The sequence below is a fragment of the Ruegeria sp. THAF57 genome, from assembly GCF_903914075.1.
GTDB lineage: Bacteria > Pseudomonadota > Alphaproteobacteria > Rhodobacterales > Rhodobacteraceae > Ruegeria.
Map to the genome: position 1 here is coordinate 1 of NZ_CAIWNQ010000012.1, position 56,697 is coordinate 56,697.

Annotated in this window: 54 protein-coding genes and 4 pseudogenes (1 of these 58 only partly in view); 27 read left to right on the plus strand and 31 right to left on the minus strand. The window is 60.5% G+C overall.

The features are described 5' to 3' along the window. Positions 1–58: 58 nt before the first annotated feature. The 15 genes from RUESEDTHA_RS19800 (at position 59) to RUESEDTHA_RS19870 (ending at position 16,155) form a co-directional block, all read left to right on the plus strand. Positions 59–397 (plus strand): DUF736 family protein, encoded by a 339-nt coding sequence (locus RUESEDTHA_RS19800; RefSeq protein WP_037207756.1) that lies wholly within the window; start codon positions 59–61, stop codon positions 395–397. Between the two features lie 577 nt (positions 398–974). Then, positions 975–1,208, plus strand: a complete 234-nt coding sequence (locus RUESEDTHA_RS19805; protein WP_008335615.1) for a hypothetical protein — start codon at positions 975–977, stop codon at positions 1,206–1,208. Between the two features lie 525 nt (positions 1,209–1,733). Further along, positions 1,734–2,354 (plus strand): helix-turn-helix domain-containing protein, encoded by a 621-nt coding sequence (locus RUESEDTHA_RS19810; RefSeq protein ID WP_180888404.1) that lies wholly within the window; start codon positions 1,734–1,736, stop codon positions 2,352–2,354. Then, positions 2,347–4,287, plus strand: a complete 1,941-nt coding sequence (locus RUESEDTHA_RS19815; RefSeq protein ID WP_180888390.1) for a relaxase/mobilization nuclease domain-containing protein — start codon at positions 2,347–2,349, stop codon at positions 4,285–4,287. The genes RUESEDTHA_RS19810 and RUESEDTHA_RS19815 overlap by 8 nt, the downstream gene beginning before the upstream one ends. 16 nt (positions 4,288–4,303) lie before the next feature. Further along, positions 4,304–6,211, plus strand: coding sequence for a type IV secretory system conjugative DNA transfer family protein (locus RUESEDTHA_RS19820; protein WP_084353827.1), 1,908 nt, complete (start codon positions 4,304–4,306; stop codon positions 6,209–6,211). 348 nt (positions 6,212–6,559) lie between these two features. Continuing rightward, complete coding sequence (locus RUESEDTHA_RS19825) at positions 6,560–7,708, plus strand: muconate/chloromuconate family cycloisomerase (RefSeq protein ID WP_040179366.1); 1,149 nt, start codon at positions 6,560–6,562, stop codon at positions 7,706–7,708. 66 nt (positions 7,709–7,774) lie between these two features. Beyond that, positions 7,775–9,163 carry a benzoate 1,2-dioxygenase large subunit gene (benA, locus tag RUESEDTHA_RS19830; protein ID WP_040179364.1) on the plus strand — a complete coding sequence of 463 codons (1,389 nt, stop codon included), beginning with the start codon at positions 7,775–7,777 and terminating at the stop codon, positions 9,161–9,163. Between the two features lie 12 nt (positions 9,164–9,175). Next, complete coding sequence (benB, locus tag RUESEDTHA_RS19835) at positions 9,176–9,700, plus strand: benzoate 1,2-dioxygenase small subunit (protein ID WP_040179363.1); 525 nt, start codon at positions 9,176–9,178, stop codon at positions 9,698–9,700. A gap of 73 nt (positions 9,701–9,773) precedes the next feature. After that, a complete protein-coding gene (benC, locus tag RUESEDTHA_RS19840) occupies positions 9,774–10,796 on the plus strand; it encodes a benzoate 1,2-dioxygenase electron transfer component BenC (protein ID WP_040179361.1) in 1,023 nt (340 codons plus the stop codon). Further along, a complete protein-coding gene (gene benD, locus RUESEDTHA_RS19845; RefSeq protein WP_040179360.1) occupies positions 10,793–11,572 on the plus strand; it encodes a benzoate diol dehydrogenase BenD in 780 nt (259 codons plus the stop codon). Before benC ends, benD begins: the two co-directional genes overlap by 4 nt. 41 nt (positions 11,573–11,613) lie before the next feature. After that, the gene (locus RUESEDTHA_RS19850) at positions 11,614–12,789 is read left to right on the plus strand and encodes an ABC transporter substrate-binding protein (protein ID WP_040179358.1); all 1,176 of its coding nucleotides are present in this window, start codon (positions 11,614–11,616) and stop codon (positions 12,787–12,789) included. 60 nt (positions 12,790–12,849) lie between these two features. Beyond that, entirely contained in the window at positions 12,850–13,719 is an 870-nt protein-coding gene (locus RUESEDTHA_RS19855) for a branched-chain amino acid ABC transporter permease (RefSeq protein ID WP_180888391.1), read from the plus strand. Between the two features lie 4 nt (positions 13,720–13,723). Then, positions 13,724–14,728 (plus strand): branched-chain amino acid ABC transporter permease, encoded by a 1,005-nt coding sequence (locus tag RUESEDTHA_RS19860; protein ID WP_040179355.1) that lies wholly within the window; start codon positions 13,724–13,726, stop codon positions 14,726–14,728. Beyond that, positions 14,721–15,464, plus strand: a complete 744-nt coding sequence (locus tag RUESEDTHA_RS19865; RefSeq protein WP_040179354.1) for an ABC transporter ATP-binding protein — start codon at positions 14,721–14,723, stop codon at positions 15,462–15,464. Before RUESEDTHA_RS19860 ends, RUESEDTHA_RS19865 begins: the two co-directional genes overlap by 8 nt. Then, entirely contained in the window at positions 15,457–16,155 is a 699-nt protein-coding gene (locus tag RUESEDTHA_RS19870) for an ABC transporter ATP-binding protein (protein ID WP_040179352.1), read from the plus strand. Before RUESEDTHA_RS19865 ends, RUESEDTHA_RS19870 begins: the two co-directional genes overlap by 8 nt. Before the next feature lie 33 nt (positions 16,156–16,188). Here RUESEDTHA_RS19870 and RUESEDTHA_RS19875 read toward each other — a convergent pair whose 3' ends face one another. Both RUESEDTHA_RS19875 and RUESEDTHA_RS19880 read right to left on the minus strand, forming a co-directional pair. Next, the gene (locus tag RUESEDTHA_RS19875) at positions 16,189–17,091 is read right to left on the minus strand and encodes a LysR family transcriptional regulator (RefSeq protein WP_040179349.1); all 903 of its coding nucleotides are present in this window, start codon (positions 17,089–17,091) and stop codon (positions 16,189–16,191) included. Between the two features lie 100 nt (positions 17,092–17,191). Beyond that, positions 17,192–18,067 (minus strand): dioxygenase, encoded by an 876-nt coding sequence (locus RUESEDTHA_RS19880; protein ID WP_040179347.1) that lies wholly within the window; start codon positions 18,065–18,067, stop codon positions 17,192–17,194. 265 nt (positions 18,068–18,332) lie between these two features. On the opposite strand from RUESEDTHA_RS19880, the gene RUESEDTHA_RS19885 reads away from it, so the two are divergent. The 7 genes from RUESEDTHA_RS19885 to RUESEDTHA_RS19915 all read left to right on the plus strand — a co-directional run bounded on the left by RUESEDTHA_RS19885 (position 18,333) and on the right by RUESEDTHA_RS19915 (position 23,208). After that, complete coding sequence (locus RUESEDTHA_RS19885; protein WP_040179435.1) at positions 18,333–18,713, plus strand: hypothetical protein; 381 nt, start codon at positions 18,333–18,335, stop codon at positions 18,711–18,713. Next, entirely contained in the window at positions 18,710–19,567 is an 858-nt protein-coding gene (locus RUESEDTHA_RS19890; protein ID WP_040179345.1) for an alpha/beta fold hydrolase, read from the plus strand. The genes RUESEDTHA_RS19885 and RUESEDTHA_RS19890 overlap by 4 nt, the downstream gene beginning before the upstream one ends. Positions 19,568–19,596: 29 nt before the next feature. Beyond that, complete coding sequence (locus RUESEDTHA_RS19895) at positions 19,597–19,803, plus strand: hypothetical protein (protein WP_040179343.1); 207 nt, start codon at positions 19,597–19,599, stop codon at positions 19,801–19,803. Continuing rightward, positions 19,800–20,660: a 3-keto-5-aminohexanoate cleavage protein gene (locus RUESEDTHA_RS19900; protein ID WP_040179341.1), complete on the plus strand. Its 861-nt coding sequence runs from the start codon at positions 19,800–19,802 to the stop codon at positions 20,658–20,660. The genes RUESEDTHA_RS19895 and RUESEDTHA_RS19900 overlap by 4 nt, the downstream gene beginning before the upstream one ends. Then, positions 20,657–21,385: a CoA transferase subunit A gene (locus RUESEDTHA_RS19905; RefSeq protein ID WP_040179339.1), complete on the plus strand. Its 729-nt coding sequence runs from the start codon at positions 20,657–20,659 to the stop codon at positions 21,383–21,385. Before RUESEDTHA_RS19900 ends, RUESEDTHA_RS19905 begins: the two co-directional genes overlap by 4 nt. Continuing rightward, a complete protein-coding gene (locus RUESEDTHA_RS19910; RefSeq protein WP_040179337.1) occupies positions 21,385–22,008 on the plus strand; it encodes a 3-oxoacid CoA-transferase subunit B in 624 nt (207 codons plus the stop codon). Before RUESEDTHA_RS19905 ends, RUESEDTHA_RS19910 begins: the two co-directional genes overlap by 1 nt. Positions 22,009–22,083: 75 nt before the next feature. Next, on the plus strand, positions 22,084–23,208 hold the full coding sequence (locus tag RUESEDTHA_RS19915; protein WP_209227859.1) for a benzoate/H(+) symporter BenE family transporter: 1,125 nt from the start codon (positions 22,084–22,086) through the stop codon (positions 23,206–23,208). A gap of 118 nt (positions 23,209–23,326) precedes the next feature. On the opposite strand, the gene virB11 is transcribed toward RUESEDTHA_RS19915, so the two are convergent. From virB11 to RUESEDTHA_RS19980, 13 genes are all read right to left on the minus strand, one after another. Next, entirely contained in the window at positions 23,327–24,307 is a 981-nt protein-coding gene (gene virB11, locus RUESEDTHA_RS19920; RefSeq protein ID WP_180888392.1) for a P-type DNA transfer ATPase VirB11, read from the minus strand. 82 nt (positions 24,308–24,389) lie between these two features. Next, positions 24,390–25,832, minus strand: a complete 1,443-nt coding sequence (locus RUESEDTHA_RS19925) for a TrbI/VirB10 family protein (RefSeq protein ID WP_180888393.1) — start codon at positions 25,830–25,832, stop codon at positions 24,390–24,392. Positions 25,833–25,834: 2 nt separating this feature from the next. Further along, the gene (locus RUESEDTHA_RS19930; RefSeq protein ID WP_180888394.1) at positions 25,835–26,569 is read right to left on the minus strand and encodes a TrbG/VirB9 family P-type conjugative transfer protein; all 735 of its coding nucleotides are present in this window, start codon (positions 26,567–26,569) and stop codon (positions 25,835–25,837) included. Between the two features lie 5 nt (positions 26,570–26,574). Then, positions 26,575–27,255, minus strand: a complete 681-nt coding sequence (locus RUESEDTHA_RS19935; RefSeq protein WP_180888395.1) for a virB8 family protein — start codon at positions 27,253–27,255, stop codon at positions 26,575–26,577. A 17-nt stretch (positions 27,256–27,272) separates the two neighbouring features. Next, complete coding sequence (locus RUESEDTHA_RS19940) at positions 27,273–28,286, minus strand: type IV secretion system protein (RefSeq protein ID WP_180888396.1); 1,014 nt, start codon at positions 28,284–28,286, stop codon at positions 27,273–27,275. Beyond that, a complete protein-coding gene (locus RUESEDTHA_RS19945) occupies positions 28,287–28,721 on the minus strand; it encodes a hypothetical protein (protein WP_239368750.1) in 435 nt (144 codons plus the stop codon). It lies immediately after the preceding gene. Continuing rightward, positions 28,718–29,485: a type IV secretion system protein gene (locus tag RUESEDTHA_RS19950; RefSeq protein ID WP_180888397.1), complete on the minus strand. Its 768-nt coding sequence runs from the start codon at positions 29,483–29,485 to the stop codon at positions 28,718–28,720. The genes RUESEDTHA_RS19945 and RUESEDTHA_RS19950 overlap by 4 nt, the downstream gene beginning before the upstream one ends. Continuing rightward, entirely contained in the window at positions 29,482–30,594 is a 1,113-nt protein-coding gene (locus RUESEDTHA_RS19955; protein WP_180888398.1) for a transglycosylase SLT domain-containing protein, read from the minus strand. The genes RUESEDTHA_RS19950 and RUESEDTHA_RS19955 overlap by 4 nt, the downstream gene beginning before the upstream one ends. 205 nt (positions 30,595–30,799) lie before the next feature. Beyond that, a complete protein-coding gene (locus tag RUESEDTHA_RS19960) occupies positions 30,800–33,193 on the minus strand; it encodes a type IV secretion system protein B4 (RefSeq protein ID WP_180888399.1) in 2,394 nt (797 codons plus the stop codon). Next, positions 33,168–33,446, minus strand: coding sequence for a type IV secretion system protein VirB3 (locus tag RUESEDTHA_RS19965; protein WP_180888400.1), 279 nt, complete (start codon positions 33,444–33,446; stop codon positions 33,168–33,170). The genes RUESEDTHA_RS19960 and RUESEDTHA_RS19965 overlap by 26 nt, the downstream gene beginning before the upstream one ends. Positions 33,447–33,557: 111 nt before the next feature. Continuing rightward, positions 33,558–33,839, minus strand: coding sequence for a TrbC/VirB2 family protein (locus RUESEDTHA_RS19970; protein WP_009574106.1), 282 nt, complete (start codon positions 33,837–33,839; stop codon positions 33,558–33,560). Between the two features lie 16 nt (positions 33,840–33,855). Continuing rightward, positions 33,856–34,389, minus strand: a complete 534-nt coding sequence (locus tag RUESEDTHA_RS19975) for a lytic transglycosylase domain-containing protein (protein ID WP_180888401.1) — start codon at positions 34,387–34,389, stop codon at positions 33,856–33,858. A 103-nt stretch (positions 34,390–34,492) separates the two neighbouring features. Beyond that, positions 34,493–34,807 (minus strand): hypothetical protein, encoded by a 315-nt coding sequence (locus tag RUESEDTHA_RS19980; RefSeq protein WP_008335576.1) that lies wholly within the window; start codon positions 34,805–34,807, stop codon positions 34,493–34,495. Between the two features lie 132 nt (positions 34,808–34,939). Between RUESEDTHA_RS19980 and RUESEDTHA_RS19985 the strand changes: the two genes are divergently transcribed. After that, positions 34,940–35,518 (plus strand): hypothetical protein, encoded by a 579-nt coding sequence (locus tag RUESEDTHA_RS19985; protein WP_152460878.1) that lies wholly within the window; start codon positions 34,940–34,942, stop codon positions 35,516–35,518. On the opposite strand, the gene RUESEDTHA_RS19990 is transcribed toward RUESEDTHA_RS19985, so the two are convergent. The 14 genes and pseudogenes from RUESEDTHA_RS19990 to RUESEDTHA_RS20060 all read right to left on the minus strand — a co-directional run bounded on the left by RUESEDTHA_RS19990 (position 35,512) and on the right by RUESEDTHA_RS20060 (position 49,252). Further along, positions 35,512–35,712, minus strand: a complete 201-nt coding sequence (locus RUESEDTHA_RS19990; RefSeq protein WP_152460877.1) for a hypothetical protein — start codon at positions 35,710–35,712, stop codon at positions 35,512–35,514. The two genes, RUESEDTHA_RS19985 and RUESEDTHA_RS19990, sit on opposite strands and share 7 nt — an antisense overlap. 77 nt (positions 35,713–35,789) lie before the next feature. Continuing rightward, on the minus strand, positions 35,790–35,999 hold the full coding sequence (locus RUESEDTHA_RS19995; RefSeq protein ID WP_152460876.1) for a helix-turn-helix domain-containing protein: 210 nt from the start codon (positions 35,997–35,999) through the stop codon (positions 35,790–35,792). 100 nt (positions 36,000–36,099) lie between these two features. Continuing rightward, positions 36,100–36,300, minus strand: a pseudogene (locus tag RUESEDTHA_RS20000) (transposase); the annotation flags it as partial. 141 nt (positions 36,301–36,441) lie between these two features. Further along, positions 36,442–37,287 carry an alpha/beta fold hydrolase gene (locus RUESEDTHA_RS20005; protein ID WP_040179405.1) on the minus strand — a complete coding sequence of 282 codons (846 nt, stop codon included), beginning with the start codon at positions 37,285–37,287 and terminating at the stop codon, positions 36,442–36,444. A gap of 20 nt (positions 37,288–37,307) precedes the next feature. Then, positions 37,308–37,982, minus strand: a pseudogene (locus tag RUESEDTHA_RS20015) (OmpW family protein). Further along, on the minus strand, positions 37,982–39,715 hold the full coding sequence (locus RUESEDTHA_RS20020) for a GMC family oxidoreductase N-terminal domain-containing protein (protein ID WP_040179402.1): 1,734 nt from the start codon (positions 39,713–39,715) through the stop codon (positions 37,982–37,984). The pseudogene RUESEDTHA_RS20015 and the gene RUESEDTHA_RS20020 overlap by 1 nt, the downstream one beginning before the upstream one ends. 86 nt (positions 39,716–39,801) lie before the next feature. Then, entirely contained in the window at positions 39,802–41,298 is a 1,497-nt protein-coding gene (locus RUESEDTHA_RS20025; protein WP_040179400.1) for an aldehyde dehydrogenase family protein, read from the minus strand. Between the two features lie 93 nt (positions 41,299–41,391). After that, a complete protein-coding gene (locus RUESEDTHA_RS20030) occupies positions 41,392–42,324 on the minus strand; it encodes a helix-turn-helix domain-containing protein (RefSeq protein WP_040179399.1) in 933 nt (310 codons plus the stop codon). Between the two features lie 487 nt (positions 42,325–42,811). Next, positions 42,812–44,011, minus strand: coding sequence for a 3-oxoadipyl-CoA thiolase (gene pcaF, locus RUESEDTHA_RS20035; RefSeq protein WP_009804213.1), 1,200 nt, complete (start codon positions 44,009–44,011; stop codon positions 42,812–42,814). Positions 44,012–44,013: 2 nt separating this feature from the next. Then, positions 44,014–44,934: an electron transfer flavoprotein subunit alpha/FixB family protein gene (locus RUESEDTHA_RS20040; RefSeq protein ID WP_009804214.1), complete on the minus strand. Its 921-nt coding sequence runs from the start codon at positions 44,932–44,934 to the stop codon at positions 44,014–44,016. Further along, positions 44,934–45,692: an electron transfer flavoprotein subunit beta/FixA family protein gene (locus tag RUESEDTHA_RS20045; protein ID WP_009804215.1), complete on the minus strand. Its 759-nt coding sequence runs from the start codon at positions 45,690–45,692 to the stop codon at positions 44,934–44,936. Before RUESEDTHA_RS20045 ends, RUESEDTHA_RS20040 begins: the two co-directional genes overlap by 1 nt. 76 nt (positions 45,693–45,768) lie before the next feature. Next, entirely contained in the window at positions 45,769–46,524 is a 756-nt protein-coding gene (locus RUESEDTHA_RS20050; RefSeq protein ID WP_009804216.1) for an SDR family NAD(P)-dependent oxidoreductase, read from the minus strand. 72 nt (positions 46,525–46,596) lie between these two features. After that, entirely contained in the window at positions 46,597–48,234 is a 1,638-nt protein-coding gene (locus RUESEDTHA_RS20055) for an NAD(P)/FAD-dependent oxidoreductase (RefSeq protein ID WP_009804217.1), read from the minus strand. Between the two features lie 115 nt (positions 48,235–48,349). Then, positions 48,350–49,252 carry an alpha/beta hydrolase gene (locus tag RUESEDTHA_RS20060; RefSeq protein ID WP_017468330.1) on the minus strand — a complete coding sequence of 301 codons (903 nt, stop codon included), beginning with the start codon at positions 49,250–49,252 and terminating at the stop codon, positions 48,350–48,352. Between the two features lie 287 nt (positions 49,253–49,539). On the opposite strand from RUESEDTHA_RS20060, the pseudogene RUESEDTHA_RS20065 reads away from it, so the two are divergent. Both RUESEDTHA_RS20065 and RUESEDTHA_RS20070 read left to right on the plus strand, forming a co-directional pair. Next, positions 49,540–50,567 (plus strand): annotated as a pseudogene (locus RUESEDTHA_RS20065) (IS110 family transposase). A 324-nt stretch (positions 50,568–50,891) separates the two neighbouring features. Then, a pseudogene (locus tag RUESEDTHA_RS20070) lies at positions 50,892–51,640 on the plus strand (IS5 family transposase); the annotation flags it as partial. Here the strand turns inward: RUESEDTHA_RS20070 and RUESEDTHA_RS20075 are convergent. After that, positions 51,628–53,667 carry an FAD-dependent oxidoreductase gene (locus RUESEDTHA_RS20075; protein WP_040609072.1) on the minus strand — a complete coding sequence of 680 codons (2,040 nt, stop codon included), beginning with the start codon at positions 53,665–53,667 and terminating at the stop codon, positions 51,628–51,630. The pseudogene RUESEDTHA_RS20070 and the gene RUESEDTHA_RS20075 sit on opposite strands and share 13 nt — an antisense overlap. 8 nt (positions 53,668–53,675) lie before the next feature. Further along, positions 53,676–55,121, minus strand: a complete 1,446-nt coding sequence (locus RUESEDTHA_RS20080) for an NAD-dependent succinate-semialdehyde dehydrogenase (RefSeq protein ID WP_084658595.1) — start codon at positions 55,119–55,121, stop codon at positions 53,676–53,678. Between the two features lie 180 nt (positions 55,122–55,301). Between RUESEDTHA_RS20080 and RUESEDTHA_RS20085 the strand changes: the two genes are divergently transcribed. Together RUESEDTHA_RS20085 and RUESEDTHA_RS20090 are read left to right on the plus strand one after the other, a co-directional pair. After that, positions 55,302–56,096, plus strand: a complete 795-nt coding sequence (locus RUESEDTHA_RS20085) for an IclR family transcriptional regulator (RefSeq protein ID WP_009804224.1) — start codon at positions 55,302–55,304, stop codon at positions 56,094–56,096. Between the two features lie 15 nt (positions 56,097–56,111). After that, on the plus strand, positions 56,112–56,697 hold the 5' portion of the coding sequence (locus RUESEDTHA_RS20090; RefSeq protein ID WP_007120593.1) for an acyl-CoA dehydrogenase family protein. It continues 575 nt past the right edge of the window; the window shows 586 of its 1,161 coding nt (coding positions 1–586); it begins with the start codon at positions 56,112–56,114; the stop codon falls past the right edge of the window.

Below are 56,697 nucleotides of genomic sequence, written 5' to 3' on the forward strand. Positions count from 1 at the left end.
CCGGGCCTTGGCCAGCTGCAAGGTGACCATCATTGCAACGCAAACAAGGAGAAGAGCAATGACCACGAACTGCATCAAATTCACCAGCGCCGACATCGAGACCGCCAAGGGCACAGGCTCCATCTCGACCCTGACCTTCGACCTCGACATCACGGTCGAGCCCGTCGCGAGCACGAACCCGATGGCCCCCACGCACCGCGTCCTCGGCCGCTCCCCGCGCGGCAAGCTGGTCGAGTGCGGCGGCATCTGGAAGAAGCAGAACAAGGAGACCGGTGCCGACTACTACACGCTGACCATCCGCGACCACGGCTTCAACGCCAACCTCGGCAAGGCCGCGAACCAGGACGATCTGTCCCTGCAGGCCGTCATCCCCTGGGGCCCGAAAGACGCCGCCTAAGCCAAGGGCCAGACCGCTCCGGCGGTCTGGCTATTTCTCGTTATGAGGAATGGCAGCGGTTCGGGTCCGAAACCCGTGTCAGAAGGATGCGGCATATTTCGGACGCTGACACCGAGGCGGATAGTCTGACTGGATCGATCGCAGAAGCAGCTTTGATCGTTCTGTTGAGGGACAGAGTGGATCGCGCGAACCCGAGGGTGAGCCGAAAGTCAGCAGGGGAAAAATGGGAGCCCACTGTGCGAGGTAAGCGCACCCCTTCTCTCAGTCGAGCAACCCGCGCTTGGGTCGTGTTGGCGAGGCTGCCAGGGTGCCGAACTCACCCTTTGCCGCGAGGGTGTAAACCGCAGATCAACGTCATGCGTCCGGGGGGCGACGTCTCACGTCAGGGCCACCGTCGCGCGCCTTTCCGTCGACCTGTTGGCCTCTCAGATCGCTAGCCCGGGGTCGAGCGGCCGGCAACGCTGGGGGCAGGTTTCTGGACGGCTGCGCCTTGAGCGCTGCGGTGCACCGCTCACAACAAACCTGCCCCCGGCGTGCTCCATTTCATTCCGCCCCGTGCCGGGTGCAGCCCGCTCTCATGCCCCCGGTCTTTTCCACGATCCGTCCAACGACGATCAACGGAAAGGATCACACCATGACACTCGAACAATCCATCGACCTCGCCGAACTGCAAGCCGACATGGCCTTTGATGCCTACCTCGCCGCGTTTGATGAAGACGCCCATCCCGAGACACTCGACAGCCTCGAGACCGAGGCGCTGATCGCCCGCAGCCGCTACGACGACCTGCGCTCTCAGGGACTGGGTCACTGACCCAGACACCCCTGCGGGTCTACTGATCCGCAGGGGTTTGACACCGTCTCTCAGAAGCTTCGTGACGCCCTCGAATGGTGGGACCCGCGCTATCTCGCGCGGGCCGTTTTCGTGTTCTTCGCGCCCGATCCGTTACCGGCTCGGGCGCTCGGTTTGCCTGACATCGCGTGCTGCTCCAGCGCAAGTTTAGGCAGATTAATTCGACCAGATTGCCGCGCATCGATGAGGACGGCGGCGTTCCATGTCGCGCTGCGGAGCAGTCTTGACTGCACCCTATTGCCAGCAAAAAGACACAGCATGCAAAACGTTATATTGCGCAATGTGATGTATTGAAGTATAAGCAAAGGAGAGAAGGAAGACGTTGGCAGGATATGGCCAATGTTTGCACATTTTGTCCGAGGGGTCTGTCATGGGCGTTTCCCGCAAAGCTGAATGCTCCGCCGCACGCGAAAGCGATTGCGAGCAATCGCTGCCTCGCGCGCGTCTGCGCATGCAATCTTTTTCTGGCAGCGGGAGAACGCCCTAGTGCCGAGGCCAGCGAAAAACCTGAAGCTTGAGCAGCGCATCGAAGTCGCGCGGCGCTTTGCGGCGGGCGAAAGTGCCAAGGAGCTGGCGGCGGCGTTCGGCATCTCTGCGCGCCACGTGAACCGGCTCGCGAAAGAGGAGGCGGGCGAGGGGATCACGGTGCGCGATCCGAGCGAGACAGTGGCATTCCGGGCAAGCCGATCCGAACTGGAGGCCTTCGATGCGGAGTGGCGCGAACGGGGTTTTGCCAACCGGTCGCAGGCGTTGAATGCGGTGCTGCGCGGACGGTGCGGATTCCTCGATGTGCCCCGTGATCTGGTCGCGGAATTCTGTGCAGCGTGGCGTCAGGCGAAGGATGTGAGCGACGCCGGACTGATGCTCGCCAAGGCGGTCCATCGCGGTCGGCTGGAGGTCTCGGAGGCAGACCGCGCGGTGCTGATTGATCTCCTTGATCTGGCGCAATCCATGAGCCGTGAATTGGGCCGGATGAAAGATGCGGCGCAGGCGATGCGTCATCAGGAGTGGCCACAAAAGGAAGAAGGGCAGGGGGCGGAGAGCGCGGTTCTGGAGGACGGTTCGCCCGTGACAAACGGCGGTCTGAGGCTGGTGCGCAGTGGCTGATCCCCTCGCCCTCTACGCCTCGGTCATGGGCCGGCTCTGGGAGGATGAGCGCATCCGGGGTCAGGCCGCAGCGCGGATCGACGCGCGGCTGGCGGGGCGTCGGCAGGGGCGGAGTTTCTCGCGCGTCGGATCCATGTCGGCGCGCAACGCGCTGAAGGCTGCGTCGGGTCAGAGCCGGGCGGCGGTCTTCAAACGGATCCGGGCGGGAGGCTGCAAGACGCGCGCGTCGCTCGGAGCGCAGATCTCCTACATCAACGACAAGGCGGTCTACACCTACTCGACAATGACCAATGCGCTGACCGATGCGGCGGTGCTGTCTGAGGGGCAGAAAGAGGACATCATCGAGGATTGGGCCGGGACCTGGCGCGGCTCGACCAAGCTCGGCTTCACCTCTCACATGTTGCTCTCCTTCCCGACCGACGTGACGGTCGATCAGGTGCGCGACATCGCCATGGATTGGACGGAGCATTTTTTCGAGAGCGGCGAATACGGCGATCAGTGGGACTATGTGCTCGCGGTCCATGACGACCGGGCGCACAAACACGCCCACATCATCCTGAACAATCGCGGCCTCGAGAAAGGCACCTGGTTCTCTTGCTGGGCCGAAGGCGTGATGTCGCCGCAGCTCATGCGCGAGAAACAGGCCGAGATCGCGGAACGCTACGGCGTGATGCTTGATGCCACCACGCGGCTCGAGCGCGGCATCTTCGAGAAACCCGCCGGGATCGAAGAGATCTACCGCGCCAAGGAAGAGGCCCGCCTACCGCGCGAGATCGCCCTGACGGCCCAGGAAACCGCCATGGCGCAGGCGCAGGTGGTGGGCTTCGCCAAGGATTACAAGAACCTCGCTGACCTGCTGGACCGGATGGACCAGCGCCACATGGCCCGCGCCCTGCGCGGCATGGCGGAGGGGCTCGGTTCCGGCGCGCCGTGGAACTTCACCGAAGGAGAGATAGACATGAAGGACATCAAGACCGTCGGTGATGCGATCGACTATTCCGAGCGCACGATCGAGGCGCTCAGGCTCAAGGCCGAGGAACTGGACCCGGCCGAGTGCGCCGCATTCGAGGCCAAGGCCGCGCCGATCATCGCGGATCTCTCGCAGATGGTGCCCGACCCGGAGCTACGGGCGCGCTTCGGCAAGCAGCTTGAAGAACCCTATCCCCCGGGGGCGGGCAGCGTGGTGCTGATCGGCGCGCTGCAGTCCGGCAATGACGAGGGGTTGCGCGATGTGCTCGAGAGTGCCGAAGAGGCAGGCATGGACAGCGAGGAGCTGGTGGCCCGGATCATGGCCGGCGGCACGCGGAACTACGGTATGGCGCAGGACTGGGTTGAGCGCGACATGAATGCGGTGCTGGCCAAGGACGGTCTCAGCGTGGAGACCGCGAGTGACGACCAGCTCGATGCCGCGCTCGAAAAGGTCGACGGCGTGATGGACGCACTGATGGAGCGGGCGAAGGAACTGGGCGTCGAGATCGGCCGAACCCTCGCGGACGAAGAGGAGGCGACACTGCCCCTCATCGACGAAGACGACCGGACGCCCAATCCCTACCTGCAGGACCTGGCCGACATGCTTCGGGACGGCAAGCTCACCGAGGAACAGGAAGAGGTGGTTGAGCGGACCCTGCAATCCGAGCTCTTCAAGGAGTTGGGTGAGGAGGGTTTGGCTGCACTTCGCCGCGGCAACTACGAGGTGCTGGACGCGGCCCTTCCGAGCAAGCTCGACCAGATCACCGTCACGCAGGAATTCCTCGAGATGACGTTTGAGGAGACCGGCGACCAAGTCTTCACCGACCGCGCCGCCGGGTTGCAGCAGGACAAGGCGACGGAGGTGGCGCGGATGCGCGGCCAGCAAGAGGCGCAGGAAATGGGGCGTGAACTTGCCCGAAACAAAACACTAGATCGTGGTCTCGATGACGAGATGGAATTCTAAGGGGGAGATGACAACCATGACCAAGACACTCCCCCTTTGGGCCGCGCTCCTCTTCGGGGTGATCTGCGGCGCCGTCATCGGCACCATCGTCGCCGCCTTCTACCTGACCCTGGCCCTGAAAACCGGGTTTGGTAGTTTTGACATGCTGGCGCTCTGGAAAGCCAGCGCGGGCACCCGAGCGGCGCATCCCGAAGCGTTCAAGGTGGGGTTTGGCGCCGTAGGCTTCGGGGCGATTGGCCTCGGCGCCCTGGCGCTTGCCTGGACCTGGAAGAAGGAGCGGGACGACTATGGCTCGGCCCACTGGCAGACCAAGGCGGAGCTGAAGAAGAACGACATGCTTCAAGCGCCTGGCAAGGGCTTTGTCTGTGGCAAGCTCGGAGCCCCGACGTCCAAAGCTGAGTTCATCTCCTCGACCACCATCCCGCATGTGATGATGGTCGCGCCGACCCGGGCCGGTAAGGGGGTTGGCTTCGTGATCCCGAATCTTCTGAGCTTTGCGGGCTCGGTTGTGGTGCTGGACGTGAAGGGCGAGAACTTCGAGAAGACCGCGCGGCTCCGGGCGCTCAACGGCGACGAGGTCTATCGGTTCAGCCCGTTTGATTGGGCCAATGCCACGCATCGGTACAACCCGCTTGCGCGGATTGCCAAGGCCCCGACATTCGCGCAGCGCTTCACCGAGGTCTCGATCCTGGCAGACCTCTTCCTCGACAAGGACAACAAGACGCTCGACACCTTTTCCGAGGCCGGCAAGTCGATCTTCGTTGCGGCCTGTCTGCTGGCGATCCAACGCGGCACGCCGAACCTCGGCGAGGTGAACAAGATCGTCGCCGGGGGCGAATACAAGAACGCCCAGTACAAGACCTATGCCGACGAGGCCGAGGAAGACATCCTGCGCGAGCTCTGGACCAATGCGGCCTCAGCCTCGTCGCGGCTGCTGACCTCGAACATTCAGGCGCTGATGACGGCCGGTCTCAAGCAATGGGACAACCCGGCGGTGCGCTCGGCCACCGAGGCGAGCGACTTCGATTTCTCGACCTTCCGGAAGACCCCTCAGTCGCTTTACATCGCGGTGTCCGAGGATCACATCGCGACGCTGGCGCCGCTCTTGCGCCTGATGTTCGCCGATCTCATCGCCTCGATCCGGCTGAACGAGCCCGGCCCGGACGAGCCCTGGCCGGTCATGATGATGATCGACGAATTCCAGCAGATGGGGGCGATGCCCTATCTCGAGCGGGCGATCCATTCGCTGGCAAGCTATGGCGGCCGCGTCGCGATGATCGCGCAGTCGCTGGCTTCGCTTGATCGGATTTACGGGCCCGAGGGCCGTGAAAGTCTCGAGAACGGGGCAGGGCTGAAGCTCTACATCACCCCGCGGGACCAGCGCACGGTGAAAGAGGTCTCCGCCGCGGTCGGCAGCACCACCCGCGAGGCGGTGACCCGGATGTACGGTCGCAACAAGGGCTTCCTTGGCGCGACCTCGACCTCGGCGCGTCTGGAAGAGCGGCCGCTACTTTCCGAGACGGAAGCGCGCCTCATGGATCCCGACGAGGTCATAATCCTCGCTTCGCCCCAGCACCCTATCAAGGCTAGCCGGATCAAGTATTACGACGATCCGTTCTTCAAGGACATGCTGGCCCGCCAGGACGGCAAGCCGTTCCCCTATCCGCCGAGTGTGCAGGGCGTGGGGCCCTGGGGCGGTGACTTTGAGGTCGGCGCAGACGACCAGGCGAAACTAGCCGAACGTGCGCCTGTCCGGGATCGATCGCAGCGGCGCGAAGCGCGCGCGATGAGCGTGATGCCGATTGAGGCCGGACGCGGGCAGCCCGAGCCCGAGACGCTCGAAAGGGAAGCCGCCGTGCCGAAGGATTGGAAGGCGGCGCTCGACCGGCAGGAGGACTTCATCGAGGAATTGTTGGGAGGGTGAGTGATGACTGCTGCTCGCTGCGTAACTCTTGCATTCGTTCAACTTTTTCAGCCAGCATTGCAGTTGTTGTGGAGCTACTTACCTTGTGCCACCTGCGTTCTAGCAAAAATGCCAACTAGAATTTCACGTGCTGCGGAAGGTTTCTCGGTGAGACCTGTTTCCAGAAAATCTAAATAGCTGTTTTTCAATTGACGGCGAAGAGCGGCCTGAAACCGGGTCTGACCTTCGCTCGGTTTTTACTGTCCCATCTCGCCAGGGTATTATCCAAGACCCTCCCAATCATCGACAGAATCCGGCTCGGGCGGGCAATCTGCATCCATTAGAAACCTGCAGATGTGGTGAGCCCCAGTGACCAAGATTGACCAGATCGAGACCCTGATCCTCGACATTCCCACCATTCGCGGTCACGTGCTTTCGATGGCCACGATGCGTACGCAAACTGCGGTGCTGGTCAGGGTCAAGTTCTCGGACGGCTCCGAAGGCATCGGCGAAGGCACGACGATTGGCGGGCTGAGCTACGGACCGGAAAGCCCTGAAGGCATCCAGTCGGCGATCGAGACTTATATCGCGCCCGGCCTGCTTGGTCGCAACAGCGACGATGTGAATGGTGCAATACAGCTCATCGACAAGTTGGTGAAAGGTAACCGGATCGCCAAGACAGCTGTCGAGATAGCTCTGTGGGACGGGCTGGGCAAGCGCTTGGGCGTGCCGGTGTCGCAACTTTTTGGTGGGGCCGTTCACGAACGTCTACCGGTCGCCTGGACGCTGGCCTCCGGCAATTCCGAGACCGACATCGCCGAAGCCCAGCAGATGATCGAAACCCGCCGCCACAACGTCTTCAAACTGAAGATCGGCAAGCGAGCGGTCCGTGATGACGTGGCCCATGTCGCCCGCATCAAAGAGGCGGTTGGTGATGCAGCCAGCGTGCGCGTTGACATCAACACGGCTTGGTCGTTGCAGGATGCACGTTGGGGTCTGAGGGGGCTGCAAGAGGCGGGCTGCGAACTTGTCGAGCAACCTGTCCCCGCGCGTTATCGCCGGGCAATGGCAGAACTGACGCGTAGCTACGAAATCGCCGTGATGGCTGATGAGGCGCTTAACGGGCCTGAGGATGCTCTCGAAGTGGTAACGGCACAAGCTGCGGACGTCTTCGCCGTAAAGATCGGGCAATCCGGCGGGCTCAAGCGCGCCTCAGAAGTCATAGCCATTGGGCAGGCTGCGGGCCTTGGCCTTTACGGTGGCACCATGCTCGAAACCGGCCTGAGCACCGTTGCGGCATTGCAGTTGTTCTCTACCGTTGATGACTTGGCGTGGGGCACCGAGCTGTTCGGCCCGCTGCTGCTGACCGAGGACATTCTCGCAAATCCGATCGTCTACAGAGATTTCTGCGTCGAAATTCCACACGGCCCGGGCATTGGCGCGACGCTCGACCCCGACAAGATCGATTTCTTCCGCCGAGATGGTCGGCGGAGCATGAAAGCCGTCGCGGGTGAATAGTCCCGCGACACGAACAACAAACCAGCCGATGCATCCATGCTGAGGCAGTCTGGAGGAGGATCACAGATGTTCACCCAATCCAATCTCGACGCATTCGAAGCACGGCTCGACGGCGCCATTCAGGACGACCCGGAAAATGGCGTGTTCCGCTGCCGCCGAGATATTTTCACCGACGAAGAGCTGTTCGAGCTTGAGATCAAGCACATCTTCGAAGGCAACTGGATTTACATGGCGCATGAAAGCCAGATCCCGAACCCGGGCGACTACTTTACTCTGACCATGGGCCGCACGCCTGTCGTCATCACCCGCGATAAAGACGGCGAGCTGCACGCGCTGGTCAACGCCTGTTCGCACCGTGGTGCGCAGCTCTGCCGCTTCAAGCGCCGCAACCAGAAAACCTTCACCTGTCCGTTCCACGGCTGGACATTCTCCAACACTGGCAAGCTCCTGAAGGTCAAGGATCCCAAGGGTGCAGGTTATCCTGAGCAGTTCAACAAGGACGGCTCCCATGACCTGACTAAAGTTGCCCGCTTCGAAAACTACCGTGGCTTCCTGTTCGGCTCCCTCAATGCCGATGTGAAGCCGCTGGAGGAGTACCTCGGCGAAGCACGCAAGATGGTCGACATGATCGTCGATCAGGCTGACGAAGGTCTCGAGGTGCTGCGCGGTTCGTCCACCTACACCTATGACGGCAACTGGAAGCTGCAGGCCGAAAACGGCGCTGACGGTTACCACGTCTCGGCCGTGCACTGGAACTACGTGGCCACGACGGCGCACCGTACCGATGACGGCAAAGAAGACAACATCAAGGCAACCGACGCGTCCAAATGGGCGAAGCAGCGCGGTGGCTTCCACGCCTACGAGAATGGTCACATCCTGCTCTGGACGGAATGGGCCGACCCGACCAACCGCCCCGGCTATCCGCGTCTGGAGGAATGGACGGAGAAGTACGGCAAGACCAAGGCCGAATGGATGGTGGGAGTGCTGCGCAACCTCTGCCTCTATCCAAACGTCTTCCTGATGGACCAGTTCTCCAGCCAGATCCGCGTCTTCCGGCCCGTCTCGGTCGACAAGACCGAGGTCACGATCTACTGCATCGCGCCGAAGGGCGAGAGCCAGGAAGCACGCACCCGACGCATCCGCCAGTACGAGGACTTCTTCAATGCCTCTGGCATGGCGACGCCGGATGATACCGAAGAATTCCGGGCCACACAGCGCGGCTATGCCGGTGCGGCACACGCCAAGTGGAACGACCTGACCCGCGGAGCAACCCAATGGATCGAAGGTCCCGATGAAGACGCCAAGGCCCTTGGCATCAACCCGGTTATGTCCGGTGCGCGCACTGAGGACGAAGGGCTCTTCGTCATCCAGCACAGCAACTGGTCCGAGCGGATGGGAGACGCCATCGCCAAGGAACGCGAAACCGCGCCTCAGGCGTCGGTCGCAGCCGAGTGAGGAGGAAAGAACATGACAACTGCGACTCTTGAACGCCCTGCAACCGATGTGATGAGCTTCGAAGACATCCAGGCCTTTCTCTTCGCGGAGGCCCGCGCTCTGGACGATCGCGACTGGGACACCTGGCTGACATTCTACCACAAGGACTGTCCGTTCTGGATGCCCGCATGGGATGACTTCGACACGCTGACGGAGGATCCGCAGAACGAGATGTCCTTGATGTACTACCCCAACAAGCAGGGCATCGAGGACCGCGTATTCCGGATCAAGACCGACCGGTCGTCGGCGACCTCGCTGCCGGAGCCGCGCACGAACCACTATCTGTCGGGTATCGAAGTGCTGAGCCGCGAAGGTAGCGAAATCAAGCTGCGCTTCAACTGGCAAACGCTGAGCTACCGCTACGCCGAGACCGATACCCACTGGGGCACGTCGTTCTACTCGATCGACACCAGCGGGCCGAAGCCGCTGATCACCGATAAGAAGGTCGTCCTGAAGAACGATCACATCCACCACGTGATCGACGTCTATCACACCTGATCCCCGTTACTCCGGGAGCCTGAAGACCTCCGCGCATCTACGTCTGGGTGCGCGGATAAGGGAGGAGCATGCCATGACGACCTACAACGTTGCCCTGAATTTCGAAGATGGCGTCACACGCGTCATCCAGTGCGATGACGACGAGAAGGTAACCGATGCGGCCTTCCGTCAGAAGATCAACTTGCCGATGGACTGCCGCGATGGCGTCTGCGGCACCTGCAAGTGCTTTGTCGAGAAGGGCGAGTACGAGCTGGAATTCTACATGGACGAGTCGATGAGCGACGAGGAGGCCGAAGAAGGCTACGCGCTCACCTGCCAGATGACCCCAGAAAGCGACTGCGTTGTGCGGGTTCCGGCCTCATCCGCCATCTGCAAGACCGCGCCCGAGGCAGTGGAAGCCGAAGTGCAGGGCGTTGACAAACTTTCCGAGACATCCTTCGGTCTGCGGGTGAATCTGGCCAAGCCAATCAACTTCCTGCCGGGCCAGTATGTGAACCTGACAGTCCCCGGTACGGACAAACACCGGTCCTATTCCTTTTCGTCCGCACCGGGTGCGCAGGAAGCAACATTCCTGATCCGCAACCTGCCCGGCGGTGTCATGAGCACCTATCTTGGCGAGCAGGCGAAGCCCGGCGACGCTCTGACTGCAACCGGTCCGATGGGTGCCTTTTACCTGCGGCCAATCGAGCGCACGCAGGTTTGGCTCGCCGGTGGCACCGGTCTGGCGCCGTTCCTCTCCATGCTGGAACAAGTGGCTGAGCAGGGAGCAGAGCACCCGATCACGCTCTACTATGCCGTGACGCGCGCCGCTGACCTCGTGGAACTGGATCGCGTTAGCGCGCTTGCTGAAAAGATCGGCAACGTCACCGTGATCACCATTCTGGCCGCCGAAGAAGACGCGCATGAGCGCAAGGGGTTCGTGACCGATCACCTCAGCGGCGATGACCTGTCGGGCGGCGATTGCGACGTCTACCTGTGCGGCCCGCCGCCTATGGTCGATGCCGTGCGCGCGCATTTCGGGAAACTGGGCGTCGAGCCCACGAATTTCTACTACGAGAAATTCAACCCCACCGAAGAGAAGGCCGAAGCGGCATGACAGGCCGTTTCGACAACAAGGTGATGGTCGTCACCGGCGCGGCACAAGGTATCGGCCGCCGCGTCGCCGAACGAGCGGCAAGCGAAGGCGCACGGGTTCTGATCGTGGACCGCTCGCCCGCACGCAAAGACGTCGTCGCGGCGATCCGCGAAGCGGGGGGCGAGGTCGAGGCGATCTCGGTTAACCTCGAGACGTGGAGTGGCTGCGACAAGGCCATCGGCAAGGCCGTGGATCTCTGGGGCCGCATCGACATCCTGATCAACAACGTCGGTGGCACGATCTGGGCCAAACCGTTTGAGCATTACGAGCCCAAGCAGATCGACGCAGAAGTGCGCCGTTCGCTGTTCCCGACACTCTACTGCTGCCGCGCCGCCATTGAACGGATGCTACCGCAAGGTAAGGGCACCATCGTCAATGTGTCTTCCATTGCGACCCGCGGACTGAACCGCGTGCCCTACGCAGCAGCGAAGGGCGGCGTGAACGCGCTCACGGCTAGCCTGTCTTGGGAAGTTGCCGAACGCGGGATCCGCGTCGTTGCAACCGCACCGGGCGGAACCGAAGCCCCGCCGCGGGTCGTACCGCGCAACCCCAATGCCGAAGAAGAACAACGCGAAGACTGGTACCAGACCATCGTCGACCAGACGATCCAGTCCTCGTTCATGAAAAGATATGGAACGCTCGACGAGCAGGCAGGTCCCATCCTGTTTCTGGCGTCGGACGAAGCCTCATACATCACCGGTGTCACAGTCCCGGTGGGTGGGGGCGACTTAGGCTAGGCCCTGAGGAGGGGTCGTTAACCAACTGGAGGAGATACAAAATGAAACGCGCAATCCTGGCGGCCCTTGGGTTCGCCACCAGCTTCGCTGTGCCTGCTGTGGCAGAAGAAGAGATCAAGGTGGGCCTTCTGCTCCCGTTCTCGGGTGTATATGCGTCGCTCGGAAATGAAATTGAGACCGGGTTCAACCTCGGTCTGCAACAGTTCGGTTCCGAGACTGGTGCAACCTTTGAGATCGCCCGTGAAGACACCGAGGTGAAGCCGCCTGTCGCACTTGGCAAAGCCAAGAAACTGATCCTACAGGACCAGGTCGATGTCATGGTCGGGATCGTCAGTTCCGGTGTTCTGGGTGCGGTGCGTGACATGGTGCATGGCGCAGGTGTGCCACTGATCGTTGCTAATGCCGGCAATGATGCAGCGACTGGCGGGTCTTGTTCACCCTACATCACGCGGATGTCGTTTTCCAACGGCCAGATCAACCGTCCGATGGGCACCTGGATGGCCGAGCAGGGTGTGAAGAAGGTGTTCACGCTTGCGCCTGACTATGCTGCCGGTCGCCAGATGATCGACGCCTTCACCGAGACCTTCACCGCCGCAGGCGGCGAGATCGTCGGGCAGGAATTCACGCCGTTCCAAAAGACGCAGGACTTCGGTCCCTATCTCGCCCAGGCCAAGGCCAGCGGTGCGGATGCGGTCTACGTTTTCTATGCAGGCGGCGAGGCGATTTCCTTCGTCAAGCAATATGACAGCTTTGGCCTGAAAGCTGACCTTCCCCTTTATGGCTCGGGCTTCCTGACCTCGCCGCTTTATGTGAACGCACAGGGCGAGGCTGCCGAAGGCGTCATCACAGCGCTTCACTACGCGCCGACCATCAACAGCGAGGCGAACGCCGCTTTCGTGGCCGCGTTCACCGAGGAAACCGGCCGCGCGCCGTCGGAATTCGCCGTCCAAGGTTACGATGCGGCTCGCGCGCTGATTGAGGCAACAAAAACCGGCGCAAATGACCGTGCATCTTTGGCGACTGCCCTGCGCCAGGTCAGCTTTGAGGGGCCGCGCGGTCAGCTCTCCATCGACCCCGCAACCAACAACATCATCCAGCCCGTCTATGTCTACGAAACCGTCGCTGGTGAAGGTGGGCTGACGCAGAAGGTCCTAGCTCAGCTTCCCGCGGAAGCCGACGCGACCAATGGCTGCGAGATGGCACCCGACTCCAACTGACCAATCTGTCCCGGCCGCTCGCCTGCGGCCGGGACATAACGTCCGAGGAGGACTTAGCTCATGGCACATGATCTTGGATTCTGGACCCTTCAGGCGCTCAACGCCCTGCAATTGTCCATGCTTCTGTTTCTTCTTTCCATCGGCCTGACGGTCATCTTCGGGCTGATGCACTTCGTGAACCTCGCGCATGGCTCGCTTTATGCTCTTGGCGCGTATTTCGCTGCCTCGCTGGCTGCCGTGGGCGGCTACTGGATGGGGTTCTTTCTGGCGCCCGTGGCGGTCGCCGGGGTGGGGATCCTCCTCTATTCCGGCCTCATAAAGCGCATGCGGAAATCGGGGCCCATGGCACAGGTTCTCGTCACCTTCGGGCTGATCTTTGTCCTGCTCGATCTGACTCGCATCTTCTGGGGAGATCTGGCTCTCGCCATCGACGTACCCACGCTGCTTGGCGGTCGTCTGACCTTCCTTGGTGTCGAGTATCCGACCTACCGGTTGTTCATCATCGTTCTGGGTCTCGCCATCTTCGGCGCACTGGCCTTCGTGCTCAGCCGCACCCAGATCGGCGCAATGATCCGTGCCGGTGTCGATAACGATGCCATGGCGGCCTGTCTGGGCATCAATGTGGAACGGCTGTTCTTCATCGTCTTCTGTCTGGGCTGTGCCCTTGCGGGCCTGGCCGGGGCCGTCGCGGCACCGCTTCTCAGTGTGACGCCCGACATGGGTCTGCAGATCCTGATCCCGACTCTGATCGTGATCGTGATCGGTGGTCTCGGCTCCCTCAAGGGCGCCATCGCCGGATCACTGATCTATGGCTTTGTGCAGACTTTCGGTGCGGTTCTGGCCCCGCAACTGGCCTCTGTTCTCATCTACGCGCTTTTGGCTGCGGTCCTTGTGATCAAGCCAGAGGGCCTCTTTCCAGCGAAAGGATAAGACGATGTTTCGCCACAACACTCTTCGTTACACCGCTCTGGTCCTGCTCGCAGCCGGTGCCCTCTTTCAGGCTTTCACGGCTGAATATTTCGGTCTGGAGATCCTGACAGAGATCCTGATCCTTGCCATGCTGGTTCTGGCGCTCGACATCGTTGCGGGCTTCGGTGGCATGGTCTCGCTCTGCCATGGCGCTCTGATGGGGGTCGGGGCCTATGCCTACGCAGTCCTGTCGACCAAGGCGGGGATCGCACTGCCCGTTGCCATGGCGGGCAGTATCGCGCTGACCGGCGCGGCTGCCTGGGTCATCGGCGCCATCGGGTCGCGCAGCCATGGTATCTATTTCATCATGGCGACACTCGCTTTCGGGCAATTGGCCTATTCCTACGTATTCGAGGCGCCGCTCTTTGGCGGCGACGATGGGTTGGGCGGCATATCCCGGCTGGACTTGAGCTTGATTGGCGTCGATCTGAACAACAGTCGCAGCTTTGCTCTCTTCTGTCTGGCCACTCTCGGGGCGGTCTACGGTGCTTCTGTACTGATCCTCCGATCCGGTCTTGGCCGCTCGCTCACCGGTGTCATGCACAATGAGCAGCGGATGCGCGCGCTTGGCCTGACGGTCTGGCGTGTAAAGGCCGATGTGTTCGGACTGTCCGGCATGATCGCAGGCCTCGCCGGTGCGCTAGCCGCACAACACATCATGTACATCTCCCCGGGTCTGCTCAGCTGGACGGTCTCGGGCGAAGCACTGGTTGTGGTGATCCTTGGTGGTCTTGGAACGCTTGTCGGACCGGTGATCGGAGCAGCCGCCTTTGTTGTCCTGAAACATGAACTGAGCTCGGTCACGACCTATTGGCACCTCGTTGTCGGTGTCATCCTGATCGCCGTCGTGATGAGCCGCGCCAATGGCATCTTCGGCTGGATCGAGGCCCGCTGGGGCGGCGTATTCGACCGCCGTCTCGCCGATGCGACCCGCAAACAGGAGCCTGAGGAGGTGTTGACCGATGCTTGAGACACGTAATCTGGACAAAAGTTTTGGCGCCGTTCACGTCACGCGCGATGTGTCGCTAAAGCTGGAACGTGGCGAGCGCCGGGTGATCTTGGGGCCGAACGGGGCGGGCAAGACGACGCTCTTCAACCAGCTTGTCGGCGAGCTGACCCCAGACAGCGGATCGGTGCATCTCGCCGGTGAAGATGTCACAGCACTTCCCGTTGCCAAACGCGCCCGTCGTGGGCTTTCGCGGAGCTACCAGAAGAACACGTTGTTCGATGGTCTGACGGTCGAGGAAAACCTTGGGCTTGCGGCGGCAGTCCACACCGGCAATGCGACGCAGCTTTGGTCGGACAGCCTGGCAAAACCCGAAGTCCGTGAGATCGTGGAGGAGGTGGCAAGCCAGGTGAACCTGATGCCTTTCATCCACGCGAAAGTGTCCGAGATCAGCTATGGCGTGCGTCGCCAGCTTGAAGTCGGTGTGGCGCTGGCCACGCGGCCGCTGGTTCTGCTGATGGACGAACCGACCAGCGGCGTCGGGCCGGAAATGTCGAAAGGCTTTCACGACCTGCTGGCGGGCCTGCCCCGCGACCTGACCATGCTGATCATCGAGCATGACATGGACCTTGCGTTTGACGTGGCCAACACGATCACGGTGCTGAACTACGGCGAAGTGGTCTTTGATGGTCTGCCCGAAGAGGCACGCGGGTCGAGCCTGCTCAAGGAAATCTATCTGGGGAGCTGGGAAGATGCTTGAACTGAACGCAATCGAATCCGGGTACGGCGAAACGCAGGTCCTTTACGGCCTGTCGCTTCAAGCGCAGACGGGCCGGGTTTTGGCCATCCTCGGGCGAAACGGCGCCGGCAAGTCCACGACACTGAAAACGATCATGGGCCTTTTGCCGCTGAAGTCCGGCGAAATCCTGTGGGGTGGTAAGCCGATCGCGGGGCAACCATTTGACATCGCCAAGAGCGGGATCGCCTATGTGCCAGAGACGCGCGATATCTTTCCGTCGCTCAGTGTGCGTGAGAACCTCGAAATCGCGGCCAAGCGGTTTGGCGGGTCGAACCCTGAATGGACGATGGAGCGGGTGTTGGACCTGTTTCCGCGACTAGGAGAGCGCATGGACAACGGCGGCACGCAGCTTTCGGGCGGCGAGCAGCAGATGCTGGCCATCGCGCGGGGACTGCTGATGAACCCAAAGCTGCTGATCCTTGATGAACCGACCGAGGGCCTGGCCCCGATCATCGTCAAACTGATCCACGACAAGCTGCAAGAGCTGAAAGCGGCGGGCCTGTCGATGATCATCGTTGAGCAGAACTTCGGTTTTGCCACGTCGCTTGCCGACGATGTGGTCGTCGTCAGCAAAGGGCAGATCGTCTGGACGGGAGATGCCGAGGCGATCAAGGCCGATGAAGACGCACAGCACACTTGGCTGGGCGTGTGAAATCTGCGTGCAGGGCCAACGCGCTTTGCACCTTCACCCCTTTTTGACAGGGCTCTTTCGCGCGACTTTCTGCGCGATGTTAACGAAATTCTTGACGTGAACGCCCTGTTCATCGAGGCGGTAATTGACCGAGAGTTCAGTTCGCGCGATCTCGGGTTCGATATTGAGAAACTTCATACCCTTGCGCGGCGCATTGGCGACGGATTCTGGGACAATGCACACGCCTTCACCGACCGCAACAAGACTGAGGGCGGTTTGCAGATCCATACACCAGATGCGCAGGGGCGCCTCGAATCCCGCATCCTCAACCGCCTTGAGAACCATGTCGGCATAGCTGGGCCTGGGGCGTTCGGGATAGAGGATCAAATGGTGGGTCATCAGCCGTTCGAGCTTGGCCACTGTCCGAGTTCCCGTATCGACGATGTCAGGTAAGGCGAGGATCAGCTTTTCTTCAACCAAATGCTTTGACAGGAACTCGGGATCCTTCAGGGTTGGGCGCGCAAATACAACGTCCAGTTCCCGTGACACCAGGGACCGGTGCAGTTCGGCGTTGTTCATCGGGATCAGACTTAGGTTCACGTCCGGGTAATTCGCCCGATACGATCTGATGATGTTTGGCAGAATTCCGTATGTGGCAGAGCCGACGAACCCAATCCTGAGTCGTCCTTCCGCCCCTTGTCCCAGCCGACGCACTTCCAGTTGCGTGTCTTCAAGCTCTGCGAGGATTGTCTTGCCGCGCTTCAGCAACCGCTCACCTGCTTGTGTCAGGGTGATCGTGCTCCGGCCCCTGTTGAACAGGATTGCGCCGAGGTCTTCCTCGAGCTGCTTGATCTGACGGCTGAGCGGGGGTTGCGCCATATCGAGGCGTTCTGCGGCGCGCCCGAAATGCAGCTCCTCTGCCACTGCAATGAAATAGGTCAGCTGTTTGAAATTCATTTTCGCCGTCCTCCCAAGAACTTACGATATTCTATACCTCTAAACGAAAAAAAAAAGGCCCCCGTCTTGCGGGGGCCAGTCTTCAGGGAGGTATCGGGGATTACTCGGCGGCGGTCGCCTTTCCGTTGGCGGCCGTCTTGAGGACGAAATCGAACTCGAAGTGCAGGTCGGTGCCCAGGTCGGCGGCAGCCGGTTTGAACTTGCCGATCAGGCTTTCCTTGACCGCAAAGACGCTGTCCTCTTCGAGCCATGCGCTGTCGGCGTCGTAGATTTGGCTGATCAGCGGACGGTAGCCATCCTTCGAGATGATGAAGTGCATGTGGCCCGGGCGGTTCGGGTGGTGGCCCATGAAGCGCAGCAGCTCACCGGCGGTTTCATCGTCCGGGATCGGGTAGGGGACGGGGCGCACGGCGACAAAAGCGTAATGGCCGTTTTCATCGGTCTCGAACCGTCCGCGCAGGTTGTATTCGGGCTGGTCGGGGTCGAGATTTTCGTAGACGCCGTTCGGCGCGTCTTCCCAGACGTCGAGCGTCACACCGGCGATGCCGTTGCCGTTTTCATCCTTGATGTAGCCCTCGAAGTACGCGGTTTCTTCGTTGTCAAAGTGCTTCTGGATTGTCGAACCGCCCTTGGGCAGAACCGGCGGGTTCTCGCGGTAGAACGGGCCCAGAACGGTGGATTCGCTTTCGTTGCCTTCGACGGGATTGGTCATCATGTCGACCAGAACCTCGACGCCAAGGATGTCGCCCAGAAGGATGAACTCCTGCCGGTTGTCATTGCAGAGCTTACCAGCGCGGGCGAGGTAGTCGCAGACGAACAGGAATTCGTTATGCTGCAGTTTCACGTCCTTGATGAATGCGTGCAGGTGTTTGACCAGGCCAGTCGCGAGTTCGCGCTGGCGGTCGGTGATGTCTCCATGCTTACCGAGGCTCGCGATCACGACGTCGGTGATGTTGTGTTGGTTGACGATGCCCATGGGTAGTTCCTCCTCCTGGCAATCTGTAGATCCGGTTACGAGTTGCTTGACTGCCTCTCGTCGCAATACAGACTTTGCCGAGTCCGCAGATTTCCCCAATGCCCACAACGGTATTGCTTGATACCGACGGTAACCCGAGTCCTGTGAACCGGTGTTTTTCCAAAGACCTCAAGGTAGAGTATTGACCCATACCCTTGCCGGTATGGCCGACGGGTTCGCGATCGTGGCAGCTTTTGCTCAACTTATTAACGCATGGGAGGCCAAGGTGATCGACACCTTCACGCACATACAAACACGCCTTGAGGTAACGCCGCATTTGCTGCGCCTCGGCCGGCTGTTTTCCGAAACCGTGCTCATCGAGGTGGGCGGTGACGAATTTTACCTGACTTTCGACAAGGGGCACATCGTATCGGTCGTAGAGGGCCCAAGCCGCAAGACGCCTTGGCGCTTTGCATTGCGGACCGACTCCGAGGCTCTTACCAAATTCTGGCAAGCGCGCCCCGAACCCGGCTTCCATGACATCTTTGGACTGGTGAAGATCGGTCGCGGTCGGGTCGATGGCGACATTCTGAACCTCGTCAAAAACCTGCGCTTCTTCAAGGAAGTGCTGACTCTCGCCCGTGCAAAAGAGGAGTTGGTAGCATGAGCATCGAACCGATCACCGGTCGCTATGTAACTGCCACCATGAGCGGTGCCCCGCGCCGTATCTATTTCGAAGAGGCGGGGCAAGGGCGTCCGGTCATCTGCCTGCACACCGCAGGCGCCGATACCCGCCAGTGGCGTCACCTGATGAATGACGCCGAGATCACCGCATCGTACCGCCTGATCGCCTTCGACATGCCGTGGCACGGCAAATCGCTGCCGCCAGAAGGCTTCGAGACACAGGAATACCTCCTGACGACAGAAGCCTACATCGAAACCGTTCTGGCCGTCGTCGACTGTCTGGGCCTTGATCGCCCAGTCCTTGCTGGCTGCTCGATGGGCGGGCGCATTGCCCTCCAAATCGCGGCGCTTCACCCGGAAAAATTTAGCGGCTTCATTGCGATCGAAGCGTCGGATTTTCAGCCTGCCTGGTACGACATCGACTGGTTCCACAGACCCGATGCCCATGGCGGCGAGATGGGTGCTGCTCTCGTATCCGCCAACATCTCACCCTTTGCGCCCAACTCCGAACGCTGGAACACGCTTTGGATGTTCATGCAAAGCGGTCCGGGCGTTTTCCGCGGCGATCTGAGCTTTTACACCAAGGATGACAGCCTGATCCCGCGCTTGCCAACGATCGATACTGCAAAGACGCCGGTGCACATCATCGTAGGCGCCTATGATTTGACCTGCACGCCCGAGGATGCCGAGCGAACCGCCAACGCCATTCCTGGCGCCACTTTGGCCGTCATGGATGAACTGGGCCACTTTCCGATGAGCGAACACCCTGAGGGCTTCCGCCCGTTCTTCGTGGACGCACTGGAAAAGATGCCAAGCCCGGCGGCGAAAACTACCTGACCGATAACCCCTGCGCAGGAGGAGGAGTCATGTGCACGAACGCGAAAACCCCGTGTCCCGGATGCAAGAAACATGAAAAAGCCGACGCAGACTGGATGTTCTTCACCGATGACGAGCGAAAGGCCACCGAGGCATTGCGCAAGCGTCCGGCACTTTTCGACCGTTCCTTTCTGAAACCTGAACCCGCACATGCTGGCACCCGTCCGGTCGCATCCAACGGAGAAGTACACCCATGACCAATCCCTGCATTATCTGTGTGGCGATCACGGGCAGCCTGCCCACAAAAGCCAACAATCCGGCTGTCCCGATCAGTGTGTCGGAACAAGTAGATTCCACACACGAGGCTTTTGAGGCCGGGGCCACCATCGTGCACGCCCATGTGCGCAACGATGATGAATCTCCGTCTTCAGACCCTGAGAAGTTCGCCGCGCTGAAAGAAGGGATCGAGAAACACTGCCCCGGCATGATCATCCAGTTCTCGACCGGAGGGCGATCAGGCGCGGGTCAGACGCGTGGCGGGATGTTGCCGCTTTCGCCCGACATGGCCTCGCTGTCCGTCGGATCGAACAATTTCCCGACACGTGTTTACGAAAACCCGCCTGATCTGGTGGACTGGCTGGCCAGCGAAATGCTGACCTACAGCGTCAAACCGGAGATCGAAGCCTTCGACCTGAGCCATATCCTGAAAGCCAAGGACATGGCTGACAAAGGTCAGCTTGTGGGCACGCCTTACATCCAGTTCGTGATGGGCGTGAAAAACGCGATGCCGGTCGATCGTGATGTGTTCGACTACTACATCCACACCGTGCGCCGCCTCTTCGGTGAAGACGCTCCATGGTGCGCCGCGGGCATTGGTGCCAACCAGCTCAAACTGAACGAATGGGCTATCGCTGCGGGGGGTCATGCCCGCACCGGTCTGGAAGACAACGTTCGACTTGATCGCGACACGCTCGCTCCCAGCAACGCAGCCTTGGTGCGCCGGGCTGTTGAGATTTGTGAAAGAAACGATCGCTCGGTGGCAACGTGGCAAGAGGCGCGCCGCATTCTTGGACTGCGCTTGTCTGCGAATGCCTCAAAAGGACGCGCATCATGAACAAGGTATACAAAACAGCCGCCGAGGCTCTGGATGGCCTCCTGCATGACGGGATGTTGGTCGCGGCCGGAGGCTTTGGCCTCTGTGGCATTCCGGAACTTTTGATCGACGCCATTATGGCAAGCGGCGTGAAGGACCTGACCGTCGCTTCGAACAATGCGGGCGTCGATGACTTCGGCCTCGGCAAGCTCTTGGCCACCCGCCAGATCAAGAAGATGATGTCGTCCTACGTCGGCGAGAATGCCGAGTTCATGCGCCAGTATCTGAGCGGAGAACTGGAGCTGGAATTTAACCCGCAAGGCACGTTGGCCGAGCGCATGCGCGCTGGCGGGGCAGGCATCCCCGGATTCTACACCCAGACAGGTGTTGGCACCCAGATCGCCGAAGGCAAGGAAGTCAAAGAGTTCAACGGCAAAGAGTACATCCTCGAAGAGGGCATTTTTGCCGACCTGTCGATCGTCAAGGCGTGGAAAGCCGATGACACAGGCAACCTGATTTTCCGGAAGACCGCGCGCAACTTCAATCCGCCCGCCGCCATGTGCGGCAAGGTCTGCGTAGCCGAGGTCGAGGAAATCGTGCCGCGCGGTTCGATCAACCCCGACCATATCCATCTGCCGGGGATCTACGTGCACCGCCTGATACAGGGCGAACACGAAAAGCGGATTGAACAGCGCACAACGCGAGCGCGGTCCGAAGGGGCAACACGCAAGCGGGAGGAAGCATAATGCCCTGGGATCGCAACCGGATGGCGGCACGTGCCGCACAGGAACTCGAAGACGGCATGTATGTGAACCTCGGGATCGGCATCCCGACGCTTGTCGCCAACTACGTCGGCGACAAGGATATCACGCTGCAGTCGGAAAACGGCATGCTCGGCATGGGTCCGTTCCCGTTCGAGGGCGAAGAGGACCCGGACCTGATCAATGCCGGCAAGCAGACGATCACCGAGCTGAACCGAACCTCGTACTTCGACAGCGCCATGTCCTTCGGAATGATCCGCGGCGGCAAGATCGCCGCGGCAGTCTTGGGTGCAATGGAAGTTTCCGAGAAGGGTGACCTCGCAAACTGGATGATCCCGAGAAAGCTCGTGAAGGGTATGGGCGGTGCGATGGACCTCGTTGCCGGTGTTGGCCGTGTTGTGGTGGTGATGGATCACACCAACAAGCATGGTGACAGCAAGCTCTTGAAGGAGTGTACGTTGCCGTTGACTGGCAAAGGCGTGGTCGACAGGATCATCACCAACCTCGGTGTTCTGGACGTGACCCACAAGGGCCTGCACATCGTCGAATGCGCCGATGCTGTCTCCCGCGACGATATCATCAAGGCGACCGAGGCAACGATTGTCTGAAGCATCTAGATATCACGGGCTACGCCTGAATGACATTCCGGCTCCGCAATCGGGGCCGGTTTTCTTGCAGTCCTTGTGTCCTACGCCGGTCCGCTTCTGATCTATCTGAGCGCTGCGGAATCGGTGGGCACCTCGAAGGAGGGTTTTTCGTCCTGGGTCTTCGCAATTTCCGTGGCAGCTGGGCTGTCGAGCATCGGGCTCAGCCTGTGGTTCCGTGTTCCGGTCGCGATGGCATGGTCGGCCCCTGGCACGGTCCTTCTGATTTCTCTCGGGACATCCTTGTCACCCGCCGAGATGGTCGGTGCCTATGTCGCTGTGGCAGCGATTCTGGTGCTCATCGGCTTTTCCGGCGTCTTCGAACGGCTTGTACAACTCCTCCCGCCTTCGGTGACCAATGGAATGATGGCTGGCATACTCTTCGGATTCGGCCTAAAGGCCGCCGGAGGATTGGCAACTGATCCTGCCGCAATTGCGCTGCTGATCGTCGTCTTCGCCGTCTGCGCGATGCTCTTTCCCCGTTATTCCATGCTTGTCCTGCTGGCCTCGGCACTGTTGATCAGCGCCGTCTTCTACGATGCATCGGTTGGAACCGTGGGCGTGGTTTTCGCGTCCCTCGAAGTCAGCGGACCGGTCTTTTCAATGGGGGCCATGCTGAGCCTGGCATTGCCTTTGCTCATCACAACACTGAGCGGACAATACCTTCCGGGGATGGCGATCCTAAGGGCCAATGGCTTCCGGATTTCGGCAAATCCGATCCTCATTGTTGGCGGCCTTGTCTCTGTCTTGGCCGCGCTCTTGGGCGGAATAACAACCGCTCTGGCCTCGATCACCGCAGCCTTCTGTGCGGGATCGGATAGCCATGAAGACCCCGACCGCCGTTATGTCGCCGGCATCGCCTGTGGCGTTTTCTTCTGCCTTGGCGGCGTTTTCGCCGGGACCATCGTTGAAGTACTGGTGCTTTTGCCGACGGCGCTTATTGCCCTGCTGGCTGGTCTCGCGCTCTTACAACCTATCCTGAAATTCACCGGTGCGATGCTTGCGTCTGAAGATGCTCAGGCGGGGCTGCTGACGTTCCTGTTCACGGCATCTGGTGTGACCCTGTTCGGAATCGGTTCGGCCTTCTGGGGGGTGGTTATTGGGATCGCCGTCCACTTTCTAGGCAGGTCCGCCGAGTTGTTTTCGGGCAAAACACACACCTGAGAATTTGTGTCAAACGTATAGCCTAAGTGTAAGGTCGCAAGCCTTCTTGCTGTAGGTTACAGGCTTAAGCTTACTCGCTGCGCCAAATGTGTGCAAAGTACGGCTTCAATGATGTAAGTCACCACCCCGGCAAATAGAACTCCGTAATCCCCCGCTTCCCCTCGGCCCGCCCCAGTTGTACGATCACATCGATGGACTTGCGGATGTACTCGCGCACCTCGGCGAAGGTCAGCGGCGTTCCCGCCTGCAGTACCATGATCGCCAACCGATCGATGGCGAGTTCCGCGGTTTCGGCGTGGATGGTGGAGACCGAGCCGCCATGACCGGTGTTGATCGCTTCGAGATAGGTCAAGGCCTCGGCCCCGCGCAGCTCGCCAACGATGATCCGATCGGGGCGCATGCGGAGGGAGGCCTGCAGAAGGGCGTTGGCGCTGCGTTGCGACCCGGCACCTCGGTCGGCCAGAAGGGCGACGGTGTTCGGCTGACCAGGGAAGAGTTCGAAGGCGTCTTCGATGGTGATCAGCCGTTCGTGTTCACTGACATGGGTCAGAAGGTGGCGGGCGAAGGTGGTCTTACCGGTCGAGGTGCCGCCGCTGATCAGGACGTTGAGCCGCGCCTCGACAAGAGTTTGCAGTGCGGCCTCGAGGCTTTCTTCGGCGAGACTGGCGATGTTTTTCATTTTCTCGGCGCGGAGCGCATCGAGCGAGACGGCCTTGCCGAAGAGATAGGCGGGGGCGTAATCCTGGACGCTGCCCGAGGCGAAGAGGCGGATGGTGATCGAGGCCCCGCGATCGATGGCGGGTGGCACGGCGACCTGGACCCGAAGCGGGCGGCCGGCATATTCCACCTTGCCGGAGACGAGGGGGTTCTTTTCAGAGACGCGGGCCTTGGCGTCGCCGACGATGGTCTGGGCCATGTTGAGGGCGGTGGTGCGATCCACGGTCTGACCTTCGTGGCGCATGGTGGCGTCGCCTGCGACCTCGAGCCAGACCTTGCCGTCCGGGTTGATCGCGATCTCGACCACGTCGTCACGCCTTAGAAGGTCGCGGAACGGGTCGAGATATCGCTCGAGGTAGGAGGATGGTGACGCCTGATCCATCAATTCGGTGATTCCGGTAATATTGAACCTGGTTTCGCTGCCTCTCGCCTGCGGCTCGAACGCGAAACCTGATGCTTCTTTTTCATTGTGAACCGGAACCCCCGTAGATCACCACATCCCTGTCCACGAGCACGGTGACCGAGGCACCCTGATCGACATAGATCGTCGGTGCGATCGAAACCTGCTCGGCGATGACGGACCCGACCGCATCCTGCAGGTCGCTGCCGACATCGCCCAGGACGATGCTTGTCGTCTCGTTGTTGGCACTTTCCGCCGCCACGGCCGGTGCTGCCCCGATCACGGAAATCAGCGCCGCGCCACCGAAGCGCTCGGCGAACTTGGTGTCCACGAGACCGGTGAGGCCTGAGCGACCGAGTTGATCGCCGCCCACGGCGGAGATTTCCATCGAGGTTCCGTCCGGTGTCAGAACGCGGGTCCAGAGGATTAGGATGCGCTTCTGGTGCATCTCGATGCCGGAGCGGTATTGGCCAAAAAGGCGGGAGCCTCGGGGGATCAGGATCCGGTCCCCGGAAAACGCCGGGACCGGCTCGGAGACGACCGCCACGACAGACCCGGGTAGATCGCTGTTGATGGCGGTCTGGAGCGCGGCCTGGATGACGGACCCTTGGGTCAGCGTGCGCTCGGGATGGGTGAGGCGGGCGGCTTCTTGCACTTCGAGCGGTCGCGCGCTCTGCAGGAACTGCTCGTTTCCTGACAGGACCGGCTCCCCGGCGACAGCGGCCGCAGTGTCGGCCTCCGCCGCTGCACTTTGGCCACCACGCGGACCGTCTGCGTAGACCACGGCGGGGGATTTGATCTGCGCGGTCAAAAGCTCCTCGGCGACCCGTTCGGCCTCGCGCTGGCGCTGCTCCTCTTCCTGACGCCGGCGCTCTTCGAGAAGGCGCTGGTCGGCGATCAAACCTTCGCGGTCCAACTCTGCCTCCAGTCCCTCGCGCTGCGCCCGTTCGGCATCGAGCAAGGCTTGCAGCCCTTCGATGCGGGTATCGGTCTGGCGCTGCAGGTTGGCCAGCTCGGTTTCCTTTGCGGTCAGCGTCGCTTCAAGCGCTTCCTTTTGTTCGTCGAAGGCCTCGCGCAGGTCTGCGACGGCGGACTGGATTTCCGAGTTGCGGGCAGCCTGGCTGGCGGCGAGGGCCTCGCGGAGCTTGGCGATCTCGGCCAGCACCTCGGCGCTCGGTTCCGGGGCAGGGGCGGCGGGCACGTCCAGCGCTTCCTCGACAGCGATCAGCGCGTCATTGACCCTTTGCTCTGTCTCATCGGGTGGAAACTCCAGCCGCCCGCCGGTGCCGGGGCGGCGGTCCTGAAAGGTCTCGACATCGGAGGTCTCAAGCGCGCTGTCACTTGTCCGAAGCCCGGTGGCCAGGAAATACGCGACGCCGGCGCCACCAAGGGCGAGGGCGGCGGCGAGAGCACCAACCCCGAGGCTGTTGGCCCGGTGTTTGGATTTGCCGCGCTGGCTGAACTGGTCGAGGCGGTCCTGCAGATCGGGAGGGGTTTGATCGGCCATGGTCAGTTGCTCACGTATATGGTGCGCTCGTCGCGCCAGGCGCAGATCACCTCGTCGCCAATGCGTAGTGTCCAGTAGGTGTTCACCCCAAGCACCCGGACCGTGTTGCCTTGCTGGGTCCAGTTCACCGTGCGTTCGCGGCCCTGGTCATCGGCCTTGAAGAGGGCAGGTTGGCGACCGTTCTCCGGGAAGACGAAATACGTATAGCGCCCGTCGTCATAGATATGGCTGGGGCGGAAATCCCCTTCGCCCGAGACGCGGTAGTTGTAGTTGCGCGGGGCCTCAAAGCCCTTGGGCTGGGTTGCACCTGCCGTGCGACGCTCTTCGTCCGGGTAGCGGAAGCGGACCTCGAAGAACATGCCGGTGCGGTTCGGGATCGAGCCCTCGCGCAGGTGGAAGGAATAGGTGCGGCGGTTGGTGATCACCGTCATGTTGGTCGAGGCATTGGCCACATGCGGTTTGATGGTCAGCACGTTGCCAAGCTCGGGGATCGGGTCGACCTGGAAGCTTTCGGTGTCGCCGACAATCACCGCCTCGAAGCGCTCCCCCGCCCCAAAATGGATCGTCGTTGAATGCCGAAGATCGGTTTCGATCCTGTAGACCTGGTTCTCATTGTAGACGGCGGTGCGAATGCGGATGTCGAGCGGGCCGCCTTGCGGGGTGGCCTCGGCGAGGGCGGCAACAGGAAGGGCAAGCGCCAAGAGGACCATGGTGGGGAGCGCAGGTAGAGATCTCATTTGGGTCAATTCTCCAGGGTCTCGGCGTCGACGCGGTAGGAGGTCACCACGAAGCCCAAGGGGTTGGCCCAGACGTCCTGAAGGCGCTGGCGGGTTTCGGGTTGGAAGTCGTAGCCGACGGTGGCCACGTAGGATCGGGTCACGGTGCGGGTGTCGCGGGGACGGCGCAGCGTGCGGGTGAAGCGGACCTGGGCCACGCCGCGCTCGATCTGATTCACGGACTTGATGACCACTTCGATCTTGGCGTCACGGCCATATACGGTGATCGGATAGTCCTCATTGGTAGATGACCAGAGATCGCGCAATGTGCGGGCGGCATCGCCATCCGAGCGATCGAGCACCGAGTTGATGCGTTGCTCGCCATCTGTCAGGTCATAGGTCTCGCGGTCATCGACATAGGCCACGAGATTGGCCTGGATGATGGCGTCGCTTTCGGAAAGGGTCAGCGCCTGAACAGCGGCGACCCGGTCCATCTCGCCGGTCTCCTTGTCGACGACGACGACGAAGGTTTCGGTCGATTTGAGCGGAAAGAGGCTCGCGCCCGCGACCATGCCGGCCACGCCGACCAGCACGCCGGCCGCCGCGACGAACCAGGCGAAACGCTCGCGCCGCCGCGGCCCGTAGATGAAATCCGCTTCAAACGCGTCGCGGTCAGGCGCGGAGGAACTAAGTACCTTCTTCTTCAAGTCAATCGTCTTTCACATCAGGGTTTGCGGAAGGCCTTGGCGGCGGAGAGGAGCGCGCCGGGGCTTTGCCGGATCATCTCGCCGGTCTTCACCACGCCCGCATTGGCCATTTGGTTCAGCTCCTGCGGCGATTTGCCGGTGACGAGGCGCGAGGCAGCACCCGTGCCATACTCCCGCGTGTTCACGAAACCCTGGCGCGCGAGGCCGGTCAGCCCCACGGCATTCGAGGCAATGCCGACCACGCCGGTGAGGTTGGAGGCGATGTAGGGGACCGAGGCCATGATCCCGGCGCTAAGGATCAGGATGACGAGAAAGGGCAGGATGAGGCTGACGGTCTCGACATCGCCCGGATCGGCGGAGGCGTCCCCGATGGCCTCGGCGATCGCGACGATGATGCCCGCGGCCCCTGCGGCGGCGACCGGCATGAGCGCATAGCCGATGGTGGCGCGAGTCCAGGCCTCAAAAAGGGATTGCGTCGGTTTAAAGAGCGAGGTCACGATCATGAAGGGAGCGATCACGATCATCAGCGCGAAGACAATGCGGGCGAAGGCGATGATCCCTGCGGTGACGGCGGCGAAAACGGCGGAAAGGACGAAGAAGATGGCACCGAGGACCGCGCCGAAGACCCAGCCCGCGCGATCGCCGATCGTGTCGCCATAGGCGGTGATGCGGGCGACCATGTTGTCGAGGCTCTCATAGACGCCGGCCTCGTCGCCCGAGCCGGTGAGCGCAAGGATCGAGGCTCCGACGGAGTCGGGCACGCGCGTGACGATGTCGTAGATCATGCTGAAATTGTCCCAGCTCTGCGCGAAGATCCCCACGAGCGCGATCTTCATGCCGAAGGCAAAGCCGGTGCCGAAGGGCAGGGGGCGGAGTTGCATCACCGCGTTGATCCCGAGGAGCACGACAAGGAGCGCGGCCCCGGCAGAAATCACGTCACCGACAGCACCTGCCGAGGAGACAAAGCCGTCCTGCGCCACGGTATCCACCGCCGCGTCGACCTGGCTCAGGATGTCGCGAATAACACCCATCTACTTTACACAGGCCTCCGCAACTTGCGCCTCGAACGCGTCGGCCTGCGCGTAGAGATCGAGCACCTTGAAGGGCAGGCGTGGATTGTCCGAGGTCTGGAACCGGGGCAGGGCGATGAGTGCCTGGTCCCAGGTGAAGTCGTCCAGCAGGCAGGTGCAGTTCTCTGTGGCCAGTGCCTCTTCGGCGATCAGGATGCGCAGGATCGCGCGGTAACCATTGCGCAAGTATGCGGTCTCGGCGAGATCCACCGGGGGTTTGGGGACGCGGCACGCATCGGCGTCATCCCGTGCGATTTCCATCGAGGTGAAGGGACGATCCTGACCCAAGGCCGGGTCGGGCAGGACGAGGAGACCGACCGGCAGGGCAAGCGAAAGGCTGAGGAGGCCAGCTTCCATCAAGGTGAAACAGCTCGGGGTGAGTTTGGACTTGCTCATGGATCCACCGCCATCGAGCGGAACTTGCGCTCATCTGCCAGCGTCGCGGCATCGACAACGCCGAGTTGACCGGCACTGACGCCCTGGGCCGCTTCCAGCCGCCAGATCTGGGTCAGGATGATGCCGAGCTCGGCGGTGACGCGGGTATTGAGATCGACGGCGGCCTTCAGCCCGTCCTGATCGTCGATGAGCCCGACCATGGTCTCGAGCCGTTCGAGGCTTTGACCGGCCTCCTCGTGGCTTTCCTGCGCCGCGACCGACAACATGGCGCTGGCCCCGGCGGAAGCGGCGATGCGGTTGTCGGCGGGTTGATCAGAGCCCGAGAGCGTGCTCAGGCGCTCCGAGGTGAAACCGCTGCCAGACAGCACCCGCTCGACCGAGGCCGAAAGCTCGGCGCCGGGATTGAACCCGCTCAGAAAATCGCCACTCGCCAGCGACTGTGCGGTATTGAGGGGCGCAACCAGCTTGCCGCGGAGCGCGCGGAATTCTTCGACCGTGGCAAAAAGCTCGCCCAGCCCACTGCCTTCGATCAAGGAGGTCAGCTGCGCCTCGAGGTTCGTCAGTTGCGACAACTGGGTCTCCAGTTCCAGCCGCATGGTGGCGAGCTGCTGCATCTGGACATTCAGGTCCTCGGCCATGTGCTCGAGCTGTGCCACGAGCTTACCAAGCTGTGATCCATCGAAGGTCGGCACGCCTTGGGCAGCAGCGGGCGAGGCAAACCCGAGTGTGGTGACCGCAGCTACGGTCAGGAGAAGCTGTCTCATTCGGGAACTCCCATCTGCATGAAGTCGCGCTCGGCCAGCCGGTCGGCGACGAGGTGCTGCGCATAGGCCGCCTCGCGCTGCTGGTTGGCGGCCATCAGCCGGACGCGAAGGTTGAGGATGCGGCCGATCTCGGCCTTGGCGTAGGTGTTGAGCTCCCAGGCCGCCTTGGCATTGGGCTGCGCATCGATCTGCAGGATGATCGCGCGCAGGCGATTGATCACCTGTTCGGTGGTGGCCAAACTGTCGGCGGCGTAATAGACGCCCGCCTCGGAGATGCTGGCATATTCGGCCAACGCAAAGTCCGAGGGCGAGAGTGTGCCGAGCGCGTCGGCGCCGCCCACCACGGCGAGGTATTCGTTGTAGAACTTCGAGATATTGCGCACGTAGCCCTGCGTCTCGGCAAAGGGTGGCACGCCGCCATATTCAATGACCCGGCCCGGCCCCGCGTTATAGGCTGCGAGCGCATGGGGGATATTGCCGAAGCGATCGAGCTGGGTCGTGATATAGCGCGCGCCGCCGCGCAGGTTGTCCTTCACGTCATAGCGGTCAACGCCGAGGTCGGAGGCCGTGCCGGGCATGAGCTGGGTCAGACCATAGGCGCCGACCGGGCTTTGTGCCGCGACGTTGAAGCGGCTCTCCTGCTTGATCAGGGCCTGGAAGAGGCAGCGCCACTGGGTGGCCGAGAGACCGGCGCGGGCCACACCGGGGGCACTCGCGAACTCGCCCGCAACTTCGACGATCATCATCTCGACGGTCTCACGGCCTTCGCCGAAGAGACGGCTGTTCATGGGGCTTGGATCGGTGTTCGGGTAGACCGCCGCCACCCCGAAATCCGCATTGCCCTCGAGCGCGCGGATATCGAAGCCGGGACCAGTAATTGCGGCGGTCATCTCCTCGAGGACGCGCAGCTGGTCGGCTTGTACGTCCGCCAGAGTGGACTCCGTCCGATCCTTGTCCTGCTGGACGCCCAGATCCTCTGCGAGCGCCGTCACCCGCGCGATCGCGCGGCCGATCGCGGAATTGTCCTGCGTCGGCACGCCCTGGGCATGCGCGGGCAGGGCACTGAGGCCGAGGCAGAGCCCGGCGGATATGATCGCGGCGCGGCTCATTCCGGACGGGGCAGGAGCTCGAAGCTGCAGTCGGGTTTGCTTCCTTGCTTAACCGGTGCGCCCATGGTCGAGAAAGAGAGGGCCGCGCGCGTCACCCGCGGTTCGCCATTGCGACCGAAGCAGGGCGAGGTTTGTTCGGTGTATTTCTCGCAAGCTGAGAGAAGGACTGCTGCGGCGGCGCAAAGCATAAAGAGGGGTTTCGAACTCATAGCACATTTCTCCAGAAATTGGGATTGGCGCGCCAATCGGCGGGTACGCGGGCCTCTCCGGTGGCGCCGCCGCCAAGGATGGGGAGGAGGGTGCCGAGCGCGGAGAGGTCGGCATCGACGAAGACGCTGTCGCCCGCCGAGCGAACGAGCGCGATGCGCTGGCCGATGGTAGGCTGGACGAGAAGAGCCGCCTCTTTGGCGTTCACGCGCAGGAAGTCGTAATCGGAGAACGTGGCGCGATCGTTCGGGAAGAGGATCTGGGTCGGCACCGTCTCGACGATGGTCTTGCCCACGCGGCTGTCGCGCAACTGGCTCGGATATTGCGTCATCATGATCACGACGCAGTTCATCTTCCGAAGCGTGACCAGCCAGTTTTCCAGCCGCGCCCCGAAGTAGGGATCGTCCAATAGCTTCCAGGCCTCGTCGAGCACGATGATGGTGGGTCGGCGGTCTTCGACCACGCGTTCGATCTGACGGAAGATATAGGAGAGCACCGCCATGCGCTCGGTGGTCATGTCGAGGATTTCGGTCATGTCAAACCCGACGATGTCGCCCGTGAGTTTGAGGCCCGCGCCGCGCTCGGGCTCGTCAAAGACCCAGCCATAGCGTCCGCCCGGGGCCCATTCGGCAACGCGGGATTGCAACTCGCCGTCGTCATCGAGCGACTGGAACAGCGTCTCGAAACTGGCGAAGCGCTGCAGCGCCACGCCCGCATCGGCGTTCTGCCCGACGGCACTCTGGATATGGCGAGATTGCTCGCCCGAAAGTGTGCCATTCCGTGTGAGAAGTGTCGCAAGCCAGTCCGAGAGCCAGGCGCGGCCGCGCTCGTCGGTCTCGGTGGCGAGCGGGTTCAGCCCCGTGGGAACACCGGCACGGATTTCATTGTATCGCCCGCCAAGGGCGCGGACGGCCATCTCGAGCCCGCGATCCTTGTCGAAGAAAAAGAGCCGCGCGCCGACCCGCTGCGCCTGCGCCGCAAGGAAGGCGGTGGTGAGCGTCTTGCCCGTGCCGGTGCGCCCCAGAACGAGGGTGTGTCCGACGGTCGGTTCCTTGGCCGAGCTTCCCGCCTCGTGGAAGTTGAAGCGGTAGCCAGAGGTGCCGACTGTCGGCAGAACCGAAATGGTCTGGCCCCAGGGCGACTGATCCGGGCCGCGCCCTTCGACACTGCCATGCAGGGCCGCGAAGTCGGCAAAGTTGATCGAGGAGATCGGTGTCTTGCGGGCGCGGTAGCCGAAATTGCCGGGGGATTGCGCGAAATAGGTGGCTTTCAGCGCCATGTTTTCGCGCACGATCACCGACATGATTTCCTGTCCGACGCGCTTGATCTGGGCGGCTGCCCGTTCAAGCGTGTCGCGGTCAGGCACATAGACGGCGATGGAGAGGTGATGGTCGCCGAAGGCGATACGGCCTGCTTCCTGGTCGTCTGCGGCCTGGCCCAGTTGTTCGCGCAGGGAGACGGCGGCATCGTCGGAGGCCTGCATTTGGCGGATGATGCGCTGGATGCGTTCGGCCATGATGTTGTTCGGGATCGGGCTGAAAGAATTCGTCAGCACGATGTCGAGCGGCAGGTCGAGCGCGTCGAGGAGCGTCACGTCGGTGAGGGCCGGATAGGTCTTCATCGAGAAAAGTGCGCCATATTTGACCTGACCGGTCACGGCATCGGTCAGGGTGACGACGTCGCCGTCAAAGGTCGCGCGGCAATTGCTCAAGGTATGTGAGAGGGGCAAGGCGCTTTGCCCGAAGGCGATGGGGGAGAAGCTGCCCGCGTTCAGCGTGTTGAGATAGCCCAGCCATTCGCCTCCCTTGCGGGTCAGCCGCACGGGATTGGCCGAGGCAAGTGCCACCTCGAAGAAGCCCATGACCTCGTTCAGCTCCTGCAGGCGCGTCGCGCGGTCCTTGACCCAGGCCTTACGGGCCAGCGCCCGCAGAAGCGGAATGCGCGCCGAGATATCAGGCCGCCGAATGACGCTGAGATAGAGTTGGCGCTTGGCCGGGCGCAGGTCTTTCACATGGTCCTGCCAGCGCGCGTCGATCGCGGCGGCGAAGCTGTCTCCCTCGATGGGGCGCATTCCGAGATCCTGCGGCACGGAGATCCGGTGGATGTAGAAGCCGAAGGCATTGCCGGTCTGAGCGACGATGGCGGCAACCGCGCGCTTGAGCGCATCGAGCCGGGTGTCTTCGCTGGTCATCGGATTGAGGCCATCAAAGCGCAGGCTCGCCATGAGGTCGCCCTCGCGGAGCACCATGACATCGTCATCGGCAAGGGCAAAATACGGCAGGTGTTCCGCGAGATAACTCTCCCGCGCGAACGCCCCGCCGCCAGCCTGAAGCAGAGCGGTTCCGTGAGTGGAAAGTGTGCCCGTATCAAGCGCCAAAGCTGTCCCCTCCATGCAGGGTGCGGTTCTTCGTCGGGCGCACCGAACCGTAGGAGACGCGCAAGACCTCGAAGAAATGCGGCTCGCGGTCGGCGACAAACCAGAGGATCGGATAGGCGATGATACCGATCAGGAAGAAGACCATAGACTTCGTCCAGATGAACGGCAGAACGACCCCGGTCGCCAGCACCACGAGGTATCCGACAGGGAGGCCCAGATACTTGGGCGGTCGGGCGAGGCCCAGAAAGAGGGGGGATCGTTCTGCCATAGGGTGATATTCCGGCTTAGAAGGAAATGTGTGTCCGGAGAGGGACCCGAGGCAGCGTTTGCGAAGCACAACGCGTTCGGGTCCCTCGTAGGACGCTATTTTGCCGGAATGTCACGAGAAGCCGTCGACGATGGTGCCAGCCGAGAAAATCAGGACGATCCCGATGATGACCGAGGCAAACCAGCCCCAGTTGAGGCGCCCCATCATGCACATGAAGCCGGTGCCGATGACCGCGAGCGTGGCGACCGCAATCCCGATCGGACCGGTCAGCGCGGCCTCGACGGTTTCCAGCATGGTCTGGATGGGTGACAAGTCTTGCGCGAGGGCGGGCGTTGCGAAAGCCGCCAGGGTTGTGGCGGCAGGCAAGAGGCGGCTGAGGCGATGTCGAAGCATGCGAAGTTCCCTTGTTTTACTGAAGATCGATGAGGACTGGCGCGCGGGCTGGCACGCGGGTCGCGACACGGATGTCCGGCGCGGAAACGGATGTGCCCGCGAGTCGGGCCCGGATCCGGTGGATGCGCGCGATGTAGTCGCGGGTCTCGGCGAAGGGTGGAATTCCGGAATATTCGACCACGCGATGCGGCCCGGCATTGTAGGCCGCGAGCGCCAGATCGATGTCCTTGAACGTGGCGATCTGCGCGAGCAGATAGCGTGCGGCGCCATCGAGGTTCTGGGACGGATCGCGCGGATCGACTCCGAGGCTGCGGGCCGTGTCTGGCATCAGCTGGCCAAGACCGTAGGCACCCTTGGGGCTCACGGCAGTCGGATTGTAGCTGCTTTCGGCCTCGACCAGCGCTTGGAAAAGGACCAGCCAGTCGTCCTCATCGAGGCCGACCTGCCGCAGGGCACGGTTCCCCTGGTGCCGGTCAGCAGTCGTGCGGATCAGGGAGAGGATGTCGTCGCGGCCAGACGGCGGTGTGGCATCCAGCGAGGCAAGAACCACCCCGGCCTCAGCGCTATCACTCAGCCCCACCCACGCAGGCCGCGCGCCATGAAAGGTCCAGCCCGAGGTCCGGGCCGCCCCGTCACGGCCAAAGGCGATGACGTCAGCCGCGCTCCTCGAGGGTGATGCTGTAATCAGGACCAAAGCGCAGATCGCGCCCGTCACCGAACTCGAGATGATGTTTGAAGAGCCCTGGCCATATGTTGAAATACCGCGGCTCCGGACCGTGCGGGGTGATCCGGGTTGAGACCAGAATGGCTTCCGGTTCGCCCTCGCGCAGGTAGATGCACTGGTAGCGCGGCTTGCCATCGTCCGTGAACCCCACGAGTTCATACCGGCAGCGGAACGCGATGCCCTTCTCGGACAAGTCTTTGACACCGTCTATGGTGATCAGGATCTGGTTGCGCGCTATCGGCATGTTCGGACTCTCCCCACGAGAGCCCTTCTACTTCACGACACTAAGGCCATAAAGTTATATAGAGTCAATACGACATATTGCAGAAAACTACATATTGCACGATAGTTGCCGCAACTTTTGCGGGAGAGTGGCATGAGACGACAAGTAATGGCGGCGATAATCGGGGGTTTGGCAGGCTTCGGAGCCCCGGAGAAGGCGCAAGCCTATGACATCGACTGCGCCATCATGCTCTGCATGGCGGGTGGTTTCCCCCCGAGTGCTGTCTGCGCGCGGGCCTATCGCACGATGATCCGCCGCATCACGCCCTGGCCGAGCCTGCCGCCCTTCGGGGTATGCACCTTTGCCCATGTGCCGGTCGAGCTGGGCGGGCCCGGCGGCGAGGGCGAGCTCGACACCAACCTGCCCGAATACGAATGGCTGAACCGGACCCATGTGATCTGGTTCACCGGGCGCTCCTACGAGCCGCGTGACGAGCCGCGTCAGTGGGACTGGTCGATCCGCTCCTGCGATCGTGAGAACCGGACCTGCCGCTATATCCAGCGGGTCTACGGGTCCCACACGCCCTGGCCCACGACATTCGTCTCGGAAAGCGGACAGGAGATCGCCTATCCGAGCGGTGGCGGCCTTTGGCACTTCTATTCCCGCAGCATCATGGTCGAATTCGGCGACTACGAGGGCAACATGGGTCACTCGGAGTGGTTTTCCTACTGATGCTGTCTGTCCGACAGTTTGAGTGACACTGGCCGTACTATGACAAGCGTAGGGTCGTAACTGTCAGGATCCACGAATTGGCGGCGGCTCACGCTTCCATCATCCCAGCGATAGTCGGTGAACACATGGGTTTCCTGCGTTCCGTCGATGATAAACCCTTCCAGGAAGGGCCAGCCAGTCTTTCTCTTCGCCATGTACCCGCGCCACTCGTATCGTTCTTGCCGTTATGTCTCTCGCGTTGGGTGACGGGATCAAAGCCTCAGGAAGCGCACTAGCGTTTCGCGAAGAGTTCTTCGGGGTCGACATTGAGCGCCTTGGCGATGCGTTCGAGAAGGTCGAGGGAGGCCGCGAACTTGGCGTTCTCGACCTTGCCCATATGGCCGCGGCTCACGTCGGCCCGATGAGCAAGCTCCTCCTGGCTGAGGCCGCGGGCGCGTCTCAATTCCTGGATGTTCTGTGCTACACGGTCCCGCAAGTTCATGCCCGCGAAACGGACACGATGCGCGAAATGTCACCACGCGATATATGTTACATTCGAAGGTGCTGAGAAGAAATCTGGGAACGGCGCGAGATCGCCGGAATCGGATGCCTGCCTTCTCATCCTCCAAAGCCTTCAGCTTGGCCGCATCAGACACTTCCATGCCGCCATACTTGGATTTGAATTTATAAAATGTGCCCTGGCTGAGACCGTGCTTGCGGCAGACCTCTTCCGTCGGCATCCCGGCTTCCTGTTCTTTGATCATCCCGATGATCTGCGCTTCTGTAAAACGGCTCTTTCGCATCTGTTTGCTCCTTCAAGAGGTTGAGCAAACTCTACATTAAAGTGCGGGAGGTTTCGGGGGGCAGGTCACTAAGGGCGCGATATCGGGGTGTTTTGTTAACGAATGCACGGATACCGGAACACACTTTTTGGCGTGCCACAGTCACGGGTTGTCGACATCCGCGACAAAAGCCGTCAGATCCGCGTTGAACCGATCCGCGTGTTCCAGATGCGGCAGGTGACCGCAGCCATCATAGAGACGTTTGCGAATGGCATTTGTTCCCTGCTCGAGGAATCGCAGGTGATGCATTGGCGTTAGCTTGTCCTGCTTGCCCCAGATCACCATAACCTGCTGGTCGATTTCGCCCAGCCAACCATGCAGGTCACGCACCAGTTCACGGCGGAATCCGAACAGGTTCGACAATCCACGCAGGGTCTTCAGAAAGGCGCGTTGCGCCCCTGGCATGCGGGCGAAGGCCAGTCTTGCGCGCACGAGTTCATCGGTCACCAGGCTCTTGTCATGAACGACCTCCCCCATCAGCATCCGCATCCCCAGCGGGTTCGGCCAGGTCAACATTTCTCCCAGCCCCGGCAGGGTCGAGAGCCGGAAGAGAATGTAGGTCTCATAGCCGATCACTGCAGGCGAGACGAGGGTCAGCGAACGGACCCGAGCCGGCTCTGCGCGCGTGAGCCCCAATGACAGCCGTCCGCCCATCGAGTGCCCCACGAGGTGGAAACTTTCGAGCCCGAGTTCCGTCACGAAGGCCCGCAGAAACGCGACCTGCGCATCGAGCGACAGGTCTAAATCGGCGGGCTTGTCGGTCCTGCCGCAGCCCGGCAGGTCCACCGCCCAGACCCGGTATCGCTCGGCGAGCGGGCCGATATTGCCCTGCCAGTCCTCGATGGACGAATAGATCCCGTGGACGAGGAGCACCACCGGACCGGACGTGCCGACTTGCCGGTAGCGCGTCCTCAGCCCCATGATATCGACGTAACGATCTTCGCTCATGCAATGCTCCTCGTTTGTCGTCAGAACCGATACGACACACCCAACGTGACCGTGACCGGATCGAGCGTCAGCTTTGAGCCCCCCACCACCGGTCCGGCCCCAGTGGGCGCTGTGAAATCTGTTTCGGTTTCCAGCCAGGATTTCTTGATCTCTGCAAAAGCGCCCCATCTGTCGTCGATGGCGTAGTCGACACCGGCGACCAGCACCGTGCCTCAGCCGTTATCGACCGACACGTCAGCAAGCGCCGCATCTTCTTCGTCGAGGATCAGCCCATAGACCGCACCTGCTCCGATATAGGGTGATACCCTGCCGTCGGTGTTGAAATGGTAGCGCAGGGTCAGGCTTGGGGCGCCATAGGTGACATCGCCCAGATGCCCGAACGCCTCAAGCGAACCGGCACCGTAAAGGCTGGTTGTCGCGGGAAGGCCGAGGCCCAACCAGACCGAAATGTCCGGGCGAAAGAAGTACCCAACCTCGAAAATGGCTGTGACATTGTCGTCGATCCGAGCATCACCGCCTGGCACTTCTACGCCGCCTATGCTGACGGTCGCGGCCTCGTCAAAGAACACACCCGTCAGCCCGGCCTTCAACTCGATCTTGCGATCCGAAAAGTCCTGCGCCTGAGCGCTCTGGAGCGCCGCCACCAACGCAATCGCGGCCATAGCGGGTCGGGTCAATATCGCTTGCAAAGTCATCAGATCGCTCCCACCAGAATGTCGGCCATCCGTTCGCCGATGATCACGGTTGGGGCCATCGTGTTGCCGGTCGAGACCTGCGGCATGACTGAGGCGTCGGCAATCGACAGTTTTTCGATGCCATAAACTGACAGCGACCCATCCACGACCGACATCTCGTCCGTACCCATCTTGCAGGTGCAGCTTTCGTGGAAATAGGTCCCGGCAGCGCTGCGGGCGAAGTCCTTGAGGTCTTCGCCCGACAACGCGCCGGGCATCACCTCGCGTTTCACGAACTCGGCCATCGGGGAGGAGTTGCCGATTTCGCGGCACAGTTCAATGCAGCGGGTGAGCGCGGTCAGGTCGGCCTCTTCCTTAAGGAAGCCGCCGTCAATCGAGAGGGGATCGCTGGGGTTCGGCCCCGTGAGCCGCACCTCGCCGCGCGATTTCGGTTTCACGATGCCGGGCGCGATAGTCCACGACCCCGCCGGAACCTCGAAGGCCGGGCCATGGACTTCCGATGCGTAGGGCACCTCAATCTGGAAAGGTTGTAGGTCGGGTGTGTCGAGGTTGGAATTCGACTTCCAGAAGAATGTCGCCTCGGCCGCCGAGTTATGCGGCGGCAGCGGGGTGTCATACTCCCATACGCAGCCCGCGGCGAGGATGTGATCCTGGAAATTTTGGCCGACCCCGGGCAGATCATGCGCTACCTCCACGCCAACCTCGCGGAGGTGAGCCGCCGGACCAATACCTGACTGCATCAGGATTTTCGGCGTGTTGATCGCACCTGCCGAGAGCACGACGCGTTCATTCGCGCCCACGGTCATCACTTCGCCGTCCTTCTCGAAAGTGACGCCCGTCACGGTGGTTCCATCAAGCTCGACGCGGTGGACGGTTGCGCCGGTCACCAGTGTGATGTTCGGGCGCTTCAGCGTTTCCCAAAGGTAGTCGGCGGGCAGGTTGCGGCGCATCCCGTCCTTGATCCGCACATTGGCGAGTGCCGCACCGCCCTCGCCTTCCATCATTTCGCCGTTCATATCGGAATAGGATGGAATCCCGACGCTTTCACAGGCTTGCAGAAAGGCCGGCGCGATCGGGTTAGGGTCTTCGACCTCAGTGACGAAAAGTCGCCCTCCCGTGCCGCGGCGGCTGTCATCTGCTGGGCCGTGCCAATCTTCGATCCGCTTGTAAATCTTCAGCACATTCTCGTAGTTCCAGGCCTCATCGCCGGTTTCGGCGGCCCAGTGGTCGAAATCGTTCTTGTGGCCACGCGCCCAAATCATCACGTTGATCGACGATCCGCCGCCAACAACCTTGCCCATCGGTAGGATCAGAGAACGCCCGTTCACCTTGTCGGAAGCCTCTGCGGTATAACCCCAGTCACGTTCGGAACGGATATTGGTGGGCCACATCAGCGGGTTCAGTACTTCGTCAATCTGATCGGTATCGCCGGCTTCCAGCACCAGTACGTTGGCATCGGTTTCGGCTGCCAGTCGTCCAGCGACCACAGCGCCGCCTGACCCGGAGCCGACGACGATATAGTCATAGGATCTAGCCAGGTTCTGCGCATTATAGCGCTGCGTGATCGCCGCATCGCCCAGTTCCTGTGCCCAGACTTTGGCTGTCGCCAGCGATGCGCCGGCCGCCACGGCCATCTGTATAAAGGCCCGCCGCCCGATGCGGCCATGCACCAGCCCGGCCTGAAGCGTCATCAGCCTATCGCCCTTTTCGAGTGCTTTCGAAAAAATTTTCATGATTGTCCTCCCAAAGACATAGTCGCCCGCTCCAAACGGCTCCTCACCGCATGAGGAGCGGGCCAATTCTTACTTTCGGCTAGCGTCTAGAACGGCAGTGGGTGCGGCTGACGCTGGGTCGAGATCCAGCGCTGCGTTGTAAAGGCCTCGATGGCGCCTTTCGGTCCCCATTTGCCGCCGCCACCCGAAGCCCCGATTCCCGAGAATGGGCAATGCGGTTCGTCGTGGACCGTCGAGTCGTTGATGTGGACCATGCCCGCATGGATGCGCTCGGCCAGAAGTTCACCGTGCAACACATCGCCGGTAACGACAGAGGCAGACAGACCATAAGGCGTGTCATTGGCCATCGCGATGGCTTCATCTTCACTGTCAAACGGCGTCACGGTGGTCACGGGGCCAAAGACTTCATCTGTCCAGACATCCATCTCCGGCGTCACGCGGGTCAGCACCGTAGCGGTGTAGAACGGTCCTTGGGCCTTGCCGCCGCATTCAGCTTTGGCACCAGCCTTGACGGCTGAATCCACCATGGCCTCGATCCGGCGCAGCTGACGGGTGTTGATGATCGGGCCGACCACGCAGGTCTGTTCGTCGGGGTTGGTGGGGACGAAATTGACTGTCTTAGCCACAAGCTTTTCGACAAACGCATCATAAATCGAACGGTCCACCAGAACTTTGTCGCAGGACATGCAAATCTGGCCCTGATGCAGGAACGAACCAAAGAATGCCAGATCGACTGCACGGTCGAGATCGGCATCCTTGCGCACGATCATCGAGTTCTTGCCGCCGAGTTCGAGCACGATCGGTTTGAATGCCTTGGCGCAAGCGGTCGCGAGAAGCTGACCGACGCGTGTTGAGCCTGTAAAACTCATCACCGCGATCCGTTTGTCATCTACAAAAGCATTTCCCACCATGGCCGCACCGTCGCGGGAGGTCGTAACAACGTTGAAAACACCCGCTGGGAAACCCGCGTCGTTGAAGAGTTCCGCCAACATCAGGCCACCGGACAGGGGACTGTCTTCTGAGGGTTTCAGAACGGCGGTGTTGCCGAGCGCCAGCGCATAAATGAAGCCTCGCAGCGACAGGTAAAGGGGGAAATTCCACGGGCTGATTGCGCCCACGACGCCTGCGGGCGAGCGCAACGTGCGATTTATCTTCCCCGGTACCTGGCTCGGATAGATCTCGCCGATCTCGCGGGTGGTCAGCCCGGCGGCTTCGGCGAGCGCCAGCGGTACTAGCGAGCATTCAAACATCGCCTTGCCAAAGCCCGAGCCGGTCTCAGCGACGAGCATGTCCACGAAATCCTGCTGACGCTCCACAAACAGTGCCGCAGCGCGGTGAAAAAGCCCTGCGCGCGCAGCAGGAGGCAACGCCGCCCAGTCTGGCTGCGCCTTTGTCGCTGCGTCAATGGCCGCCGTCACATCGTCCGCAGTTGCGTCCGCGACTTGCGCAATGGTGTCTCCGGTGGTGGAATTGTCCGTCGCGAATGTCTTTTCGTTGCTGGCCGCGCTCCACGCGCCGCCAATAAACATCTCGCGGGCCGGCACTTTTGTGTCCCCGCTGCCTCGCTTAAGCCAATCGAGCATTTTCTTTCCTCCCAAGATGAATTTTGGATATATGAAAATGCGATCAGAATTATTGCGCCATGAACAAAACACGCAACACTTGGAACAAAACAATCAAGACAACATACTTGGCGGTCTCTGACGGCGCTTACGATAACCCGCAGGCGTTTCGCCTGTGGTCTTGCGGAAAGTTCGACCGAAATGGCTCGCATCAGAAAAGCCAAGCTCAAAGGCAAGAGCCTCTATCGGCGTCAGAGACTTGCGCAATTGACGTTTTGCCTCGGCGATGCGGACCTTGTTGGCAAAGCGCGCCGGCGTGGTGCCGAAGTACTTCTTGAACTGGCGGTTCACGGACGATTCCGACGTCGCGGCAGCACGTGCCAGTTCCGCGATCGGCACATGGCGGTGCAGGTTGTCCCGGATGAGGCTGGCTACCGCCGCAATACCGGAATCGTGCGATCCGTATTTGCTGACAAGCAGGGAACGCCCGCGAAGCTGGAGTAGCCGTAGAAGAAGATCGTCAATCTTGGAGTCAATGCGCAAATCGGAAAACACATCTCTTTCGGTCCGAAACAGGCGCATCAGGTTCGGCAGATCAAGCTCATCCGCCTCGCCGCCCCGCAACACCGAGAACGCTGTCCAGTCGAGCGACATCGCGATCGGGTGCCCGCCACGCGTCATGGTCTCGTTCAGTCGTCCAAGCACTGACTCGACGCGCTCGTTTTCGATCTCGATGCAATCGCATTCAATCGGAGCGTCCGTGCGCGCCATGCTCAAGTCGATGTCGATTTCCAGCCCCGGCGGGACGAACATGACATCGCCGGGCATGAAGTCGAATGCGTCGCTGTCCGACACGCTCATGATTTTGTGACCGCGTCCCAGGCGGCAGATGATCGGGTTGGCAAAGCAAAACTGGACCCGTGCAGGGGTGTTTGTGAAGTAACTCGCTGCCTCCGAATGCGAAGCATAATGCGCGGACCGGTATTCGACCAGTTTCCTCACCCGGCGCTCCGCCTGACTGTTTCTGGCTAAATCTAGCTGGGTCATTTCATTTCTCCCTTCACGACCGACTGACGCGGCGCCCCTTTCCCGGTCACTCTATGAGGTGCGCACCGAGGAAATTTCTATTAAACTAATTTTCTGCCAATCGGGGTGTGCAACAAAGGTAACAATTGATACCTTGTGTTTACCGCGAAGCTCACATGTAGGATTGGGTCGAAATGGTATCACTCGAAACCGCTAGCGGCAAAGTCCGCGACGGTTATCTGTGAGCGATATCTGAACTGCGACTCATGTTGGGATTGTCCGTCGTCAGAGTTTCCCGGATCACTTCGGCCGTTTTCCATCCGAGGCATTTTCTGGGTGTTGCGTTGAGGCGGTCACAGATCATTTTCAATTCATGATCTGTGACCGCCGTGATGTTGCGCTTCCAGCAAGATAGGGCATTTATCGCAAGCCAGTTTAGAATGTGCCCGGCTACAAGAAATTAAACGCATAATTAGACTTATGTTAGTTTTGTGGTTGTCGCGGCACCTCAGACAGCTTCGAGCGCGATTGCAATCCCCTGTCCCACGCCAATACACATGGTCGATAACGACTTTTCTCCAGGTTTGAGGTCCAGCATCGCTGAACCAGTGATGCGGGCACCTGACATGCCAAGCGGATGGCCGAGAGCAATAGCGCCGCCGTTCGGGTTCACGCGGGCGTCATCATCCGCGATCCCCAGGTGCCGTAGTGTGGCCAGACCCTGCGAAGCAAAGGCTTCGTTAAGTTCGATTACCGAGAAGTCTTCTTGTTTCAGTCCAAGTCGCGCCATCAGCTTTTCCGACGCCGGTGCCGGCCCGAAACCCATGATGCGCGGTGCGACGCCCGCGGTTGCGCCGCCCAAGACCCTTGCGATCGGTGTGAGGCCAAATTTTTTTGCGACGTCGCTGGTGGCAAGGATCAATGCTGCGGCACCATCGTTCACGCCCGAAGAATTCCCAGCGGTTACAGTGCCGTCCGCTTTTACGAAAGTTTTCAGTTGGGCGAGCGCTTCCAAAGTCGTACCCGCGCGAGGGTGTTCATCCTGTACGACGATCTTTGGCTCCCCCTTTCGCTGAGGAATCTCTACCGGGACAATTTCACGGGCCAAACGACCGTTCGCCATGGCATCTCTCGCCTTTCGCTGCGAACGCATGGCGAAGGCATCTTGGTCGGCGCGGTTGATGCTGAAGTCTTCCGCTACGTTTTCGGCCGTTTCAGGCATGCTGTCGACGCCGTATTGACTCTTCATCTGTTTATTGACGAAGCGCCAGCCGATGGTGGTGTCTTCAGCAGAATTTTCGCGCGAGAATGCAGTTGTAGCTTTTGGCATCACAAACGGAGCACGAGACATGCTTTCCACACCGCCAGCAACAATGAGATCGGCTTCTCCAGCTTTGATCGCGCGGGCGGCTGTGATTACGGCGTCCATACCCGATCCGCACAACCGGTTCATCGTCGTGCCAGGGACACAATCCGGAAATCCCGCGAGTAGCAGCGACATGCGTGCGACGTTGCGGTTGTCCTCGCCCGCCTGGTTGGCGCAGCCGAAAATCACTTCGTCAATGGCCGCTAGATCTAGCTTCGGGTTTCGGCTGGCCAGGGCCCTGAGTGGGATTGCACCAAGATCGTCGGCTCGCACAGAAGAAAGCGCGCCGCCATAGCGACCAATTGGTGTGCGGATGTAATCGCAGATGTAGACGTTTGTCATTCTTAGAGTGCCTTTGTCATATCCGGGACGGCGTCGAGCAGGTCTGCGACCAGGCCGTAGTCGGCGACCTGGAAGATCTGGGCCTCTTCATCCTTGTTGATGGCGACGATGACCTTGCTGTCCTTCATGCCTGCAAGGTGTTGAATTGCCCCGGAAATCCCGACCGCGATGTACAGCTCGGGCGCCACGACCTTGCCGGTCTGGCCGACCTGCCAGTCGTTCGGTGCGAACCCGCTATCCACCGCCGCGCGCGAGGCGCCGACCGCCGCGCCCAGCTTGTCGGCCAGGCCCTCGATGATCGCGAAGTTCTCCTCGGAACCGACGCCGCGACCGCCCGAGACCACGATCTTGGCCGAGGTCAGTTCCGGACGATCCGACGCCGCGACCTTGTCCTCGACCCAGGCGCTCAGGCCCGCGTTGCCGGCCGCTGCGATGGCCTCGACGGCGGCCGAACCACCCTGGCCAGCCGCGTCGAAGGCGGTGGTGCGGACGGTCAGTACCTTCTTGGAATCGTTGGACTTTACCGTCTGAATCGCGTTGCCCGCGTAGATCGGGCGTTCGAACGTGGACCCGTCCACGATGGCGGTGACGTCCGACAAAACCATCACGTCCAGCAGCGCCGCGACGCGCGGCAGGATGTTTTTCGCGCTCGCCGTGGACGGAGCAACGATATGTTCATAATTGCCTGCCAGGCTGACCACCAGATCGGCGACCGGCTCGGCCAGGCCGTTGGCATAGGCGGCGTCATCCGCCACCAGAACCTTTGCCACGCCGTCGATCTTCGACGCGGCCTCGCCTGCGGCAGCGGGGCCCGCAACCAGAACGGTCACATCGCCCAGCGATTTGGCAGCGGTCACCGCCTTGGCGGTGGCGTCCAGCGCCAGTGCACCACCGGCGATTTCTGCAAGGAGAAGAACAGCCATTACACGATCCCCTTTTCTTTCAGCTTCGACACCAGCTCGTCGACCGAGCCAACCATTTCCCCGGCCGAACGCGCGGCGGGCTCTGCCGTCTTGACGACGGTCAGGCGCGGCGTGACATCGACGCCGAAATCGGCGGCGGTCTTTTCGTCCAGCGGTTTCTTCTTGGCTTTCATGATGTTGGGCAGCGAGGCGTAGCGCGGCTCGTTCAGGCGCAGGTCGGCGGTGACGATCGCCGGCAGCTTCACCTTGATGGTCTGCAGACCGCCGTCCACTTCGCGGGTCACGACGGCATGCTCGCCCTCGATCGCAACCTCAGAGGCATAGGTCGCCTGACCCCAGCCCAGCAGCGCCGCCAGCATCTGGCCGGTCGCGTTCATGTCGTTGTCGATCGCCTGTTTGCCCGCGATCACCAGGCCCGGCGCCTCGGCGTCGATCACGGCCTTTAGGATCTTGGCCACCGCCAGCGGCTCGATATCTTGGTGCACGTCGTCGGCGGCCACGACGAGGATCGCCCGGTCCGCGCCCATCGCCAGCGCCGTGCGCAGCGTTTCCTGCGCCTGTTTCACGCCGATCGACACGACGACAAGCTCGTCCGCCTTGCCCGCTTCCTTCAGACGGATCGCCTCTTCAACCGCAATCTCGTCGAACGGGTTCATCGACATCTTCACATTCGCGAGACCAACTCCGCTACCGTCCGCCTTAACGCGAACCTTCACGTTGTAATCAATTAGGTGTTTTATAGGTGCAATTATTTTCATTGGCGTTTATCGTCTTGGAAATTTGCAATGGCAGTAACGGCCCGGGTTCCAGGCCGTTACTTGGGATGTGTCTCTGTCAATTCGCAGTATAACCGCCATCTACTACAATCTCTGCTCCGTGAACGAACGATGACTCATCCGATGCGAGGAACAGGACCGCATTCGAAACCTCTTCAGGTTTGCTTGGCCGCTTGAGCAGCGTGGCCCCCAGAATTGCCTGCCGGGTCTCTTCGTCGGCGTGTAGCAGATCTTTTGTCATGGGAGTATCGATGACACCGGGATGGATCGAATTGACACGTATGCCACTTTCGGCCAGGTCGACTGCGCAGGATTTGGTCAACATCCGTACGGCGCCTTTGGATCCAATGTAGGCTCCCGCCGAAGCGGCACCAACAATCCCATAGATTGAAGAAATATTGATAATTGATGCTTTTTCGGTCTCTTTCATCAATGGAACCGCGGCTCGGATACCGAGATAAACACCGCGTACATTGACGTTGATCGTCATGTCAAATTCGTCAGGCGAGGTTTCGTGGAGCGGCTTCAGAATGAGAATGCCAGCGTTGTTCACTAGCACATCAAGTCGACCAGCACTTGATTGCACCGTGGAGATGACATTCTTCCAATCTTCTTCAAGCGTCACGTCATGCTGAATGAATTCCGCCTTCCCTCCGGCTCCAATGATACCTTTTACTACGCTTTCACCCGCTTCCGTATCACGGTCGGTTACAAATACATGCGCGCCTTCACGTGCCAGCGTTTCACAATGGGCTTTTCCCATGCCCATGGCGCCACCTGTTACCAGTGCGACTTTTCCGGATACCCGTCCCATAGTTCTCTCCTGAGTGTTCATGAACAAATTTAATTGTTTCCGCCGGGTTTTCTTAATGCCCGACGGAATTCTTTACACCTTCTCGGCAGTGCGGTCGCGGATCAGGGATGTATAACCTTCCTCCTTAACCGCACTAATGGCATTGCGATAATTGCCAATCCCGGCCATGTAGAACATCACCGCATTCTTCTTTCCGGGGATATTTGCGCCGAAGATCCAGCTTTCAGCTTTGGGGAAGAGTGTCATGTCGGCGATTTCACGGCAGGTGCCAACCCAAGCGTCGCGCGCCTCCACGGTTGGCTCCACACTTTGAACCCCCTCTTCTTCCATTGCGCAAATCGTGTCAGCGATCCATTCAACTTGCGTCTCAATGCTGGGGGGCAGGTTAGTGAAGGGGCCATTAGGGCCAAGGATCATGAAGAAGTTAGGGAAGTCTACCTCCATCATGCCGAGGTAACCGAGTGGGCCTTCCTTCCAAGTGTCGCGCATGGTCACGCCTCCGCGTCCGCGGAGGTCCATTTTGACGTAATTGCCGTCGACCGCATCGAAACCAGTGGCAAAGATTACGATGTCAAGCTCATGCTCCTCGCCGCTTTCGAGACGAATGCCGTTCGGAGTGAACTCTGCGATCGGATCGGCCTTCACGTCGGCGAGGGTCACGTTGTCTCGGTTGTAGACCTCGTAATAGTTGTTTCCGCAAAGCGGGCGCTTGGCGTAAAGGTCCTTCGGCGTCAGTTTCTCTGCGACCTTGGGGTCCTTCACGATTTGCTTGATCTTGCCCTTGATGAAGTCAGCGGCCGCATCATTGGCCACTTGGCTGGTCGCAATATCGCAAAAGGTGCCAAACATGAAATAGAAACCACCGCCGCGCTGCCAGGCGGCTTCGAAGACCCGCTCCCGTTCCTCGGGCGAGGCGGTTTCGGCGGGTTCGGCGCTTTCTTCGAAGCCGAAGGCCACAACAGAATTCTTCACTTGATTCCAGATATTATCGTAGTTCGCCTTTTGCTCGGCGATGGTAGCATCGTCTTGCGGGGTGTTCCCAATCGGCACGACATATTGTGCAGAGCGCTGAAAAACAGTCAGGTGTTTTGCAATTGGTGCCGTTGCAGTGATAACCTGAACACCCGTCGAGCCGGTGCCGATAATGCCCACGCGTTTGTTGCTCAAGTCCACTCCCTCGGGCCAGGCACCTGTGTGTAAGATACGGCCTTTGAAATCATCGATGCCCTTGAATTTTGGAACATTCGTTGCGGACAAGAGACCGAGGCCAGTGACAAGGTATTTTGCGGTAACTGTCTCACCACTATCAGTGATCACGTTCCAGAGACCGGTTTTTTCATTATAGTGCGCGCCATCCACTTTGGTGTCGAACTTGTAGCTGCGTCGAAGATCGAGATGATCCGCTACCTCGTTCATGTATTCGAGGATCTCGGGCTGGGTCAGATACCGGGTTTTCCAGCGGCCTTTTCGAAGCAACTCTTTGTCAAAAGAATAGCGATAGACATAGCTTTCCGTGTCTGACAGCGCACCGGGATATCGGTTCCACCACCAGGTGCCGCCAACGTCACTGGCGCTGTCATAGCCCCGGACGTTCAGTCCCTGCTCGTTGCGAAGTTTGTGGACAGCGTAAAGCCCGCCGAAGCCCGCGCCAATGACGACTGCGTCAAAATCCGCTCCGACCGTTTTAGTATTCTCAGTCTGAATGTTCATATCACTCCTCCCAGAGTAAGACCGCTCCGCCCCGCAGATTGCGGGTGAGATGCTAGATGAATGTTTCGTAGGGGTTTGTCTCGCACCGCACCGCAATGCAGTGCGAGTACAGGTCTCAGAGGGCCCGATACCATGCGGCGATGCGACCAAGTTCCTCGTTTGCCTCGGGCGCGCGTCCCGAAAGCGCGGGAAAGACATGCTGCATGCCTTCGACGATAGACAGGGTCACGTTTACGCCCTGTGCCTTGGCCTTTTCGTGCAACCGTTCGGCATCGCTCTTAAGCGTCTCGGCCCCTCCGGCATTGATATAGAGCGGCGGGTAACCGGTGAAATCGTTCTCCAGCGGGTTGGCCAACGGATTAAGCGGATCCGTGCCTTCACCGAGGAACATCCCCGCCATCGCTTCGAGGATCGGTTTGCCGACTAGCGCATCGGTTTCCGCGTTGGTTTCCAGTGTTTCCCCGCGCATCGCCATGTCGAGCCAGGGCGAATAGGCGATGACCGCTCCGGGCAGTGGCAACCCAAGTTCGCGTAACTTCAGCACGCTGGCGATGGCAAGATTGCCGCCAGCACTGTCGCCAGCCGTCAGAATATTTCTTGCCTTGAAACCCTTATCCAGCAGCGCTTTGTATGCGGCTACTGCATCTTCGATCTGCGCCGGAAATGGGTGCTCGGGTGCGCGCCGATAGTGCAGGATCACCGACGTAACCCCAAGCACCTTAGCGAGGTGCCCTGCCATTTTTCGATGACTATCGGCTGAGCCGACGGCAAAGCCGCCACCATGAGTGTAAACAATTACACGCGAGGTATCTGCCCCGGCTGGTAGGGCCCAGATAGCCTCAACTCCTCCGACATGATCGCTTTTGTAGCTAACGTTTTCCGGCTCTAGTGCGGGCTGCCCCCATTCATCGAACATGCTGCGCAGGTTCGCGATCGTCAGGTCTGGGTTCTCGACCATCTGATCGGTCCAATTCTGATAAAGCGCCCGCAGCGTATCCGCTTCTCTACTGATTTCCATGTTTATCCTCCCAAGCATAACATTTGGCAAAGCCACCAACTGACGTCGGCAATCTCGAAGACGTCAAACGGTCAACGGCATACGCCAATTATCTCAGAGTAAGGGCGAAAAATGCGCCATGTATTGAACAATCCTGCTTTGGAAATAGTATGATCGTGCTCAGCCTGTCGTGAGGCAGATATGCCCGTTACTAGGCTCTGTTGATGGCGTGGATACCCCCTCCCGACGGCATCGCAATGTGCCACTATGATGAGCGTTAAAAGCCATCACAGAAGGAAGGAGCATCTATGTCCGAAATTAAAATTATCGGTGTCGACTTGGCAAAGCGCGTTATCCAGTTGCATGGTGCGTACAATGATGGGTCAGTCGCGTTTCGCAAAAAGCTTTCACGAGGCCAGTTTCTCGCGTTCGTGGCACAGCAACCCAAATGCATGATCGCCATGGAGGCGTGGCCACGGCGTATGGCTGGGGCCGCGAATTTGAGAAGCTGGGGTGCGACGTGCGGTTGATACCGCCGGTCTATGTGAAGCCGTTCGTCAAACGCCAGAAGAATGATGCGACCGATGCAGAGGCCATCTTGGAGGCTGCATTGCGTCCAACCATGCGCTTTTTCGCAGTGAAGACGGAAGATCAGCAGGCCCGTGCCATGCTGTTTCGCACGCGGCAGATGTTTGTCGGCCAGCGCCCCCAGATGATCAACGCTTTACGCGGCCACCTCGCCGAACACGGATTGGTCGCGGCCCGCGGGCCTGCCCATCTCAAGCGACTCGCGGACGCAATCGCAGGTGATGACACCGCGCTGCATGCTGAGGTTCGTGACCTCGGCCGGATGTATCTGGGGCAGATTGAGGGGCTGAATACGCGTGTTGCAGAGCTTGACGCGAAGATGCGATGTGCCGCCAAGAAAGCCGACTTGGTGCGCCGAACACAAACCATGCCGGGCGTGGTTCCTGTCACGGCGCTTGCGATCGAGACATTTGCCCGTGACCTGGCCACCTTCCGGCGCGGGTGCGATTTTGCCGCCTGGCTTGGGCTTGTGCCGAAGCAGCACTCGACGGGCGGCAAAGCCCGGCTCGGGAAGACCTCGAAGATGCGACAGCGCGACTCCGGACACTCTTGGTCTCTGGCGCTATGGCTGTCCTCCAGGCTGTCGAGCGGTTTGACACACCGAATAATGGCTGGCTGAAACGCCTACTAACCCGCAAGCCGCGCATGGGTCGCCGCGATTGCGCTGGCCAACAAGATGGCGCGTGGCCTCTGGGCCATCATAATGAAACAAGAGGATTACCGGAATCCGGTGGCGGCGATGGCATAGCGAAGACGGCATGCCACGACGTCCCGGTAAGTTGGGAGTGTGAGGAGGTCACTGAAAAGTAAGGGCAAAGGATCGATCAGATCCGGGTCAGAGAAAGCAGCATTTGTGCAGGAGCCACCGAGCTCGGTTTGTTGATATGCCTCTGGTCCGCGCATCGCCATACCGGCCCGCGGTTACATCAGCGCCGCACACAGAGGCCTGATACATGACCGCACCCGATCACACGCTCGCGCCGTTCAAAAAATCACTTGCACCAATGGGGGCATGCATGCACAAATCCCGTGTCGGACTCATCTTATGAATCCAGCGTGGTAGCTGAGGTGCATGAGCAGACCGACAACCCCGACATACAAGACCATGAACTGGCCCGCTTATAACGAAGCGCTCAAGCGCCGTGGCTCGCTGACGATCTGGTTTGACCCCGAGATGAGCTGGGAGGCCGTGCCGACAGGCAGAAGAGTTACAGCGACGCCGCGACCCAGACCTGTCTTTCGATGAAGGTCCTGTTCGGCATGGCCTTGCGACAGGCGACCGGGTTCGTCGAGAGCCTGTTGCGGCTGATCGGTCTCGACTGGACGGTGCTCGACTTCAGCACCCTGTCCCGGCGCCAGAAGACCCTGGCCGTGAACATCCCGTATCGCGGCTCCAAAGGGCCGTTGCACTTGTTGGTGGACAGCACGGGGATCAAGCTTGAAGGTGAGTGGCATGCCCGCAAGCATGGCGGCCCCAAGCGACGGGTCTGGCGCAAGATCCACCTCGGGATCGACGAGCAAACGTTGGAAGTGCGCGCTGTTCAGATCACCGGGAGCCACATCGGTGACGCTCCAGTGTTACCCAACCTTCTTGAACAGATCCCGGCAGACCAGCAGTGTCACGGCTGACGGTGCGTATGACACACGAAAATGCCAGGACGCGATTGCGGACCGTGGCGTCCACGCCGTTATCCCACCAGGTAAGAACGCAAAGTCTTGGAAGACCATCACCGCCTAAGCCGCGTCGAGACGAAGATGCACTGTGTTAAGTTGCTGGGGCAGCGCCTTATGGCGCGGGACTTTGACCGTCAGGTCGCGAAAACCCTTTCTAAATAACGAGGCACCCTCCAGTCGCAAGGGTCCTCTTTGACAAGCGCGCTAAACAGCGCGGTCAACCGATCCTTGCCGATATTTTTGGCGTGGTGCATCAGGCCTCCCCGCCAGCGGGGAAATCCGTAGCCGTGAATCATTACTAGGTCGATGTCTTGCGGTTTTTCTGCTACGCCTTCGTCAAGGATATCGCAGGCTTCCGCCACCATTGTGAGCAAGAGCCTTTCTACGATTTCGTCAGCTGAGAACTCGCGGCGAGTGAAGTTCATTTCTTCTGAGACACGGAGTATTTCGCTAGCGACCAGCTCCGAATGTGAGGGTTTGCCGTCTGGCCCATAGTCGTACCATCCGGCGCCCGATTTGCGTCCTAGGCGTTTGTGCTTTTCGACCAGCCGCTCGACCAAGGGCACGTGACCACAGCAGTTCCCTTCGGCAACTGCCTTGCGACGGATATTCGCGTAGGCGATGTCCAGCCCCGACATGTCCTGTGCAGCATATGGACCCATCGCCATACCGAATCCGCGCATAGCCGCGTCGATCTCGTCGACATTAGCCCCCTCCACCAGAAGGCGATTAGCGGCGCGACGGTAGCTCGACAAAATTCGGTTTCCGATGAAGCCATCGCAAACACCAGACAGTACCGGGATTTTACCAAGCCTGTGCGCCAGCACAAGTGCTGCACCTAATGTTCCGTCTGACGTTCGGTCGCTCCTGACGACTTCCAGAAGTTTCATAATATGCGCAGGACTGAAGAAATGCATCCCTACAAAGCGTGCCGGGTGTTTCAACCCATCAGAGAGCCGATTTACATCGAGATAGGATGTGTTTGTGGCAATGATGGTCTCGGGTGGCAGTGCGCCTTCGAGTTCGGTCAGGATCGCGGTCTTAACCGCAAAATCCTCGAAGGCCGCCTCGATTGCTAGATCGGTTGGTGGCAGAGCGTCATAGCCTGAGACCGTAACCAGCCGGTCTTCAACCGTCTTTGCCGCATCGACGGACAGAATACCGCGACTGATACCCTGATCAATCAGCTTTTGCAGGTTTTTACTGGCCCACTCGGCGGACGAGGCACTACGTTCGACGACAGTCACCGAGATCCCTGCGGTCGCCAGCGTGTACGCAATAGCTGCGCCCATATTGCCACCACCGACCACGATGGCGGTTTCAGCATCTCGGGAAGGTCGGGGGTAGGCGCGCCCCTTGTTGGTTGCGGTACGCTCGGTGAAGAAAACGTGCCTAAGGGCCCGCGCCTGATCCGAGGTACGAAGGTCCAAAAACGCAGAGCGCTCGCTGGCTAGTGCGTCGTGCAGCGGCGTCGTCGCACTGGTCGCGACTAGGTTCACCGCAACCTGCGGGGCATTCTGGCCAGGCATACGCCGCGCTACATGCGCTCGGGCGACTTCCGCTGCGACGTGGTTTGGCTTTGGTGAAGGAAGATTGTCGGGTGCCTGTGCCGCCTCAAGTACATCGTCATCGAGAGCTATGGCCGCGCCAAGCGGGTCATCGGCTAGCAGCTGGATCAGTCCCATTTTCAGTGCCTGCTCGGCGGAAACAGCCTTCCCGGTGACAATCATGTCAAGCGCAGCTTCAATACCGATAAGTCGCGGCAGTCTTTGGGTTCCCCCTGCGCCAGGCACGATCCCCAAGTTTACCTCTGGCAAGCCCAGTTTGGCAGAAGTTGAGGCGATGCGATAGCAGCAAGCCAGAGCAATCTCTAGTCCCCCACCAAGCGCAGCCCCGTTGATTGCTGCGATAGTAGGAATCGGGAGGTGTGCAAGTTGCATCAGCACATCATTTAGTTGTGGATCAACAGGCAACTTACCGAATTCCTTCGCATCCGCGCCCGCGACGAAGGTCGTTCCTGTGCCGGTGATAATCAGCCTGGTAGCCCCAGTTTCGAGGACTTTGAAGATACAGTGTTGTATTCCAGCCCGAACCTCCGCGTTGATTAGGTTAAGCGGCGAATTGTCTATGGTCAGAATTGCTGCGTCATTTGAGAAGCTTAATTCAACAGGCATGGGCATCCTCACAGCACTGGCGCGCGATTGCGCGAGATAAATTTGGTAATGAGATAGCCTTCGAAGGTTTCCGTCCCGCCTTCAGTCCCATAGCCGCTGTCTCTCACGCCTCCAAACGGAGTCTCGGGCAGAGCGAGGCCGAACTGGTTGATGCTTACCATACCTGCCTGCAAACCCGCAGCTGCTTTATCTGCACGCTCTAACGAATTGGTAAAGACATAGGACGCCAGCCCGAAGGGTAGCCCGTTGGCCCGCGACAGTCCGTCCTCTATGTCACGAAAAGACGAGACGACAGCAATCGGGCCGAAGGGTTCTTCGCGCATCAAGTCAATGTCGTCGTTGGGCGTATCGACGATTGTCGGGGCATAGAAGTTACCATGATTTCCAAGCCTTTTGCCTCCCGTCAACACCCGTGCGCCGTTTTCGCGGGCATCCTCGACGAGCTTTTCCATCGCATTCACGCGTCCGCGATGACACAATGGCCCCATCTGTGTGCCCTCGGTTAAACCATCGCCCACCTTTACGCTCTCAAATGCTGAAACTAGCTCGGACAGAAATCGGTCGTAGATGCCTTGTTGTACGTAAAACCGGGTTGGGGCGATGCACACCTGGCCTGCATTGCGCAGCTTGTTGCCCGCCAAGGCGCGCGCCGCGGCCGTGGCATCGGCGTCGTCGAACACCAATACGGGCGCGTGACCGCCGAGTTCCATCGTCGCCCGCTTCATGTGGCGGCCAGCCAATTCTGCCAGATGCTTGCCCACCTCGACCGAACCGGTGAAGGTGATCTTGCGCACCTCGGGGCGCGCAATAAGAGTTTCCGAAATGAAGGCCGCATTACCCCAGACAAGGTTCAGACAGCCTTCGGGCAAGCCTGCATCCAGCAGATAGCGCGCAATTGCCATGCAGCCCGCCGGAGCCTCTGCCGGGGCTTTCAAGATCATCGTGCAACCTGACGCAAGCGCCGCCGCGACCTTGCGTACCGCTTGGCTCAGCGGAAAATTCCAAGGCGTGATGGCAAGGCAGACGCCTATCGGTTCGCGCACGACAAGCTGCTGTACCCCCGGGCTGCGCGATGGAATGATGCGCCCATAAATGCGCCGACATTCCTCGGCGTGCCAGTCGACGTGGTCAGCTGAGGCGCGGACCTCAGCCAAGGCCTCAGCCAGCGGCTTGCCTTCATCGAGAGTGATCCAGCCAGCGATCAGTCTGTCATTTTGGCGCAGCAGGTCGGCAAACCGTCGCAAAATTGCACTTCGTTCCATGGGAGAGCTGTTTTTCCATCGGCGAAAAGCTGATTCGGCCGAGTGAACCGCATGGTCCAGATCTGCGGCGCTAGCCTGCGGAATCTGTCCGATAGTTTGCCCGTTTGCAGGGTTTATGACTGCACGATCCTCCGGCGTGGGAGAAGCGATCCAGTCCCGTCCGATGAGGTGCTGGATGGTCGGATAATTCATTTCTTTCATGGCGTTATGCCCTCGCTCAGTTGTGTCATCCGCAGGATCCGGCACGAAGGGGACCAGATGGACGACTTTAGTTTTCCGCATAGCGGAAAAGTTTACCACAGTATTGACGCGGACGTTATCGATCGTTTAGATGTGTTTCAAGACGCATAATTCTTCCCGAGGAGGGATGTCGTGAGACCAAGGAAAGACCGCACCAAGGACGCCGAGAGACAGGACCGCGATTTTGTCACGGCGTTGGCGCGCGGCTTGGAGCTGTTGCGGGCCTTTCGGCGGGAAGGGGAAGCTCTGGGGAATGGTGAGTTGGCCGAGCGCACTGGCCTGAGCAGATCGACGGTCTCCCGGCTGGCCTATACACTGAACAAGCTGGAATACCTCAGCTACGACCCGGATACAGCACGTTATCGACTGGCCCCTCCAGTGCTTTCGTTGGGTTTCTCCTGCCTTGCAGGGATTCCGCTGCGGCAACTGGCGAAGCCCTTTATGCAGGAGCTGGCTGATTACACAGGCATGCCGGTGGCCATGGCCAGTCGTGACCGGCTATCGATGGTCTATCTGGAGCGGTGCAAGGGCACTAATGCCGTCACGCTGGCGATCGAGGTTGGTGCCCATATTAAACTGGCCACGACCGCGGTTGGTCGCGCCTGCATAGCGGCGCACGACCCGGATGAGCGGGCCAGAATTCTGGCCCTTGTGGAGGAACATGAAGGCGACAACTGGCCGAATGTGCAGCCCGGAATCGAAGCAGCTATCGCAGACTACCAACAGCACGGTTACTGCACGTCCTTCACGGAGTGGAAACGTGATGTGAACGCTGTAGCGGTGCCCTTCGTGCCGAAGGACGGCTCACCCATTATTGCCTTCAACTGCGGTGGCCCTTCGCAAACCCTTACGCGCGACTGGATCGAAAGCGACGTCGCGCACCGCCTTGTCGATCTTGTCCGCCGCGTTGCGGCGGTCGCACCCTGAACAATAGAGAGCATCATGGCCCTTGATAAAGATACCCTTTCCCAGTTTCTCGACGCGCTCGACCGCTTCGTGAAAGAGCGACTAATCCCTTACGAGGATCGCGTCGCCGACGAGGATGTGATTCCGCCGATGCTGGTCGATGAAATCCGCATGATGGGCCTTTTCGGCATGTCGATCCCGGAAGATTTCGGCGGGCTCGGCTTGTCGATGATAGAGGAAGTGCAAGCCGCTTTCGTTCTTGGCCAGGCTTCGCCTGCGTTCCGGTCGCTAGTTGGCACCAACAACGGGATCGGCTCTCAGGGAATCATCATCGATGGAACCGACGAGCAGAAGGCGCAGTATCTACCAGCTCTCGCGTCCGGAGATATGATCGCATCCTTCGCCCTAACCGAGCCAGATGCTGGGTCGGATGCTGGCAGTCTGCGCACTACGGCGCGGCGTGACGGTAACGATTTCCTTCTGAACGGCACGAAACGCTACATTACCAATGCACCGCGTGCCGATCTATTCACGGTTTTTGCCCGGACCAATCCAGAGGCGGAAGGTTCTGCCGGCGTAAGCGCCTTTCTCGTCGAGGCAGGGACGCCAGGCATAACGCTTG

Coding starts and splice junctions, on each gene's coding strand:
- RUESEDTHA_RS19910 (WP_040179337.1), top strand. CDS start 21,385: ATGCCCTGGGATCGCAACCGGATGGCGGCACGTGCCGCACAGGAACTC.
- RUESEDTHA_RS19870 (WP_040179352.1), top strand. CDS start 15,457: ATGCTTGAACTGAACGCAATCGAATCCGGGTACGGCGAAACGCAGGTC.
- RUESEDTHA_RS20045 (WP_009804215.1), bottom strand. CDS start 45,692: ATGAAAATAATTGCACCTATAAAACACCTAATTGATTACAACGTGAAG.
- RUESEDTHA_RS20055 (WP_009804217.1), bottom strand. CDS start 48,234: ATGAACATTCAGACTGAGAATACTAAAACGGTCGGAGCGGATTTTGAC.
- RUESEDTHA_RS19960 (WP_180888399.1), bottom strand. CDS start 33,193: ATGGAGGGGACAGCTTTGGCGCTTGATACGGGCACACTTTCCACTCAC.
- pcaF (WP_009804213.1), bottom strand. CDS start 44,011: ATGACAAACGTCTACATCTGCGATTACATCCGCACACCAATTGGTCGC.
- RUESEDTHA_RS19905 (WP_040179339.1), top strand. CDS start 20,657: ATGAACAAGGTATACAAAACAGCCGCCGAGGCTCTGGATGGCCTCCTG.
- RUESEDTHA_RS20030 (WP_040179399.1), bottom strand. CDS start 42,324: ATGACCCAGCTAGATTTAGCCAGAAACAGTCAGGCGGAGCGCCGGGTG.
- RUESEDTHA_RS19875 (WP_040179349.1), bottom strand. CDS start 17,091: ATGAATTTCAAACAGCTGACCTATTTCATTGCAGTGGCAGAGGAGCTG.
- RUESEDTHA_RS19900 (WP_040179341.1), top strand. CDS start 19,800: ATGACCAATCCCTGCATTATCTGTGTGGCGATCACGGGCAGCCTGCCC.
- RUESEDTHA_RS19970 (WP_009574106.1), bottom strand. CDS start 33,839: ATGCTTCGACATCGCCTCAGCCGCCTCTTGCCTGCCGCCACAACCCTG.
- RUESEDTHA_RS19880 (WP_040179347.1), bottom strand. CDS start 18,067: ATGGGCATCGTCAACCAACACAACATCACCGACGTCGTGATCGCGAGC.
- benB (WP_040179363.1), top strand. CDS start 9,176: ATGACAACTGCGACTCTTGAACGCCCTGCAACCGATGTGATGAGCTTC.
- RUESEDTHA_RS19995 (WP_152460876.1), bottom strand. CDS start 35,999: ATGAACTTGCGGGACCGTGTAGCACAGAACATCCAGGAATTGAGACGC.
- RUESEDTHA_RS20040 (WP_009804214.1), bottom strand. CDS start 44,934: ATGGCTGTTCTTCTCCTTGCAGAAATCGCCGGTGGTGCACTGGCGCTG.
- RUESEDTHA_RS20075 (WP_040609072.1), bottom strand. CDS start 53,667: ATGCCTGTTGAATTAAGCTTCTCAAATGACGCAGCAATTCTGACCATA.
- RUESEDTHA_RS19860 (WP_040179355.1), top strand. CDS start 13,724: ATGTTTCGCCACAACACTCTTCGTTACACCGCTCTGGTCCTGCTCGCA.
- RUESEDTHA_RS20060 (WP_017468330.1), bottom strand. CDS start 49,252: ATGGAAATCAGTAGAGAAGCGGATACGCTGCGGGCGCTTTATCAGAAT.
- RUESEDTHA_RS20080 (WP_084658595.1), bottom strand. CDS start 55,121: ATGAATTATCCGACCATCCAGCACCTCATCGGACGGGACTGGATCGCT.
- benC (WP_040179361.1), top strand. CDS start 9,774: ATGACGACCTACAACGTTGCCCTGAATTTCGAAGATGGCGTCACACGC.
- RUESEDTHA_RS19820 (WP_084353827.1), top strand. CDS start 4,304: ATGACCAAGACACTCCCCCTTTGGGCCGCGCTCCTCTTCGGGGTGATC.
- RUESEDTHA_RS20005 (WP_040179405.1), bottom strand. CDS start 37,287: ATGAGCGAAGATCGTTACGTCGATATCATGGGGCTGAGGACGCGCTAC.
- RUESEDTHA_RS19940 (WP_180888396.1), bottom strand. CDS start 28,286: ATGGGTGTTATTCGCGACATCCTGAGCCAGGTCGACGCGGCGGTGGAT.
- RUESEDTHA_RS19950 (WP_180888397.1), bottom strand. CDS start 29,485: ATGAGACAGCTTCTCCTGACCGTAGCTGCGGTCACCACACTCGGGTTT.
- RUESEDTHA_RS19965 (WP_180888400.1), bottom strand. CDS start 33,446: ATGGCAGAACGATCCCCCCTCTTTCTGGGCCTCGCCCGACCGCCCAAG.
- benD (WP_040179360.1), top strand. CDS start 10,793: ATGACAGGCCGTTTCGACAACAAGGTGATGGTCGTCACCGGCGCGGCA.
- RUESEDTHA_RS19990 (WP_152460877.1), bottom strand. CDS start 35,712: ATGGCGAAGAGAAAGACTGGCTGGCCCTTCCTGGAAGGGTTTATCATC.
- RUESEDTHA_RS20050 (WP_009804216.1), bottom strand. CDS start 46,524: ATGGGACGGGTATCCGGAAAAGTCGCACTGGTAACAGGTGGCGCCATG.
- RUESEDTHA_RS19955 (WP_180888398.1), bottom strand. CDS start 30,594: ATGAGCCGCGCCGCGATCATATCCGCCGGGCTCTGCCTCGGCCTCAGT.
- RUESEDTHA_RS19800 (WP_037207756.1), top strand. CDS start 59: ATGACCACGAACTGCATCAAATTCACCAGCGCCGACATCGAGACCGCC.
- virB11 (WP_180888392.1), bottom strand. CDS start 24,307: ATGGATCAGGCGTCACCATCCTCCTACCTCGAGCGATATCTCGACCCG.
- benA (WP_040179364.1), top strand. CDS start 7,775: ATGTTCACCCAATCCAATCTCGACGCATTCGAAGCACGGCTCGACGGC.
- RUESEDTHA_RS19980 (WP_008335576.1), bottom strand. CDS start 34,807: ATGCCGATAGCGCGCAACCAGATCCTGATCACCATAGACGGTGTCAAA.
- RUESEDTHA_RS19925 (WP_180888393.1), bottom strand. CDS start 25,832: ATGGCCGATCAAACCCCTCCCGATCTGCAGGACCGCCTCGACCAGTTC.
- RUESEDTHA_RS19930 (WP_180888394.1), bottom strand. CDS start 26,569: ATGAGATCTCTACCTGCGCTCCCCACCATGGTCCTCTTGGCGCTTGCC.
- RUESEDTHA_RS19805 (WP_008335615.1), top strand. CDS start 975: ATGCCCCCGGTCTTTTCCACGATCCGTCCAACGACGATCAACGGAAAG.
- RUESEDTHA_RS19890 (WP_040179345.1), top strand. CDS start 18,710: ATGAGCATCGAACCGATCACCGGTCGCTATGTAACTGCCACCATGAGC.
- RUESEDTHA_RS19895 (WP_040179343.1), top strand. CDS start 19,597: ATGTGCACGAACGCGAAAACCCCGTGTCCCGGATGCAAGAAACATGAA.
- RUESEDTHA_RS19865 (WP_040179354.1), top strand. CDS start 14,721: ATGCTTGAGACACGTAATCTGGACAAAAGTTTTGGCGCCGTTCACGTC.
- RUESEDTHA_RS19850 (WP_040179358.1), top strand. CDS start 11,614: ATGAAACGCGCAATCCTGGCGGCCCTTGGGTTCGCCACCAGCTTCGCT.
- RUESEDTHA_RS19985 (WP_152460878.1), top strand. CDS start 34,940: ATGAGACGACAAGTAATGGCGGCGATAATCGGGGGTTTGGCAGGCTTC.
- RUESEDTHA_RS20020 (WP_040179402.1), bottom strand. CDS start 39,715: ATGAAAATTTTTTCGAAAGCACTCGAAAAGGGCGATAGGCTGATGACG.
- RUESEDTHA_RS19945 (WP_239368750.1), bottom strand. CDS start 28,721: ATGAGCAAGTCCAAACTCACCCCGAGCTGTTTCACCTTGATGGAAGCT.
- RUESEDTHA_RS19855 (WP_180888391.1), top strand. CDS start 12,850: ATGGCACATGATCTTGGATTCTGGACCCTTCAGGCGCTCAACGCCCTG.
- RUESEDTHA_RS20025 (WP_040179400.1), bottom strand. CDS start 41,298: ATGCTCGATTGGCTTAAGCGAGGCAGCGGGGACACAAAAGTGCCGGCC.